The organism is Stenotrophomonas sp. GD04054 (assembly GCF_029836955.1).
GTDB lineage: Bacteria > Pseudomonadota > Gammaproteobacteria > Xanthomonadales > Xanthomonadaceae > Stenotrophomonas > Stenotrophomonas maltophilia_A.
Genome location: NZ_JAOECR010000036.1, coordinates 1 through 53,187, shown reverse-complemented (window position 1 = coordinate 53,187; position 53,187 = coordinate 1). Strand labels below are relative to the sequence as shown.

The window sequence follows — 53,187 nt, the reverse complement described above, 5'->3', positions numbered from 1 at the left end:
GATGGCTTGGGCCGTCTCCTGGCATGAGACAAGGGAATTGGACAATGCCTCCGCTCCGTCCCACGAAGAAGCAGATGTCTACCGTCAATCGTACTAACAAGCCCTCGGCGCTCAAAGCAGCTGAGGCATCACGCGTTCACTTTCCGCATACGAATCCTACCAAGCACGCCGAGCTCTACTTGGCGGACGCTCTCCAGTGGATGGCCGAGCGCGAGGAATGCTCGATTCATGCAATTGTCACTGATCCGCCCTATGGCCTTGTCGAGTTCGACGAAAAGCATGTAGACAAGCTTCGGGGAGGGGCTGGAGGAGTCTGGCGCATCCCGCCATCCTTTGACGGGGCAAAGCGCGGCCCCTTGCCGCGTTTCACCACACTGACGGCCAAAGACAGGGAGCGCCTTACGACGTTCTTTAAGGCGTTCGCATATCAGGCCGGACGCATTCTGGTTCCGGGCGGGCACATCGTGATTGCGTCAAACCCACTGGTATCGACCACCACATTTGCGGCGATTGAAACAGCTGGTTTTGAAAAGCGCGGTGAGCTGATCCGGGTTGTAAAAACCCTACGCGGCGGAGATCGACCGAAAGGACACGAGGAAGAATATACAGACGTGTCCGTGATGCCGCGTTCCTGCTGGGAACCATGGGGAATCTTTCGTAAGCCAATTGACCAACCTACGGTCGCCGCCAACCTACGCAAGTGGGGCACTGGCGGTTTCAGGCGCGTCTCTGAGGATGAACCTTTCAGGGATTTAATCGAGGTCGCTCCGGCCAGGGACCCGGAAAGGGCGCTCGCCCCGCATCCGTCTATAAAGCCGCAAAAACTAATGCGCTACATAGTTCGAGGCGTCCTCCCTCTCGGAAAGGGCATCATTTACGATCCATTTTCGGGCAGCGGCTCCACTTTGGCCGCTGCCAGTCATCTAGGGCTGAAGGCTCTGGGGACAGAGCGAGACCCAATCTACTTTGCGATGGCTTCCGAAGCCATCCAGAAGCTGGCGAAGCTGCCATGAATTCCAAGCAGATCACACCGGATCTCATTTTAACGGATGTTAAGGCGAACTTTTTTGGTGGCCAGAAGCGTAAGTTTCTTCCAGGCCTCCTAATCGCAATCATTCGCTTCTTGCGCAGACTGAACGCGACGGGAGGGAAATACTCAAGCCTGACGGAGTTCCACAAGGACTTCCCGCTCGTCACCCAGAAGAAAAATGGAGCTGGCGTAAACACCTTCACGGTCACTGTAGATGGAAAGGATCTGGCAATCCGGAAGGACTACGACGCAATCGCCAACTTCTTTCGGAATGACAACCATCGCTATGATTTCCCAAGCTCAGCACCACACGCGACCCAGGCTTGGCGAGACTACGTCTCATGGATTGAAGCCATTCTCTCGTTTAGCGACGACTCGCTGGACAAGCTTGAGCAGGACGTAATTGACTACGTCCTAGGAGCACTGCCATCTCAAGCAATTGACCCAACCACGGTCAAGCGAGATCCGCCGTTGTTCTTGCAATACTTACAATCGTTTGACATGACTAGCCGTGCAGGGGAGCCGACTGGAGCTGCGTATCAGGGCACAGTATTTGGCTATATCCGCGCTGATGCTCCGCATCTACAAGTCGAAGTCGGCAAGGTAAGGACGGGCTCCAAGCGCGAGAAGCGCGTCGGCGACATTGACGCCCGCGACGGCGAAAAGCTAGTCCTCTCTGCAGAGGTGAAGCAGTATGTCGTTGACGAAGATGACATTGGCGAGTTCAGTGAGTTCTCCAAGCTTATCTCCCAACACCAAGCACTAGGACTTGTCGTAGCGCTGGGTTTCAAGGGGGATGCTGCCAAGAACATCGCGAAAATGGGGTTGGAGCCACTTTCGAGAGACGATCTTATCGAGCGCGTTCGCATCTGGGATCCTCTTAAGCAGCGCATCGCAATTAGCGCGATCCTTTACTACGCCAACTTCAGGGAGCAGAACTCCGTACTTTATGAGCGGACTCGATCTTTCATAGCGTCGTGTGAAGTCAGCAACCTTCCGATATCCCCGAAAGACCCAATCAACGCCGAAGCTGAGACAGCAGACGAGTAGGCGCGGTTAGGGCAACCAAGCCTTCATCCTAGCGAACCACTCATCTCGCTCGGCCTCATTGATCGCTGTGCTCCTGAGCCATCGGTCAGAGTGACGCACGAAAGGAACCAGCCAGAGCGGATGAACAACGTCCCGAACCTGGACTTCCAGGCGATGGGTGACCACTCCTTTGTAGTTGTGCTCCCCAGTGCGGATGGCGAGCACTTCAGCCCGTCGCAGGTAGCGCTCGCCCTTCACCGGGTCCCGAACCCAGATGGTGTCCCTGCCCAGGTCCAAGGCAATGTGATCATGGGATACCGTGGGTTCGAACTCTTCAGGCCTATGCTTCTTCAGTTTGGGCGTTCGGCGACGGAACAGCCACGGCAAGCCCCACAACAGCGCAAGGGGCCAGAAGACCAGTTGCCCGAAGAGCATCAGCCCAAATACTGCTCCTTCAGCGGTAGTGCCCTCCTCAAACACCACGCTACAAAGCCACCACAGTGCCGCGACCGTGATGAGCCAACGCACCACGTTGAAAAACGTCCACATCTAAACCTCCTAGCCAGGGGTTGGCGGCGAGCTTGAATTCAGCGACGGTCTACGACGGTCCAAGTGCCATCGACCTTGTCGATGACGAAAGTGCCGACAAGCTGCTGTTGCTCAGTGCGAGTGCCCAGCTGATACCGCGCAGTTCCAGTGACACTGCAGGCATAGCCAGGACTGTCCTCTCGCACGCACTCGCCAACTTTCAACCTCTCGAACGTCATGGTCGTACCTGTTGCTTCTTTGAAATACGCCGTCAGCGCCTTTTCAACATCGCCGCTCCCAGGACCACCCGAGCAAGCAACCAGCAGCGCAGTAGCGGAAAGCGTCCAAAGCTTCTTCATGTCAATTCCTTGATCAGTCGATGAGTAGGCAGTGACTGCCATGATTCGTTGCAGTGCCAGGCAGGATTTCGCTGTCTATCACTGACCCGGCCTTGTTGATGACGATGACAATCTGGCTAGGCCGCGCAGAAGAGTCTTCCTCACGCTCGCCGAGGTAAGCCAAGGCAACGGCACCCCCGAAGTCGTAGACCTTGCCGAAGCCGATAACGCTTTGTGCGTCCTGAGGCAAAAGAACGGGCTTGCCGTCCAGCTTGATAGCGCGCTTGTAGTCCCGGCCTTCCAAAGGTTCGATGCGGCCGATCCTGGTTCGGATGGGCCCAGTGGGCGTTGCGGAGCCATGACCCGTGGCCCAGATGAAAGCGGACACCTTCGGCCGCCCCACCCCGTCCACCATGAACTGACCGCTCTGCAGTTGGCACGACAAGCTGGGCGCAGCCTCAGCAGAAGCAGCGAACGCCAGGACACCCACCACTGCCCAGCACCTCATATCCATACGATTGCCTCCCTACCCTATTTTGCGTTGAACGCAAATGACCGGCTAAGCTTATGCCGTCAAACTCTGGAGAGTCAACGTGTTTGTTTCTGCCGGATGCCAGCTCCTCAGCCAACGCCTACAGCCCTCGGCCATCGCCTACGCGCAGCACGCGTCGCCAAAGGCTGGACCCAAGCTCAGCTAGGCGAAATGCTCATGGGCGTGGATGACTCAAACACGACGGCCCCTCGGATCAGCCGATATGAACGCGGGATGCACAAGCCCGACTTGGAGACCATCGAGAAGCTCGCAGAGCTTCTAGACCTTCCTGCGGCCTACTTTGTGGCGGCATCTGATGTTGTAGCTGAAGCCATCCTGGTGCTATCGCAGCTTGATGCTAGGAAGCAGAAAGAAGCACTGGCACTGCTAAAGCAGCTTGCTTCACCGTAGCCTTTCATCCCATGTCTTGAGCCGGAATGTTGTAGGGGATCACCTTGCAGAAAGAACCAGCGTCCTCGATTTCTCAAGCGAATGAAAGTGGTACTCTCTTCAAAGACCAGACGCGAAGCGGATCCATAATTGCTTTCAGCCGGAACACCGATTAGAAAAAGCATAGGTCTGGCGCGGTTGACGAAGCAGGAGTTAATCTGGAAGCATCGGACACGAGTCACGGGGGACTTGAAGGATGCAAGAAGCTCTGGATCGAAGAACCAATCACGAATACACCGCTTTAGAGATTTCACTGCTCACGGAGGCCCAGCGGGAGCCCTTGAAGGGCCACTTAAAGTGTTTGGGCTGCGAATCTACCGCGCACTTTCGCCGAAAGACTGACCCAAGTCCTGGGAGGAAGGGGAGAATTGCGCACTTCTATTGTCGTCCGCATGCGGCCAACTGCAGCCTCATCCAGCGCAATGCAGATCCATGGGAAAAAAATGAGAGTGATGCGACTGTCGCTCAATGGGTGGAAAGCAATCAGACTCTGATTGTCAGAATTCAGACGCCAGTCGAATCTTCGGAGGTGAATTCTGAAGAGGGCGAAGATGCTGAGGAAGGCAGCAGAGCTGGCGGAGGCTCGGCCTCCCGAACACGCCGGTCGACGACTATATCTCGCGGGCCGCAACGGCTACTTGAACAATTAGTTCACTGGCCAAGCTTCAAAACCAGTCCAGTTCGGATACGGCTCCCAGATCCTGCTCAGACGGAGGTGCCGGTCCATGACGCCTTTGTACGGTTTGAGGACGCTCGAGTCGATCTACATACGGAACGTTGGCTTGGATTTTGGGGAATAGTGCGCTCTTTTAGCTTTTGGCCCCTTGGCAGTAGCTATTACTCAAACTTTGGCACCGAAAACAGCAGCTTCCGCATCTCGATTCACCAGAGCCATGCCGACGCTATAGCGCAAAGGTATCGGCTAGAGAGCATTCATGACCTGGTTGGCCACTATCTCTTGCTCTTCGACCGTGCTCGCGAATCTGCGTCAGGCCGGTTCACTGCAGACGTAAACTCAGTTCATCATGTTGGATTCGTCCGCAATACAAATTGAAGTGCCATCACAAGTAAAATCCATTCCAGGAACAACCCATCAATGAAACGAACTGCGGCAACCAACAAGGAGAGGGGCCTATGAAATCTGCCATTCTAATTTTCGCCATTGCTGGATTTGCAGCCACATACCTGTTTTTTATTGCTATCAAGCTGCTATTCAAGAGAAATGAGAATTTTATATCCACACTCCTCTCCTTGGTGCTGGGAATCGTCATCATCTTCTTCACCCCTGCCCAGGATGTTGCAGTAAAAACTCTCGGAGACTTGGCATCCAGTGCAGCAGGACTAATTTGGTCCTTCACTTTTATGATCGCATGGATCGTAGGCTTGGCCTGCGCACATGTACTGCTAGATAAATTCCGAAATTAGATAATACTCTCAGCCACTGATGCAGCCGCCACAAGGATGACAAGCAAACACAGGGATCCGATTATTATTTGATTTGCCTGCCTATTCGAGTATTGCGCCCTCGGAATGACGAACCTTCTTTTCTTATTCATAAATCCCCATGCTTTTTGACATGGGGAATCGAATACCAGAAAAATATGGGGGCGCAAGCCCCCTCCCCTATACTTCAGGCAAGGCTCGATCTACAACTCTCGCATATGTCTTCCCGTCAACGACTTTTTCGACCCGCTCTCGACTGGATTCCATTTGTTTTGCAATATCGTCAGCCGAGACACCGCCTGAGGCTAGAAGCCTGATCTGAAGAACCTGGTCAACATTCAATCTGTCATCCCGACCGCAGATCACCTGCGACGCGTATTCAGGCCTCTGCCAAGCCTCAGCGATCCATGGTGCCGGACTCCCCTTTCGAGGATGGTCTTTCGCCCACTCTTCCAAGGCCCCCTCCACCTTGTCAGGAGTAGGCCTAACCTGCTCATCAAAAATTCGGTGCCGATGAAGATAGGCGATACCTGCTTTGCCGCCAGGGATCATGTTCAGGAGGCGCTCGTCGTCCCAGTGGCCTTGTACAAAGGTCTCCTCCAGGTCTTGTATCTGGTCAAGGCTAGGCGCCACACCCATTACCTTATGATGGACATAGGTCAAGGCACGCTCCGCCATCCTTTCCCGGTAAACCCTGTGAAACTTGTGGCCTGAACCACGCTGTATAGCGGCCCAGTGCTCCCTCCAACGCTTCTTCCAGTCTCGTGATGTGATGCCTATATAGAACGGGCCATCATTGGGGTATTCCGCTCCAGAGCCGAAGATGTGTTGATAGAGCGTGTATTTCTGTTGCAAGAAACGCCCGGCGACTCCTCGCCTAAGCAGTGCGATAGGGGCTGTGAGCAGCACTGAGGGGATCGCAACATTTTTTCCATCTTCGTTGAACTTTCGCATAAGTTCAGCGTCGGCGCGCAACTCATCTGCCGAGGCATAGGACCGACCTCTCATCGTTTCAAAGACGTTGAGAGAAGGGTCAGCTACGACTTCAAAACAGCATTGGGGTTGAGCTATCGCCTTCGTTGAAGCCCCATCCTCGCTGACGAAGCGATGCCCCTCTCTGATCGCGTAGGTTACAAAGGGAAGCTGGAAATAGCGCCATCGTTCCCTGTCTTTCATGGCAACAAGGTGGATGACCGGGTATCGCTTTTTCGCAGAAAATAGATGCAACGGATTGGCCACCAGCGTAGACGTGCCACGATCACGGCGAACCGCTGACGCGAGCAACCTGTCAAAAGCAGCAAAGTGATCATGCAACTCGCTAGGGGCATAGTGCCTATAGGCTTGCCGATCCAAGATCAGTTCCATAGACATCCGTATCGCCCCCTCAGCGCGAAATTCCAAGTTTGCTACCCAAACCCCACCTCCAACACAGTTGAAGATGGCGCTTGATCAGTCTTGATTCCAGCGTCGCCTCAGCAGAACGACAAAGTCCTCGATCACACGACGCGCATCCATCGACAGCACCTGCCTGACTTGGTGCGCGGGAGCCAGGAACACAGGCTCCTCATGCTCGCCCTGTCGCCATGGAAATTGGCCCGAATTGGGGCTCGCATCATGCTCCGCCCGGGTGCGCCACGCGCCGCCACCATCCCCACTGAGCCTGACGGCTGGCACGATGTGGGTGATTCTCTCAGTTGGATCGATCCGCGAAAGCAGCCATGCCGCATATCCAACAGCGCTGGCCAGTTTGCTAGCTACGTCTTCTTCCAACACCACGGGCAGCCCCATCCCACGCGTGGGAGGCGGCACGGGAAGGCTGATCAACAGATCACCGTTTGGCCAAAGGCGCACCGATGCCCCAGACCTGTGGCCGTCCTCTTGGTCCACAACGAGCGCCTCACCCTCCAACCGAGATCGGCTACCGGCCGCCCTATCAAAGATTGGGTGACTGCCAAAGAGTGCGCTCTGCTGCATCTCCGCAATCAGGGACGGGGCCTCCATCTCTGCAGGTCGAAGGATGGCTGAGACGGGACCGCTGGCTATTGCCAGCTGAAGCGTATTCGCCCCATACCCCCTCTCCAGCGCAGGAAGGAGCCTAATCGCCCTTGCCTTCAACTCTTCAGGATTCAGCGGCGCTACGGCATGAGCTAACTCGTGCCGATGAATGGCGCGAGTCACCTTGTCCTCCAAGTCCTCTGGGGACACAAATTCCTGTCGGAAGAGGCCTCCCTCCCAACCTCCGACTTCATTGATCAAAGCAACCTGGCTATCTTCCGGCTCCGCACCTGCCTGCAGGAAGACAAGGATAGGCTTACGGTTTCGCGCTTCCAGGATTTCTTCGTGAGTGGCCGAAATCCCACCCGCCTGGGGCACACCGTAGCGAGGCCCCAAGATCAGGATCACAAGATCGGACTCTCGCACTCCGCCAAGGCAAGCAACTTGCGGAGAGCTAGGCCTAGCGCCGAAGTCCTCCGCCATGATGGGAGCGTGCCCCAGCCTCTCGACTGCACGCTTCACTGCGGCTCGCTCGGCTTCCATCCCGGAAATCAACGAACTAATGAAAACCTTCATCTCGACACTCCAGATACGACGGTTGAGCGCCAGCGTTAAGCCGGACCAAGAGCCAAGGCCCCATTAGACGATCAGGCGGTCTCCCAAGATGACACAGCAGGGGCGCCAGGCCGCCTCCGCTTGGATGATTTATCCGGGAAACGCGGGGAATTTCTCGTTGGGATGGGAGGCCTTCCAGGTTGTGTAAGCGGAAGTGCCCTCCCATGCAGCGAAGGAACGGGGGGTCCTACCCCGGCCGCTCCAGGTTTCGCCCGTATGTGGGAGCCAATACTTGGGCGCGACCTCCTTCTTCACACCTCCCGCCTTCTTGCGGACATCAGCCCCAAGCAAGCTGACGATCTCGGCGCGCTGCTTCGCAGAGAAGCTCTTGCCGTACTGGGAAACGAGGTTGGCGACCTCGGCGAAGGCATCAGCGGCCTGCTCTTGGAGAAGCTGAACTTCCTGTTCCTCAAGCTTGCGCAGCTCTTCAGCAAGCTTGGCTTTAGCGGAGGCAATTGAATCGAGTGACGGCTTGGTCATTCTTAAAACCTGAAATTGGTAGCAAAAAGAGAGAAGGTAGCTAGGAAGCTTTGGACGCTAAGCGCCACTGCCCCATCCACCGGGAACAAGCTATACGGTCTTTTCCACCTAGACAACCGGTCCGGACCCGAAAGGGACGCAGTCCCATCCACTCAACCTAACCGGGGTTGCCACTTGCCATAGAGCCTGGGCGAGGCGACCCAACAAAGAGAATGGAGGATGGTGATGCCCGTCGCAAATTCGAAAATATCCTGCATGCCTATTCTGTAAGAAAGCACGCTTAGGCGTAAGCACACTCAAAATCGTACAGTACAAAAATGACTGCAAGATAGAAGCGGTCACCAAAGGCAAACCCTTGCGCCACAGCGCTTGGCAAGGCACACCCCACTAATTTACTCTAAAAGTTTTAGCGCTAATTCCAACGTTCCGGCGAATGCCTAAGCAACGCGGCAACACTCTAGATCTCGTTTGACGAATCAAAGCCGGGCCTTAGCACTGCTCCCATCATCCAAGGAGACAGTGCCGTGCCAAAAACAGTAAAAAGCTTCCTTCAAGACTTCCCTTTCAATCCAGACGCCGATGACGCGCTGCACCTTAAGGGCATCAAGATCGGACGTTTCCGGATTGATGAGCTGGTCATCACCGGACGCGAAGCGGCCATCCATGCGCAAGAGATCCTCAACGCAGCTATGGAGCGCTCTCGACGCTCTCGCATCAATGCCGCAGGCACGCGCTACCTTGAGCCACTCTCCGCAGGCCACCCCGCCCGGCTTCTGTCCGTAGAGATCAAGGACTACCTAGGGGATCGGGAACGCCGCTGCCTCGCCCAGGAGACCATCGACTCCACAGCCCGAACCCTGCGGCTTCTCCAGATGACCTGCGGCGACATTCCCGTCTCGCGCATTGACCACCCTCACATCTACCGACTCTGGGACCTCATACGCTGGTCACCTCCAGGACTCTTCTCTGACCCCGTCTACCGAGGCATCAGCTATGAGGAAGCCATTGCCTGCGGCAAGGAGCTAGATGTTCCTCAGCTTGCCCCTGCAACGCTTGAACGTCATCGACGCTTCCTTGTCTCTTTCTTCAATCAGCTGGTCAAGACGAAAGCCATTGAAGCGTCTCCCATGGCTGCGTTCGCAGAGATCAAGAAAGACCTGGTCACCGATCCCAACAAGCCAGAGCGGCTCTTTGATGAAGACGACCTCCGCCGCATCTTCGACCCCAAGACGTTCATTCCCTGGGCGAGCAAGTATCCGCATCGATGGTGGCTTCCTATGATCGGCCTGTATACGGGCGCACGCATCAACGAAGTCGCTCAGCTGAAGGTCGCCGACATCGTCCTGGAGAGTGATGTCTGGTGCATCCGCATACAGAAGACTGTGGATCCTGACTTGGCGCACCGGACCCGCCTCAGGAGTCGGCAAAGCCTAAAAGGCAAGGCCTCTATCCGGACCATCCCTATTCCGAAGCCGCTGTTGGATGCAGGCTTCCTGGACTTCATGGATGACATCAGGGACTGTGGCCACCCTCGCCTCTTCCCACACCTATCCGCTGGCGTGAACCGTAAGACCGGTGAGACCAATGCTCGCTACAGCCTAGCAGCGCTTAGCCAGTTCAGTCGCTACATGAAGGAGCTTGGCTTTCCTAGAGGTGTCGGGTTCCATGCCTTCCGCCACACCATCGCCACAGAGCTCCACCACCAGAACGTGGCGGACGAAGACATTGCTCTGATCACGGGCCACTCTGTCAGCAAGCGCGTGCCAGTGCTTCACGAGGCCTACTTCCACAAGAAGCCCGCCGTAATGCGCAGGAAGCAGATAGAGACCTTGGAGAAATACAGGCCTGCGGTAGTGCTTCCGGTCTATGCCAAGGGGCAGTTTAAGAGGTGCCTGAAGGACAAGAGGAAGTTCTATCCATAGGTCTACCAAATACTATAGATTCGATCAAACAGTTCTCGGTTGCCGATGCTGAACTTGGACGGCCGAGTTGGAGGTCAGCACTGGCAACGATAGGGACGTTATGACGAAGTTGATCGAAGATCAAAGTGAGTTGGTCAAGTGGGTGAACGATCAGGACGGTGACCTGGACCTCGCAGTGGCATTCTGGGGCCATGATGCAACCGCTTTCCTCGGCCTCGCAAAAACGCGGAGACGAGTGCGCATTGTGCTGGAGATCAGCCAAGGTGCCACTAATATCAAGGAGGTGCGTAAGCTTCTGAAGATGCCGCAAGTTGAAGTGAAGTCTTATGAACGACTACATGCCAAGGCTTACATTAGCGCCAACGAAGTGATCATTGGCAGCGCCAATGCATCAGCCGGTGGATTGGGAATTGTCGGCTTCGAGAACAAGCACTGGAAAGAGCTAGGGATTCAGACGCGATCAAAAGAGGTAATCCAGCGAACGAAGAGCTGGTTTGAGGAGCTGTGGCTCGCAGCCGAGAAGATCAGTCCTTCCGAGCTGGATCGCATAGAGAAGCTACAAAAGGTCCGCGCCAAACTCACCCCTCCTATGGATTGGAAGGCCAAGGACATCTTCGACTCCTTCAAGCATCATCCGGAGGAGTGGAAAGACCACAACATCTGGATCACCGTGGTCACCTCGGAGCTGTCTGATGAACAGGAAGCAATGCTGGAAGAGCGGCAAAAGCAGCAGCCCAAGGTCCCGGTCTACGCATACGCAGAATGGCCATCCATTCCGAAGGACGCAACGATCATTAGCTTCACCTGGTATACCGGCGAAGAGTTCGATACAGATTATCCACTGATCTATCGAACGCCGGGCGTTGCCCAAAAGGGCATGATGCAGTACGTCTTTCCCACCGAGCTTCCGGGCTTTGAAATTGGAAAGCTCTCCAAGTGGGAAGCCGCCACCCAGAAAGCCCGAGATGCGAATCTGCCTAGGTGGAAGAGACGGCATGGACTGAGGATGCCGCTACAAGAGTTCATTGAGAAATACGCCTAGCAAAGCACTATCCGAATGCGAGACAAAGGAAGTCAAGATGGCTCAACCGCAAGAATCGACAGTCGCAGTAATGATTGACTGCGACAACGTTGCTCCCGAGATCGTGGACTTCGCGCTCCTCATGGCTGCACAAGCCGGGCGCGTAACGCTTCGACGGGGCTATGGCAATCGCACTACCTTGGGCAACTCTTGGCAAGAGGCCCTGGTTCGCCAGGCATTCACTCCATGCCTTCAGTTCCAATACGCAGCGAAGAAGAACACCTCCGATATCGCCCTGGCCTTGGATGCCCTGGAAGTGCTCTTCGATCAGCGGGCAGACATCTTCTGCTTGGTCACCAGCGACTCGGACTTTGCCTACCTCTGCCGAAAGCTCCGTGAGCGCGGCGCCACGGTTCTGATCGTAGGCGAAGCAAAGACCCCCGATGCTTTGCGCAATGCCTGTGATCAGTTCTTCGAGTGGTCCGCCCAAGAAGCCTCATCGCCAGAGCCGCCAGATCTTCAGGACCCGCCGCACCCTGCTGACCACACTAATGAAGCCAAGACCACAGGAAGCGCCCCGCTCCCGAAGCGTCGCCCCCGCTTCGTCATCGAGGCTGTTTCACTGCTTGCCGGTAGCACTCCGGAGGGCAAGGTTAGCCTTAATTCCTTAGGGTCCTATCTGAAGCGAGCAGATTCCGGGTTCTCCCCTGGCATCTACGGGCATTCAGGTCTTCTCAACATGGTGAAGACCTACGATCTCCTGTCGCTCAAGCAGGAAGAAAATGGGCAGTGGTCGGTAAGCCTGGCATCTAAGCCAGAGACGACCTGACGCGGGCCACCATTGCCGTTTGGCACATTGCCAGAAAAAGGCCCCGCATCTGCGGGGCCCTAGACTTCAGTAGCCGTAGCCAGATCGACGCTGCTGCGTCCTCGGCTGGTTGTAGGGGCTACCGTATGGATTGCTCTGCGTTGGCTTGTAAGGATCTACAGTCCCGGACTTCCCGTTGTAGGGGTTGTAATTTCCTTGGGTGCTGTAGTTGTCCAGCTTGGTGGAATTCGCATTGCTACGATGGTGAGGCTGGACGTAGGTACCGTCCGAGCGATAGTGCCCCTTCACCGAATGGCTCTGAGCCGAAGCGACAAAAGAGGCGACCAGAGCGAAGCCTGCGGCCACAATCATTGGATTTTTTTTCATATTTCCCTTCGAATTCAAATATCGCGAATCAGTTCAAATTCAGCTGCAGATCGAGCATGCCCACAAAACACAAAGAGCGATAAGCGGCGATAGCGCCCCACTTTACTTAAACCAAAACCGTGCTATTTATACTTCAAATTAGAATCATGGAATTAGCGTATGTCAATGTTCACACTCGCCCTACTTATTTATGTGCCCCTAGTGTATTTCACATTTAAATTTGCAAAAAAGATTGATTCACCACCCAAAAAGAACAAGCAACCTGGAAACAACAAATCCAGCCAAAAAAATGGCGATATAAATTGAAATTAAGGTTACAAACACCTTAATTGCCGTCCTACCTGCCTGCATAACGCTTAGGTAAATACTATCGGCAACTAACGTAAGCGTTATGGCGAATGCTAGGGCTATGCCGACACGCAATCCTAGGCTAAGCGCCGGATTGTTTATTACCGGATAAACAAACCACAGTACGGCGGAGCCGACCGATGAAAGCCCAATAAGACCGACTGCATTGCTTTTCTTCGACATTAAAATAATTCCTTTTTATTGAACAATTCAGCATTCCGTCTTTGCACTTGCGCCAATCTGTCTTTACAGATCCAACCACCAGTCATCATATCGGCCTCGAAGCTATAATCTTTAGAGGCAAATACATTTCGCCGAATAGCTCAATGCTTTGGCGCCATAAGTCGAGTAACACCAGAAATTGAAAAGTGCAATAAAGAGCCCCGCAGCTTTCTTTCGGGCATCCTTAGGGTTGCAGATCTTAGCTATCAAATGATGGGATTACGGAGCGTAATCCACTCATGTCACCCGGAAACAAAGGGGGAAGTCCATCTGGCACTCTCCTCCAAGCCAAATCCACAAACTCTCTATCCTGCTCGAAAGTGTGCATGACCCTGAACTCTGTCACTCCGATGGCGAGAGCTCTTCTCTTGTTGTGCAGGCTCATTGCCCGGAACTGGATTGTCCGCATGAGCAGAGAGTAGAGGGACCGCCTTGCCTCAGAGTTGAGCTGAGAAGCGATGGCCTGGAGCTGCGGCTGTCTCTCTATATTTGGAATCAGTTCCAGCATCCCAATCAGCTGGGCCTTGTTAGTCTTTGAGTTGAAACTCACTGAGCAGCACTCACACAGCAGCTTCAAGTCAGCAACCTTCATCCGCTGTAACAATGAAGAAACGGATGGCGGCTGAGACGGCACGGGCTGAGGAAAGTTGAGCGGGAAGCGACCCAGTTCCGAGAAGACCGATAGCCATTCCTCATGTTCAAGCCATCGCCAAGAACGACCTGCGAAGTAGTTTTCCCATACGTGCTCGTAGTATCCGTGAGCATTCAAGAAGCCTCCTTCAACAGCAATGATGTAGTCCTTGATGGCGTCTACGTCTTCCGCAGGGAGACCCGACACCTTCGCCATCGCTTGGTCGAATACGGCGTCGTAGCAATCAAACACGTCATCGCTTGGCGTGATTTCGAACGCCTTGTAGCCAGCCTCTTGCGGCACCTGACCTTGAGGAGCAGTTGGACGCCTTGCCCCCACAAGCGACTTCAGAAAGCCAACGATCCCCATAGCTCCCCCCCCTTAAGCCTTCAGCCTACTTGTACCGCTCTTCTTGCGTTCCTTCCAGGTCTCCACAACAAACAAGCACAGTGAGTGCGCGGAGTGAACAACTAGTCGAGCATGGCGCGGAGCGACCTTATACGTGCGCTTGTGCTGCCCGTGGGCACTACCCGCATGAGTCCGGAAGGCGCCGATGCCGTCAATGATCGAGCTAAGCCCCGCGAGAACTCGCTTGAGGTCATCATCTTCCAGCTGCTCAGGCGACAGTTTGAGGTGCTTGGCGACCACTACCCAAAGCGGCTTGACGGTCTGATTTGAAGGTAGTTCCAAGCCCTCCGTAGCGATGTAGTGCTTGCACAACGCCTCAACAATCGCACATGCCGCTGTCACAGCAGAAGCTGGATCGCTCTCCACAGAGCGAAGTGCCCTCTCAAATTCTTCTTCGACTTCAGCCACAGAGAATTCTTTTAGCGCATCGGCGAACGCTCGGCTGGGCGCGGTCACGCTGTGCGCACCCAAAATCCTTCCGCCAAACGCGTAGCTCAGTTGGTAGCGAGCGAGGGCCTCGGTGATGCGCTTGCGAGCCGTGAGCTCGCGGTCGGGGTCCCAACGCGACACCTCGCCGTCCATAAGTGTCTCGATGAATTTCCCAAGGATAGTGAGCGACTTGGAAGGGTCATCCTTTCCCTCTCTTACAAACCACTCTGTCACCTTTCGAACGCAGCTACCTTCCGGTGGATCGCCAGATGCACCGGCCTCATACATCATGTTTTCAAGTGTCTGGTGATGCTGAGTGTGGTTGCCCACCACATCACCGATGACGGACGCCAGCGGGCGAGGAAAATCTTTCAGCATTGCGAATCTCTGTCAGTGGACTGGCGGCAGGGCAAGCAACTTGGCTTGACCGTAGAGCATAAAGGCACTGCCCAGCGCATAGACAAGCCATCCATACGCAGGTCGAACAAATGCAGTTAGTATCAGTCCGAAGAGCATGGGAAGCGCCGTAATCCCCAGATAGTAGGCCCACGTGAAAGGCAATCGGTCCAGCGATGCCGGTAACTCTTGGAACCGCACCAGAAGTCCGAAAGCTAACCAAGAGGTCAGCGGTCCGACGAACAGAAGCGCCAGTCCGTTCAACAGTCGGCAGCGGCGCGACACCTTGCTATGCGGCATAGCCACCTCATGGTTGATCAGAAGGACGGTGCTGCTTTCTGCTTGCGCTCGTATTGCTCTTCGACAAAGGCGGTGGCCTTCGGCGTAAACACCGAGATGTAGCCGAAATCAATCCTGGAAACCATGCCGGAGAACTTGACTTCAAGCGCCGGGGTCCTCCAGACCGCTTCATGAGATCGGAATGATTCTACGCGGCTGCGCTTTCTTCTAGGGAGGAATAAACGCAAATGAACTTCAGCCGGTAGATCACCATTGACCTATCTTTAGCAGCGCAGCCCGGTTCACCAGTCAACTCAGCTTCGGCAAAGCGAGCTCGAAGCATGCCCCTTCCCCAAGCGCAGAAGTGACGGTAACAAATCCACCGGCTTGACGCACGGCGCTATGGACTTGTGCAAGACCCAGTCCAGATCCCTGCCCGACAGGCTTGGTGGTGAAGTAGACCTCGAACAGCCGCTCCTTAACATCTTCGCTTATCCCCTCCCCCGTATCGATGACGCTGAGAGTCACATAGTCACCTTCGACACGGTCGTCCGATGGATCGAGGCCCTGGAGCCTCTGGGTCCCAGTCCTGACCACTATCTGGTCTTCTGGTCGGCAAGCATCACGCGCGTTGATCACCAAGTTCAGCAGCGCACGCTCAATCGTGTTTCGATCCACCATAGCGCAGCACGCCTGCTCAGTGATGTCTGCCACGAACTCGGCCTTGTCACCCACCGCCTGCAGCAGAAGAGGTGTCATGCTCTGAACGAGCTCGGAAAGACTCAACACTTCCGGCTCATACGGATGGCGCCGCGCAAACCCGATAAGGCGCTTGGACAACGCGCCGCCCTGCTCCAGTGAGGCTTCAGCCACCTTCAAATAGCGTGCGTTTGCTTCGCTCAGCTCGCCACTGCCCAGCACCAGATCCACCGCAGCGACAGCAGATTGCAGAATGTTATTCAGATCGTGCACCACGCCCGCGAGCAATTGACCAACAGCCTCACCCTTTTGAGCCTGCTCGGCTATCATTTCGGCAGCTTGTTGGGCAGCTAGGGCGAACTTACGCTCCTCAGCTGCCTGGTGATGCATCACTTCGAGCTCTTGATAGGCCAAGTTGGTGGCCAAGAGCCTAGACTCCAAGTCTCTGATCGTCCCGGCGTTAGAGTCACTGCCAAATGCATCCCTTTTACGCAGCAATTCTGCCCTATCCGCCAGCGCAAGCTGCAACACTTCAGCAGCCTTCATCGCACGGTTTCGCGCCGTGACGTCTGAGCTAACGGCTAAAATTCCAACGACCGCTCCGTTTTCCACGAGTGGACTGACGCGCACCCACCAATCACGAAGCTCACCGTCGAAAACAGGGCATGAAGCTTCGAAGGTAGAGCTCTCACCGTTTCTCGCGCACTCAAGCGCTCCTAGCACCCGGTCGTGCGCTGCAACAGGCCACAACTCGACCCAAGATTTGTCCAAAACGTCAGAGAAAGTAGACGCTCTCAGCAGATTCAAACCCTTTCCGTTGACCGCGCGCACGACGCCATCGAGATCGATCTCTTTGATGCAGTCGTCGGATAGCTCAACAATTTGCTGGTAACGGTTCATCAGCTCTCTAGCTGAACAGGTCGGCGCCTATAAATTATCGCAATCGGAGCGCAAAGTAAGCGACGTGTGAAATAGGGGTGCCCCGATCAAGAACGTGACCCATTCATAAGACACCGATCTCAACTATGAGCTATCCGCATCTATCTTTGTGAAGGCCATCCCGTAGCAGACCAGTTGACAGCTGTGGTAGGCAGGACGCAACACAGGACACATGTCCGGTTTGCGATCTGCTGAAGGTTCAAGAGGTTAGGTTCAGGTCGACCCTATCCCGCTCTCGAACCCGGAGAGGAGTCTGAGTGCTCACATAGCGTCCTTGCAGATGTCTTGGCGTGGTTGTCAGTATCGCCGATGCGTAAGGCTTGCGCTGCGCCACCCAACCAAATTAGGATCATGTATCGTTTAAGGTATCGTCGCGCTAACGGTCGCCACCCCAATATTATGAGTGGAATCAGTGAGTTACAGGTCTTTTGAGACCTCTCCGCCCACCTCCACCAACGAACGGTTCGTCAAGGACCGGAGAAGCTCGGAAATTCCACCAGCGTGGGTTTCCGGGCTTTTTTATTGGCTGCTCTACGCCGCTGCGAAGTTCGACGCCCCGGCGCAATCGCGGTCCGATGCCGTCAAGCAATGTCGGCAACCGCCATCTTCTCTCGCTTTCGACATCACTAAACCACTTCAGAAATTTCCCACCCTCTCCTTGGGGGGGATGTGTCCGCGAAGCCGTTCGTCCTTGGTCGCCATCAAAAGGAGACCACGGGACACCTGCACCCTTCACATCCAAGCCGAGCCCGAAGGGCACGGCCTGTTCGACACATCTTCCACAAAGGAACTGTATCCATGCGTACGTCGCTTCGGGTTTCCCTTGCCAGCGCCATCACCCTGGTCCTGGCCAGCGCCCCCGCCTTCGCCCAACCCACCGAACGGGTATGGACGCGAGGCATGGCCAGCAACGAGCAGTACAGCAGTTTCATCGTCAAGTACCGGGACGGCAGCAGCAAGCGCGTCTCCGCCACCACCGCGCAGGATGCGCTGAAGAAGCGCCTCGGCGTCCAGCAGCGCAGCAAGCGTTCGATCGGCAACGCACCGCCAGCAGCCGCGTCCGTAACCCATCAACGCCGCATGGGCGGCGGGGCCGACGTGGTCACCACGGACAAGCCACTGGACCTCCCGGAAGCGCAGATCCTGATGCAGCGCATTGCCGACGATCCGGACGTCGAGTATGTGCAGCCGAACTACATGATGAGCGCATTCGCCACACCGAACGACCCACGCTACGGCGAGCAGTGGCACTATAGCAATCCGACCAGTGGTGCGCGCCTGCCCGGCGCGTGGGATCGCTCCACTGGCCAGGGCGTGGTGGTGGCTGTGGTCGATTCGGGCTACCTCAACAACAACGACCTGCAGGCCAACCTGCTGCCGGGCTACGACATGATCTCGTCGACCCGTCCGTTCAGTGATTGGCAATGCATCATCGGCGGAATGAATCCCGGCTGTGGCGGCTCCGACGATGGCGATGGACGCGACGCCGATGCCTTCGATGCCTCGGGCATCGCACACGGCACCCACGTCGCTGGAACGGTCGCTGCTGTGACCAACAACCAGATCGGCGTGGCCGGCGTGGCCTACAACGCGAAGGTCGTGCCGGTGCGCGTACTCGGCAACCAGGGCAATGGCGGTTCCGCCGACATCATCGATGGCATGCTCTGGAGTGCCGGCATCAACGTGCCCAACGTCCCGGCCAATGCGAACCCGGCCGAAGTCATCAATCTCAGCCTGGGCGGCCGCCGTGCCTGCTCGCCAGCCGAGCAGGATGCAATCGACGACATCACCGCGCAGGGCACCATCGTGGTGGTCGCCGCCGGCAACAGCAATCTGGATGTGTCCGAGTTCGCCCCGGCGAACTGCAAGGGCGTGATCGCGGTGGCTGCCAACGATCAGGGCGGGCGACGCGCGTTCTACTCCAACTATGGCGCAGGCATCCACATCACCGCACCCGGTGGTGAAACCTGGTCCTGCCGCGCGTCCGTCGGCGAGTTCCTGCCGCTGGCCACGCCACCTAGCCAGGCCAACTGCGCCCCGACCCGTCAGCATCCGGCGCAGGGCATCCTGTCCACGGTGGGTAACAACGCCTTCGACTTCATGTCCGGCACCTCGATGGCGGCGCCTCACGTCGCTGGCATCGTCGCGCTGATGCAAGCGGTGGCGCCGGTGCCCAAGACCACCGACCAGGTCAAGGACATCCTGCGTCGCACTGCGCACCCGATCGCCGCAGCGAACTGCCCGGGTGGCTGCGGGCCAGGCATCATTGACGCGGCCGAAGCCGTGAAGGCAGCCAGCAACTGATGGCATGGCGCAGTGGCCCGGCAAGGTCGCTGCGCCCTCTTCCGTTGCTCAGTTCATGTCCGCCGGCAAGCGGCATCGCTTCACCAGCAGCATGCCCAGCATCGGCGCCAGCGCGAAGGTGGCAAACAGCCACCGGGCCGCACGCGCGGTTCCCTCGGCCCCGCCCGGCTCGATCAGTCCCGCTGCATTGGCAACCATCCCGGCAAGCGCAGCCCCGGCCGCGGTGGCGAACAGCTGGACGGTGGTGATCGACGCACCGGCGCGCTCCTGCTCCTCCGGCGGTGCAGAGGTCAACACGCGTGTCAGCAGGTGAGGCCAGGCCAGGCCCACGCCGATCCCGATGACGGCCAGCGCCACGCAGATCGGCACCATCTGCAACCACGTACCGCTGCCGGCAGCCGGCACCCACAGCACCAGCCCGATCATGCCCAGCCATCCCAGCGCCGGGCCGATCATCAACGCCCGGTCAACGCCGCGCCCGCTGAAGCCGGAGCCGACCAACGACCCGAGCGTCCAACCGGCCGCCATCAACGCCGCGAGATAGCCCGCAGCAAGCGGTGATTGTTGATGCAGCACCTGCAGGAACAGTGGCACGAAGACCTCGCCGCTGGTGATCATCACCACCAGCAGCGACATCAGCCCATACAACGCGGCCAGCGGCGAGCGGAGCCGGAGAGCGCCGGAAGGAAGCAGCGTCTGCTTCGCTCGGGACTCGATCCTCATCAGCACCACTGCGAGGAACACGGCCATCACGATGCCGATGAAATTGTTGACTGCGCTCGAGGATGTACTGCCAAGGGAGACGCTGATGACGGCCAGGGTCAGCAGCAGGATCTGCAGCCACGGGACCGAAGACCTGGCCGCAGCTGAAGACGATGCCTCCCTCTGCGGAAGGACGTTCGACGCCAGCAGCGCGAACAACACGGCAACCGCGGTGACCGACCAGAATGCGGCCCGCCATACGCCCCATTCGGCGAAGACGCCGCCCACCGCAGGTCCGATCAACGTCGCCACGCCCCACATCCCCGAAACCAGGGCCATCGCGCGGGGCCAGAGCGGCTCTTCGAACGCGAGCCGGATCATGGCGTAGGCCAGTGCGAACAGGAAGCCGCCGCCGACACCCTGCACCAGTCGCCCCACCAGCATCATCGGCATCGAGGTCGCGAGCGCGCAGATCACGGCACCGGCTGCGAAGATGAGCGTCGCCAGTGCATAGCTTCCACGAGGCCCGGCACGTTCAAGCAGCTTGATCGACAGTGCCGAACCCAGGATGGACGCGACCACGAAGAGCGTGGTGTTCCATGCGTAGAGATCCAGGCCACCGATGTCCTCCACCACGGTTGGCAACATGGTGGTGGCGATGTAGACGTTGACCGCATGCAGTGTGACCCCGCCCGCCAGGGCAAGTGAGCGCACTGCATTGCGGCCGGACAGGAGATCGCCCCAGCGGGTGCCGGGGACGGCGATGCCTTGCTGTTCCATTTTCGTTCAAACCTATGATTCATGACCTGCAGCCCACGGTTCACATGCAGGAAAAAGGGAACTGCCTTATAAAACCTCATGTATTGATGAGGTCAAGGAACCCCGGCCATGAAGATCGATGTCAGCGTTCCGCTTTCCGTGGGCGAAGTCGCGCGTCGCAGCGGGGTCAGCATTGCCACCGTGCACTTCTATGAAGCCAAGGGACTGATCCATGGCTGGCGCAACAACGGCAACCAGCGCCGCTACCGCCGCGACGTGCTGCGGCGCATTGCCGTGATCAAGGTCGCACAGCGGGCGGGCGTTCCTTTGGCCACGATCAAGATCGCGCTGGATGATCTTCCAGCCGAACGGGCGCCCAGTTCGAAGGACTGGGCAAGGCTGTCCAGCAACTGGCGCGACATGCTGAACGAGCGCATCCGCAGCCTGGTCCAGCTGCGCGACCAGCTTGACGGCTGCATCGGCTGTGGTTGCCTGTCACTGAAGGACTGTCCGTTGCGAAACCCTGGCGACCAGTTGTCACAACGCGGCGACGGCGCCGTCTTGCTTGAATCGGACGACGGCAGCCGGAATGGGTCATGATCCATTGCTGCACGCGGCAATGACTGGAACATCGCACAATGAGGCGGCATCCTCCGTCCGTGTTGCTGCCCACTACCTACAGAAGGACCTGCGATGAGAATCGTGATCATCACCTCTGCCCTGCTCCTGGCTGCTTGTGCCGCGACCCCAGCTGCGCACGCGGCTGCACCCGCCATCGCGCCGCCCGGCACCGCAACACTCGAAGCCCTGCTGGCCTGCAAGGCAGGCTCGACCTTCAGCGAAGCCGAGGCCATCGATGCCCTGCAGGCAGCCGGCCTGGCCAGGAAGCCTGGTGGCACGTTCGAGCCGGAAACCACGCCGATCGCCCTGTTCGGCGGTACCGTCACCCATGCCGACGTGAATGTCGCCGAGGGCGAGAAGAGCATCTTCGTCTACTTGAACGGTGTCGACCCGAAGCGCCTGGCCAAGACCTGGTCGGTGACCACGGTCAACGAATACGCCAACACCGAAGCACCGTCCTATGTGAAGCGCATCGACAAGCACCACACCCTGCACGTGATTGCCTGTGACGATTACGAAGGTTATTCCGCTGCCGTGAAATGCCAGATCACACCGTGACTGCCTGACCCGCGCTAGAGCCAGCGCCATACGCGCTGGCGGAAGGCTGCGTATGCCTCCGGAAAGCGGGCCGACAGTGCCCGCTCTTCCGGCATGATCTGCCATCGGTTGATGTACAGCACGAACAGTGGCACGGCCAGCAGTGCGGTCAGATTCTGCAGGTACAGCATGGCACCTGCCAGGACAGTGGCCTGGCCCAGGTACATCGGGTTGCGCGTGTAGCGGTACACGCCGTGCGTGACCAGCACGCTCGACGTCGCTGGCCGCAGTGGGTTGACCGTGGTGCCCACGCGCCGGAAGGCCAGCTTCGGCAGCAGGTTCAATACCACGCCGAAGGCCATCACCAGACCCGCAAGCAACTCCGGCACGGGTAGCTGCAGCGCCGCGCCCGGCTGCCATCGGCTGCCCATATAGCCGATGGCGGCGCACAACAGCATCACAAGAGGCGGAGGAACACGGGTCTCAAGCCATCGCATCGCAGCCCCGCATTCATCCTGTTCACCCCAGTGTCACACGGGAATGCCTGAATCGCCCGGTTGGCGGCATTTCCGCGCTCCAAACCGACCGCCCGGTATCTTCCGCTTTGACATGCCGACCGCTAGAGTGGCGCCACCGCGCAGGAGGATCGTATGGCAACCACGGGCTTGGGCTTCATCAGCCGCACGACCCTCATCATCACCGTGCTGCTCACCCTGGGCGGCTGTGCGACGTTGCGCCAGTTCGGGCCGTCGGTGCAGGTGGCCTCGGTCACCCCCGGCCAGTACATCGCCCTGAAACGCGGCGACATCCTGACCACCGGCAAGCTCAGTTCGGCCACCATGGAGACGCTGCGCGTCGCCGGCCTCGACGAAGGCGTCTGCGCCAAGCCAGGCCTGCCCTGCATCGAGGCCATGGAAGGCAGCATCGTGGTGCGCGAGGAGGACAAGCGCTCAAGCCTGGCCGAACTGTGGCTGCAGTATGCGATGACCTTGCCCGCGCCCAAGCGCGAGTACTCCACGTCAGGCCGTGCCAAGAGCGCGATCACCGAACTGGATGCGGACTTCCAGCCGCGCCTGGACGCGTGGATGCAGGTCGCGCGGCAGGCCTACGCCTACCTGTTCTTCACCGAGCGCACGGCCAACCAGCGCGGTTTCGAAGACCGCCAGACCCAGGTGCGCGACTACTACAACCTGGCCGTGCAGGAAGCCTCGGTACAGTTGTACAACGCCTATGCCACCGGGCGCGTGCATGGTGAAGCCAGCCACTTCCAGCTGGGCCGCTGGACGTTCGTGCTGGCGCCGTCGGGCCAAGCATCACCGCTGGATACGCGTACGCCCACCGAACTGGTACCGGCAGCCTCGCTGTCGTTCACCGGCACGCTGCGCAGCGTGCATCGCCGCGATGGCTTCGGTGCCGAACTGGTGGCCGTGATGGATGATCCAGCCGCCACTACGGCCACCACGCCGCCGGCCACCACAGCCACCGCGCAGGCCACCACGCCCGTCACGCAGAGCTGGAGCGAGATGCCGTCGCCATCGATGACGGTGCTGCTGCGCTTCTCCGGAAAGAACCTGTGGGAAGTACTGCACGACGACGAGCCGGAACTGGAGATCCACGATCCCTACCAGGTCACGGAAGTCACCCTGCATGGGCAGCAGGTGCCATTGGCCGCGAACTTCACCGCAGGCTACGCACTGTGGCTGGCGCGCTCCAATTTCAGCCACCAATCGCTGCGTTCGCTGTTCGGTGGCAAGGGCGGCATCGACACGCCGCATCTGTACATGATGCAGCCCTACGACCCGAACCGCCGCGTGCTGCTGATGATCCATGGCCTGGCCAGCAGCCCGGAAGCCTGGGTCAACGTCGCCAACGAGCTGATGCGCGACGACGAGATCCGCCAGGACTTCCAGGTCTGGCAGTTCTACTACCCGACCAACATGCCCATCGCGATGAGCCACGATGCGATGCGCCACACGCTGGATGAGGTGTTCAAGCACTTCGACCCCAGCGGCAAGGCGCAGGCCTCTCATGACATGGTGCTGGTCGGGCACAGCATGGGTGGGGTGATCTCACGGCTGATGGTGTCTTCTTCCGGCGACCACCTGGTAGAGACCCTGCTGGCGACCGCACAGATGACGCCTGCGCAGCAGGAGCTGCTGCGCACCAAGGGCGCGCCGGTGCTGACCTTCCTGCCGGAACCGGAAGTATCGCGCGTGGTATTCATTGCCACGCCGCACCGCGGTACCGATGTGGCGAGCACCCGCCTCGGCCGCTGGATCGGCCGCCTGGTACGGCTGCCACTGACCGTCCTGGAGGACGTGGCCACCATCGCCAACGACGGCAAGATCGATCGCAACGACGGCAAGCACGGCTACCAGATGAACAGCATCCAGAACCTGGACAAGGACGATCCCTTCGTGCGCGCCGTGGCCGACCTGCCGATGGCACCGAAGGTGCGTTACCACTCGATCATCGCGCGCGCCAAGGCAGATGGTCCGCTGGAAAAGACCGACGACGGGCTGGTGCCCTACTGGAGCTCGCACCTTCCGCACGCGGATTCGGAGAAGGTGATCGTGTCCGGGCACAGCGTGCAGGAAGCCACGCCGGCCATCGTCGAACTGCGGCGGATCCTGCATGAAGACATGCAACAGCACGGCGCCGTGGTGAAATAGCAGGGGGCGAATGAGGGGAAAACCCTCATCGCCTGTACGCATCCGCCCTTCTATGCTGGCTCCACTACCCCACTGGAGGTCCGCATGAACACGCAAGAGCCCAGCCGCCACCCCAGCCCCGATCCGGCCGAGCGCGACGCCTTCTTCCCGTCGCCGTACTCGCTGTCACAGTTCACATCGGCGAAGAGCGACCTGTCCGGCGCCGACTATCCCGACGCGCGCCGCGATGGCCGCTGGAAGGTGCTGATGATCGCTGCGGACGAACGCTATCTGCCCACCGCCAACGGCCACCTGTTCTCCACCGGCAACCATCCGGTGGAAACCCTGCTGCCGATGTACCACCTGGACAAGGCCGGCTTCGACATCGATGTGGCGACGCTGTCCGGCAACGCCGCCAAGTTCGAGTGGTGGGCGTTCCCGCATGAGGACAAGGAGATCGGCGGACTGTACGACCGCTACGAAGCCCGCTTCCGCCAGCCACTGCCGTTGGAAGAAGTGGTGGCAGGCCTCGATGCCGCGTCGGACTATGCAGCCGTGTTCATTCCCGGTGGCCACGGCGCCCTCATCGGGCTGCCGCAGAGTCGCGCGGTAAAGGCGGCCCTGCACTGGGCGATGGCCGAGCAACGTCACATCATCACCCTCTGCCACGGCCCGGCCGCATTGCTGGCCGCAGGCGTTGACGAGGCCGAGGGTGGCTCGCTGTTCCGCGGCTACCGCATCTGTGCCTTCCCCGATGCGATGGACCGGCAGACGCCAGAGATCGGCTACATGCCCGGGCAGCTGCCGTGGTTCTTCGGTGAGCGCCTGGCGCAGCAGGGCGTGCAGATCGTCAACGACGGCATCGATGGCAGCGTGCTGCAGGACCGCCTGCTGCTGACCGGCGACAGCCCGCTGGCCGGCAATGCGCTGGGCAAGCTGGCCGCGCGCACGCTGCTCGACGCATTGGCCGGGCGCTGACTGGCGTGAGCGATCTGGTGCAGGCGTTGCTGGAACTGGAACGCGCCCGCTCACTGAGTACGGTGGGCGCGGTACTGCGCGGCATCTGTGCACCGCTGGGCTACGACCGCGTGCTGGTGTTCGCCACCGGCACGGGGTTGGAACGCGGTACCCAGCGCGTGTACTGGATCGAGGGCGACTGGTTCGGCGACGGCAGCACTACCGACCTCGCGCGCTACCTGCACGCCTGTCCGGTCAATCGCCACGTTCTGGACAGTGACGCGCCGTTCTTCTGGAGCAAGCGCCAGGGCGTTCGCGGCGAACGCTATCAGGTGGTAAAGCAGCCACGTGGTGAAGGCCTGCACGGTCTGCAGGTGCCGGTGTTCGGCACCACAGGGCTGGAAGGCGCGATCAGTTTTGCCGGGACAGCGATCGATGCATCGGCCAGCGCGCGACTGCTGCTGGATGCTGCTGCAGCTGCAGCATTCCGTGCCGCACGCCGGCTTTCCGAGACGCCCACCGAGCTTTCCGGAAGTGCGTTGAGCACGCGCGAACGCGAGGTGCTGCGCTGGGTCGCCGCCGGCCGTCGCCAGGCGGAAATCGCGGCCACGCTGGGGCTTTCCGCCCGTACGGTGGAGAATCATCTGCGACGCGCGCGCCAGCGCCTGGGCGTGGCAACCACCGCGCAGGCGGTGCGTGCTGCCAGTCGGCGCGGCGAGATCGAGGACTGATCCGGGCAAGACACTTCCGGCGCTCTGGTTCGCGTGTTACACACGCCATGCGCATGTGCGCGATTGCAGAAAGCAAGGACGATGCTTATGAAACTGCAACTGGCCGCGATGGCCGCGTTGGTGATGGCAACGGCAACCCTGGCTCCGGTGGCGGACGCCAATGCCGGGGGACCGAAAGAAAATGTTTCGTGCGTGCCGGTGAAAGTGGACCACAACCGGGTCCACCAGCACTGCACGGAAACCTACACCGATGAGTTCGGCAACGTGTACGAAGCCGAGTACTGGATCGACGAGTACGGCAACCCTTACCTGCGCGACTGAGCCGGCAGGGGACTGCGCCGGGCCGCCCGCCGGGCCGGCGCACATGCAGCAGCTGCCGCTCGGGTGCATGCTCTACCCGGGGGTAGTTGCACGACACCGCGCAGATGCGCGATTGCAGACACAAGGATGATGCCCATGAAACTGCACCTGGCCTCGATGGCCGCACTGGCCGTGGCCTTCGCTGGAATGATGTCGAGCGGCAACGCCAATGCCGGGGTTACCAGCCCACCCGGCAGCGTGACGCGCTGCGAACCATTTGAAGTGGAGCGCTACCGCATCCACCAGCATTGCATCGTGACCATGCCCGATGCGGACGGCGAGATTTTCCTCACCGAGTACTGGATCGACGAATACGGCAACCCGTATCTGATGTAATCCTCATCGACAAGGAGTGTGGGAATGAGACTGCATAAAGGCGTATCGGTGTGTTCGCTTGCCACCGTGCTGGCCGTGCTGATGCTGGCCCCCGTCGCCATCACAACGGCTGCCGAGGTCATCGAGGTCCAGGAAGAGTGTGTGCCCTTCCGCATCGCTGGCAACGTGTTCCACCAGCGCTGCACGTCGTACGTGGTCTACGACGACGGCACCCGCGAAGTCACCAGTCATTACAACCGTGACGAGAACGGGATGATCTACGACCCCTGATCGCGCCCGCGCGATCCGCCGGGCGGGACCTTCACCGCCCGCCCGGCATCTTCCATCCGCCCATCCCGGCATATCGCCGACCCCACCGTCCATGGCATGCTTCATGAAACCGTTTTCATGGAATGGAGGGATTCCACGATGTTGTCGCGTTTCCGTCGCCCTGCGCTGTGTGCGCTGCTGGCGCTTGCTCTGCCTGCCGTCGCCTGGGCTGCTGCGCCGGTGCCACTGAAAGTGATGTCGTTCAATGTCCGTACCCCGGCCGATACCGAACCGGGCAAGCGCTGGCCGGACCGTCGCGATGCCATGGTCAAGGTCATCCTCGATGCACACCCGGCCGTGATCGGCACGCAGGAGCTGGTGAAGGAACAGGCCGACTTCCTGTCCGGGCATCTGCCCGGCTACCGCTGGTTCGGTGAAGGCCGCCGCGGTGGCAGCGGCGATGAACACATGGGCGTGTTCTACGACAGCAAGGTGCTGGCCATCGAGGAATCCGGCAACTTCTGGTTATCCGATACGCCAGAAGTACCCGGCAGCATCACCTGGGGCAACCTGTACCCGCGCATGGTCACCTGGGCCCTGTTCCGGCGCCTGGACGATGGCCGCCGTTTCTACTTCATGAATACCCACCTGCCCTACCGCGACGAGGACGAACCGCGCAGGGTGAAGGGTGCCGAGCTGATCGGCAAGCGCCTGCAAGCCCTGCCTGCCGACCTGCCGGTGGTCCTGACCGGTGACTTCAACAGCGAGCCCGGCGGTGACACCTACAAGGCATTCACCCGCCTGCTGCAGGACACACGCACGCAGGTGAATGCACCGCAGGGACCACGCCTGACCTTCCACGACTTCACCGGCAAGGCCACCGTGCAGCTGGACTGGGTGCTGGTGCGCGGCTTCCATGCCCGCAGTTTCCTCACCGATGACCGCCGCATCGACGGCGTGCTGCCGTCGGATCACTTCCCGCTGGTGGTCGAGCTGGACTGGCCGAAGCACTGAATCTCTGCGGCCGCCGTGGCTACCGCGGCTGCCGCGACAACAGCCGGTACAACGCCAGGTGCTGGTTGCGCGCCTGGCAGATGCGGGCGCCGACAGCAAGGAACACGGCAACGCCGATCAGGCCCAGCCCCAGCATCGGATCAGGCAGTCGCAGGAAACCGATCGCAGCGGCCATCGTCGCCAGCACCAGCAGCACAACGACCGCCACCGAAAGGCCCGCGCCGGGTGGCCCCGGGTCGCCAAACAGCATGCGCTGGGTATCCCGCCTGTCATCGCTCATCGTCTTTACTCCCTGGAATCTGCCCCCACTAGTTACACGGCGGACACGGCTTCCGGCAGAGTCAGAAACGTCACGACTGTGACAACGTCCACAGCACACACCGCGCTACCCTGCCCCCGTTCCCGAACTGTGGAGAAAGGCATGGCACACCAGAGCCGCCTGGCCGGTTTCATCATCGATTGCGAGGGCATTCCCGCCGACGAAGGTGCCCGCTTCTGGTCTGCCGCGCTCGGCCTGCAGGCGCAGCCCGCCTATGCCGAAGACGGCGCCGAGTACGCCGACCTGCAGGGCGCGCCCGCAGGCCTGAACGTGGAGGTGCAACGCGTCAATCACCCTTCACGGGTGCACCTGGACATCGAGAGTGACGACATCGACGCCGAGGCCGACCGCCTGGAGAAGCTCGGCGCGCGGCGGATAGGCTTCGTCAAACGCTGGTGGGTGATGGAAGCACCGACCGGCCATCGCTTCTGCATCGTGCGCATGCGCGAGCGCGAGGTACCGGCCAATCGCTGGCCCTGAAAGAAGAAAGGGACGGAAGCCACTGCTTCCGTCCCCTGCGGTTACTGCACCTGCGCCACACTCGCCGGCTGCGGTGATTGACCCCAACCACCCAGCGCCTTGTACACCCCCACCACGCTGACGTTGACCTCGGACTCGGCCGCGGCCAACGCATCATCGGCTGCCAGCTGCGTACGCTGCGCATCCAGCAGGGTCAGGAAGTCCTCCGAGCCCTCGCGATAGCGGATCTGCGCCAGCGACTCGGCACGGCGTGCCGCCTGCGCCTGCTCGACCACGATCGCCAGCCGCGCCTGCTGCTTGGAATAGCGGGTCAGCGCGTTCTCGGTGTCTTCCAGTGCCAGCAGCACCGTCTGCTCATACTGTGCTGCCACGCCTTCGGCCTCGGCCTTGCTGGCACGCAGGCGTGCACGCACGGTGCCAAAATCGAAGGCCGCCCAGCTCAGCGACGGCGTCAGCGACCAGGCCTTGTTGTTGCCATTGACCAGGCCACTGGCATCGCCACCGAGGAAGCCGACGAAACCGGACAGCGACAGCCGCGGGAACAGATCCGCCGTGGCCACGCCCACCCGCGCGGTAGCGGCAGCAAGACGACGCTCGGCCACGCGCACGTCGGCGCGTTGGCGCAGCAGCTCGCGGGTATCGCCCAGCGGCAGCGCCTTGGCGAATGCCGGCACTTCGTGCGGCGCAAGCATGGCGGTCAGCGTTTCCGGACGCTGGCCCAGCAGAACCGCCAGGCGGTTGCGCGACTGCGTTTCGGCCACTTCCAGCAGCGGAATGTCGGCCTCGATCGCCTTCAGCCGCGCACGACTGCTCTGCACGTCCAGCTCGCTGCCGGCGCCCAGCTCCCAGCGTGCCTCGGTCAGCTTCTGCGTCTCGCGCAGATTGACCAGGGTGTGCTGGGCCACGGCGATGCGCTTCTGTGTGCCGCGCAGCTCGAAGTAGTTGCGCGCCACTTCGGCGGCGATCAGTACCTGTGCGTCGGCCAGGTTGGCCTGCTCGGCATCGAGGTCGGCACGGGCGGCTTCTGCAGCACGGCGCTTGCGGCCGAACAGATCCAGCTCCCAGCCCGCATCGAAGCCGAGCTGGTAGCTTTCACTGAACACCCGCTGCCCACCCAGCTGCGGATCGGGTTGCTTGCGGCGATCGTAACTGCCGCCTGCGGTGACATGCGGCGCCTGGTCGAAGCGGCTTTCGACGAACACCGCGCGGGCCTGGCTGACGCGGGCCACGGCCACGCGCAGGTCCAGGTTGTCCGAAAGTGCGCCGTGAACCAGTTCTTCCAGCACCGGATCATCGAACTGCGCCCACCAGCTCGCCACCGGCGAGGTGGTGCTGAACACCGGCTGCTGCGCCCCCTGCAGCACCACCGGTTCCTGCACCGGGGCCTTGTAGTTCGGGCCGACGCTGACACAGCCTGCCAGCACCAGGCTGGAGACAGCCATCGCCAACGTGCGGATCACCATGGCAGCACCTCACCCAGGTAGGTGAAGCTGCCGTTCGGACCTTCATGGCCGATCAGTGCCATCTGCACGCTGGAGCGCGCGCCTTCGCTGATCTCGATCTCGCCGTGGCCGCCGTTCATATCGGTTTTCACGTAACCCGGATGCACGGTATTGACCTTGATCTGGGTGCTGCGCAGTTCATGCGCCAGCGCCAGCGTCCAGCTGTTCACCGCTGCCTTGGAGGCGTTGTACGCGGGGATCTTGAAATCGTAGATGCCCGAGGTCGGATCAGCGTGCAGGGTCTGCGAGCCGAGCACGCTCGAAACGTTGACGATCCGCCCGGACTTGGCCTGCCTGACCAGTGGCAGGAAGGCCTGGGTCACCGCAACCAGTGCGTACACGTTGGTGTCGAAAGTGCGCTTCCAGGTATCCAGCGACTGTTCGGACGGCGCCTGTGCCGGGTTCTCGATCATGATGCCGGCGTTGTTGACCAGGATGTCCAGGCGCCCATGGCGCTGGCGTACCTGCTCGACCGCTTCGGCGATGCTGGCGGCATCGGTCACGTCCAGCTGGATGGCTTCCACCGGCAGGCCCTCGGCCTGCAGCTTCAGCGCCTGCTCTACGGCGGTCTCGCGCTTGCGGCCGGCCAGCAGCGTATGCACGCCGGCCTGGGCCAGCTGGCGCACGGTCTCGGCGCCGATGCCGCGGGTGGCGCCGGTGACCAGCGCGATCTTGTTCTGATGAGAGTTCATGGATTCTTGCCTCGTGAGGGGGAAGCCGCCGCCGGCCAGCGACCGGCGGCGACGGGGTTCCATGTCAGTGGTGGATGGTCGGCTCGCCGTGCTGCACCAGCTGGCCACCACCGTTGCGGGTGACGAACTTGCGCAGGGCCACGTAGAACACCGGGGTGAGGAACAGGCCGAACAGGGTCACGCCCAGCATGCCGGCGAACACGGTGATACCGGTCACCGAGCGCACCTCGGCACCTGCACCGTGCGACAGCACCAGCGGTACGGTGCCGGCGATGAACGCGATGGAGGTCATCACGATCGGGCGCAAGCGCAGGCGGCAGGCTTCCAGCGCAGCTTCAACGATACCCTTGCCGCCCATCTCCAGCTCTCTGGCAAATTCGACGATCAGGATCGCGTTCTTGCACGCCAGGCCCATCAGCACCACCAGGCCGACCTGCACGAACACGTTGTTGTCACCACCGGTCAGCCACACGCCGAACAGCGCGGACAGCAGGGTCATCGGCACGATCAGGATCACCGCCAGCGGCAGCGACCAGCTCTCGTACAGTGCGGCCAGCACCAGGAAGGCCAGCATGATCGCCACCGGGAACACGATGAAGGCGGCCTTGCCCTGGGTTGCCTGCTGGTAGCTCAGGTCGGTCCATTCGGTGGTCATGCCCACCGGCAGCACCTTGCCGGCGATCTCGGTCAGCTTGTTCATCGCCTCGGCCGAAGACAGCAGGCGCGGGTCGGCTTCACCGGCCAGATCCGCTGCCGGATAGCCATTGAAGCGCAGCACCGGGTCCGGGCCGAAGGTCTGCTTGATGGTGACCATCGAACCGATCGGCACCATCTCGCCGCGGTCATTGCGGGTACGCAGCTTGCCGATGTCCTCGACCGTTTCGCGGTACGGACCGTCCGCCTGCGCGATGACCTGCCAGGTACGGCCGAACTGGTTGAAGTCGTTGACGTAGGCCGAGCCGAGGTAGGTCTGCAGCGTGTCGAACAGTTCGGTGAGCTGCACGCCCTGTGCCTTGGCCTTGACGCGGTCGACCTCGGCATCCAGCTGCGGCACATTGGCCTGGTAGCTGGAAATCGGGAAGGCCATGCCCGGCGTCTGCGCAACGGTGCCCTGCATTGCCTGTACAGCATTCTGCAGCGCGCCGTAACCCAGGTTGCCGCGGTCCTCGATGAACATCTGGTAGCCGTTGCCGTTGCCCAGGCCGAGGATCGGCGGCGGCATCATCGAGAAGGCGAAGCCTTCCTGCAGGCCGGCGATCTTCTGGTTGATCTCGGCGTTGATCTGCGCGGCGGTACGGCCATGACGCTCGGCGAACGGCTTGAGCGGAATGAACGCCACACCGGTGTTCGGCGTGTTGGTGAACTGCAGCGCGTTCAAACCCGGGAACGAGATGGTGTGGGCCACGCCATCGGTTTCCTGGGCGATCTTGGCGACCTTGCGCAGCATTTCATCGGTACGCGCGATCGACGAACCTTCCGGCAGCTTCACACCGGCAATCAGGTACAGCTTGTCCTGGGTCGGGATGAAGCCCGGCGGCACCAGCTTGAAGATCACACCGGTACCGACCAGCAGGATCGCGTAGACCACGAACACCGCACCACGACGGCCGAGGATGCGGGCCACGCCACGCTCGTACTTCTCCGAACTGGACTTGAAGAAGCGGTTGAACGGACGGAACACCCAGCCGAACAGGCGGTCGATCAAGCGGCTCGGGCCGTCCTTCGGCGCTCCATGGGCCTTCAGCAGACGCGCGGCCAGGGCCGGCGACAGGGTCAGCGAGTTGATCGCCGAGATCACCGTGGAGATGGCGATGGTGACCGCGAACTGCTTGTAGAACTGGCCAGTGACACCCGACAGGAAGGCCATCGGCACGAACACGGCACACAGCACCAGCGCGATCGCGATGATCGGGCCGGACACCTCACGCATGGCCTGGTGGGCCGCGGCGGTGGGCGACAGGCCTTCTTCGATGTTGCGCTCGACGTTCTCCACCACCACGATCGCGTCATCCACCACGATGCCGATCGCCAGCACCAGGCCGAACAGGCTCAGCGTATTGATCGAGAAGCCCAGCAGGTACAGCGCGGCGAAAGTACCGACCACCGACACCGGCACCGCGATCAGCGGAATGATCGACGCACGCCAGGTCTGCAGGAACAGGATCACCACCAGCACCACCAGCGCGATCGCTTCCAGCAGCGTGGAGACCACGGCCTTGATCGAGTCGCGCACGAAGATGGTGGTGTCATACACGGCTTCGTACTTCACGTCGGCCGGCATGGTCTTCTGCATCTCGTCCATCGTCGAGATGACCTGGTCGCGGATCTCCAGTGCATTGGCACCCGGCGACTGGAAGATACCGATACCCACCGCGTTCTTGCCGTCCAGCTGCGAACGCAGGGTGTAGTCACCGGCACCCAGTTCCAGGCGGGCCACATCGGCCAGGCGCACGATCTCGCCATCAACACCGCTCTTGAGCACGATGTCGCCGAATTCCTTTTCAGTCTTCAGGCGGCCCTGGGCATTGATCAGGGTCAGGAACTGGCTGTTCGGCAGCGGTTCGGCGCCGAGCTGGCCGGCCGAGACCTGCACGTTCTGCTCACGCATGGCGCGCACTACGTCACTGGCGGTCAGGCCGCGCGAGGCGACCTTGTCCGGGTCCAGCCAGGCGCGCATGGCGTAGTCACCACCACCGAAGATCTGCGCGTCACCCACGCCCGGAATACGCGCCAGCGCATCCTTGACGTGCAGACGGGCGTAGTTGCGCAGGTACAGGGTGTCGTACTTGCCGTTCGGCGAGGTCAGGTGCACCACCATCAGGAAGGTCGGTGACTGCTTCTGCGTGGTCACGCCCTGCCGGCGCACGTCCTCGGGCAGGCGCGCCTGCGCCTGCGCCACGCGGTTCTGCACTTTCACCGCCGCCGCGTCCGGGTCGGTGCCCGGGCGGAAGGTGACGGTCATCTGCAGCACACCGTCCGAGCCGGCGACCGACTTCAGGTACATCATGCCTTCGACGCCGTTGATCGCCTCTTCAAGCGGCGTGGCGACGGTCTCGGCAATGACCTTGGGGTTGGCGCCCGGATACACCGTGCGCACGACCACCGACGGCGGCACCACTTCCGGGTACTCGCTGATCGGCAGGATTGGAATCGTGATCAGGCCTGCGGCGAAGATCACGATCGACAGCACCGCCGCGAAGATCGGCCTGTCGATGAAGAAACGGGAAAAGTCCATGGAGGAATTCCTGGGAAAGGCGTTCGGCGGGCAACAGCCTCCCCGCCCCTCGCCGAGATGACGAAGGCAGAGAAGGCTGCTGCTGGCGCCGGCAGCTAAGCGGGGACGCGGATCAGGAGACGGCGGATCAGTGGTTCAGCGCGGCGGTGGCATCGCGGCCCGGTGCCGGCGGCGCAGCCTGCGGCTGCATCGCCACGGCCTTGGCCTGCACCGGCATGCCCGGCATGAAGACCTTCTGCACGCCGTCGATGATCACCTTGTCGCCGGCCACCAGGCCATGCTCGACAATACGCAGGCCGTCGGCGGTGCGGCCGAGCTGGATGTCACGGCGCTGGGCCTTGCCATCCTTGTCGACCACGTACACGTACTTGCGATCCTGGTCGGTCAGAACAGCCTTCTCGTCGATCAGCAGGGCCTGGAACTGGCCGCTGCCGAGCAACTGCACGCGGGCGAACAGGCCCGGCGTGAACTGGCGGTCGGCGTTGTCCAGCAGCGCGCGGACGCGGATGGTGCCGGTGCTGCGTGCCACCTGGTTGTCGAGGAAGTCGACCTTGCCCGAATGCGGGTAACCCTCTTCGCCGGACAGGCCGACCTTCACCGGCAGATCGCTGTCACGCTCGCTCGGGCGTTCACCCTTGCGTGCCATCTGTGCATAGCGAAGGAAAGTGCTTTCATCGGCATCGAAGTAGACGAACACGGTGTCCAGCGAGACCAGCGTGGTCAGCACGCTGGCGCTGTCGCCGGCGGTGACCAGGTTGCCGGCGGTGACCATCGCGCGGCCGGCACGGCCGTCGATCGGCGCACGCACCTTGGTGAACTCCAGGTTGAGGCGGGCCGCATCCAGCGCAGCCTGCGCCGCCTGTACGGCGGCACCGGACTGGTCAGCCGCAGCGCGACGCTGCTCGGCCGTCTCGGTGGAAATGGCCTGCTGCTCGGACAAGCGCTTGGCACGCTCGGATTCACTGCGGGCCAGCGTGGCCTGGGTGCGGGCGCGGGCCAGTTCGGCAGCGGCGCGATCGTACTCGGCCTGGTAACTGCGCGCGTCGATGGTGAAGAGCACTTCGCCCTTCTTCACTTCCTGGCCTTCGACGTAGTTGACCTTGTCGATGTAGCCGGACACGCGCGGGCGCAGTTCAACGCTCTGTACCGCTTCGACGCGGCCGCTGAACTCGTCCCACTGGCTGACCTGCTTGACCAGCACCGGTGCAGCACTGACCTGCGGCGGCGGCGGTGCACCGGCTTCTTCGGCGTGGCCGCCGCTGCAGGCCGCCAGCACGGCTGCGGCGAGGATCGACACGCCGACCATCGCGATGCGATGGCCGAAACGATGTGGGGTGGAATTGGGGGAAGTCATGGCATGCATCCGTACGGAGGGGTGGTACAGCTAGATGAGAACGTGTTGCAAAAACAGGCGGCGTATCCTGCGACCTCAACCATGGTCGAGGTCAAGCGACGCCTGCGGTATCGCGCCACAGGGGAGGAACGTCCAGGTGCAGCAGGCCGCGCGGCAGTTCGGCATCACTGCTGTCGCAGCGGACGATGGCGCGGTTGTCGCGGCAGCCGTCGAGCAGGGAGACCACGCGACGGCCGACCAGCAGTGAGCTGGGCCACTCGATGCAGGCATTGGCCGCGTTGGCCGGCGTACACACCGGGCTGCAGACTTCCAGCATCTGCGCGCGCACGCCCAATGCCTGGGCTTCCTGGTGCACCACCTGCGCGTACATACGCAGCGCCGCAGTGGTGATCGAGGTTTCGCCGTAGCCCGCCCATGGCTTGGCATTGGCCGGGCTGCCGATCATCACGTAGCGGCGCGCATGCACGTTGTCCTGCAGCAGCGGCAGCAGATGACGCACTGCGTGCACGTGCGGCATCAGATCGGCCTGCATCGCGCCCAGCAGTTCATCGCCGTTGCGGTCAGTCACCCGGCCGCGACGGTAAGGGCCGCCCATTGCGGCGATCACTGCCGCCAGCGGACGCGGGCGATGCGCGATGCGTTCGGCCAGTGCGCGCGCCGAGCCGTCATCGCTGAGCGAACCCAGCAGCGTCTCCAGGCCCGGCTCATCGGCGAACTGCTCATGCAGCGCCGCCAGCCGGCCCGGGTCGCGACCGACCACCAGCACCGGGCTGCCGGCTTCCAGCAGTGCGCCAACTACGCCCTGGCCGACGGCACCGGTGCCGCCGAGGACCAGGACTTCGGGCGTCAGCATCCCATTCACGGGACATTTCCTCCCAAATCCGGGATAGTCCCGATTCGACGCAGCCGGTCGCCCTTGTGCGGGGCCAGGCGGATGGCACCGCCACGCTGCTGACGCATCGGCGCGGTAAACTCACGGAAGTCCTTGTGTACCAAGGAACTCGGGCGGACTTCAACGGTCATTGCCAGGTCCAGGGTGCTCTGGCCGGCGTTCCGGAGACGGGCAAGAATGTTGCGCAGGCTCATGGCGGACGGGCTCCAAATAACGAATGGCGCCACGATAGACCTCAAACCTTTACTTGATTAGTCCTGATTAAGGGGAATAATCATCCCGCTCCCGGTCCAATCGTTCTGTCACGATTGTCCCATCCCCGACGTCCAGGATCCCAGACCATGTCCCACGATCTCAACGAGACGCTGATCTTCGTCAAAGTGGTCGAGCAAGGCAGTTTCATTGCCGCTGCCAAATCGCTCGGCCTGCCCAAGACCACGGTCAGCCGCAAAGTGCAGGAGCTGGAAACGCGCCTCGGTGCGCGCCTGCTGCACCGGACCACCCGCCGCCTCGGCCTGACCGAAGCGGGTTCGATCTACCACGAACATTGCCAGCGCATCGCGCGCGAGCTGGAAGAAGCCGAGAGCGCGGTGAGCCAGCTGCAGTCCGGTCCGCGCGGCTGGCTGCGCTTCACCGTGCCTTACTCGATCGGCATCACCTGGATTGCACCGCTGCTGGGCCAGTTCCATGCGCAGTATCCAGAGATCCGCTTGGACATGCACATGGGCAACGAGAAGCTGGACCTGATTGCAGGTGAGGCGGACCTGGCCCTGCGCGTGGGTGCCCTGCCCGATTCCAACCTGGTGGCACGCAAGCTGGGCAGCCTGCGCACGCAGGTGTTCGCCAGCCCGGCCTACATCGAACGCTATGGTGAGCCGCTGCATCCGGAAGAGCTGCAGTTCCATCGCATCCTGGCGATGCGCAAGCCGTACCACACCGGCAATTCGCCGCGCTTCACCTGGCAGCTGGGCGAGAACGGCGGCGAGCTGCGCGACTTCCCTGTTACCCCGCTGATGACCGCCAACGACATGTCTGCGTTGAATGGTGCATTGGTGTGCGGCGAAGGCCTGCTGCTGACCGGCGACGTGATGGCCAAGCCGTTCGTCGAGTCGGGCATGGTACGGCGCGTGCTGGCCGGCTGGACTGGCCCGGAAGTGGACTTCAACGCCGTGTTCGCCGGTGGCCGCCTGGTCTCGCCGAAGGTGCGTGCATTCGTCGACTTCCTGGTCGAGAAGCTCAACTTCGACGCCAATTACATGCTGGCGCAGTGCCCGGGCGCGAAGCTGGCGCAGCAGCAGAAGGAAAAGGAAGACGCGGCGCTGGAAAGCAGCGGCAAGCGGATTCTGGAGAAGGTGGCCGCTTCGGCCGCATGACCGGAAGCATCCACGCATGGCGTGGATCTACCGGCATTCCGTAGAGTCGAGCTTGCTCGACTGCTCTTGCGCTTCAGTCGAGCAAGCTCGACTCTACGGGCGCTATCGGCGTGCCGAGCAACGCTCGGCACCCACAAAAATGCCGCCTGCAAGGGCGGCATTTTCGTTCCGGCCGATAGCCGGACCGGCTCAAGCAATAACGCGTAGCGTTATTGCTTGAGCGGAATCACGCGGATCTCGACGCGGCGGTTCTTGGCGCGGCCGGCATCGGTGCTGTTGTCGGCAATCGGGTACGACTTGCCGGCGCCCAGGGTTTCGATGCGCACGCTCTGCACGCCCTGGCCGATCAGGTACTGCGCGACCGAGTCGGCACGTTCCTTCGACAGGCGGTTGTTGACCGCGTCACTGCCGATGCTGTCGGTATGGCCGACCACTTCGATCATGGTCTGGTTGTAGTCACGCAGGGTGCCTGCCACGCCATTGAGCGAGCCGTAGAACTGCGGCTTCAGGGTCGCCTTGCCGAAGTCGAAGGTGATGCCGTCCGGCAGGTTCAGCATGATGTTGTCGCCCTGGCGCTGCACATCAATGCCGGTGTTGGCAGTGCGCTCGCGCAGTGCGCGTTCCTGGCGATCCTGGTACTGACCTACCGCGGCGCCGCTGAGCGCGCCGATACCGGCGCCGATCAGCGCATGCTGACGACGCTCCGTGGCGCTGTCACCGGTCAGCAGGCCGGCGGCTACGCCGATGGCGGTGCCGATCAGCGCGTTGCGGCCGGTGCGGTTCTGCTGCTCGGTCGGGTTGCCGTACTGGTCACTCTGTACGTAGGAGCCGCCGGTGGCGCAGGCCGACAGGACGGCCGCACTCATCAGGGCCAGTGCGACGTTGCGGGTGGTGTTGCGGATCATGAGGTTCTCCTTGGTTTCCGGTCGGCCGGCGGCCTGCGGGCGCAAAGAGAATAAACAGCCCGATGCGATGCCGGAATGATGATCGGGCACACCGACAGGGCCGCGTTCAGCTAACTGACCAGATCGCTCAGGTCGCCCTTTACCCCGCCCCCGACTGGCGGTAAGCCGCCAATGCGGCGTCGCGGCCCGCGGCCAGGTCCACCAGCGGCGTACGCGGATAGCCCGGGGCATGCGCGGCCAGCAGCAGCGGATGCTGCCACGGCGCGAAGCGCGCCTTCACCGGCAGCGCGGCCAGTTCGGGCACCCAGCGGCTGATGTAGCGGGCCTGGGGGTCGAACTTCTCGGCCTGGGTGACCGGGTTGAACACGCGGAAGTAAGGCGCGGCATCGGCACCGGTCCCGGCCACCCACTGCCAGCCCATCGTGTTGTTGGCCAGATCGGCATCGACCAGGGTGTCCCAGAACCAGCGTGCGCCATGCAGCCAGTGCGCGCGCAGGTGCTTGCACAGGTAACTGGCCACGATCATCCGCACCCGGTTGTGCATGTAGCCGGTGTGCCACAGCTCGCGCAGTCCTGCATCGACGATCGGCACGCCGGTGTTGCCTCGCTGCCAGTCGTGCAGCTGCGCGGCACTCGGTGTGGCCCACGGGAAACGGTCAAAGCGCGGGTTGAGGTTGTCGGTCGGCGTCTTCGGGAAGTGATGCAGCAGGTGATAGGCGAAGTCACGCCAGCCCAGCTGGCGCAGATAGCCGTCGATGTCGGCGTCGGTACCGGCACTACGCAGCCCTTCCAGCGCATGGGCAATCCGCCAGGGTGCGATTTCGCCGAAATGCAGGTGCGGCGACATCCGCGAGGTGCCCACGCGATCTGGCAGGTCACGCTGCTCGCGGTAGCCGCGCAGCGCACCGTCCTCGAACACGGACAGCGCTTCCAGCGCACCGGCTTCACCCGGCTGCCAGTGCTCCCAGAAGCCGGTATCCCAGTCCAGCGTCGGTCCCAACTGGAGATCATCCAATGCCAGGCTGTCGACCGCGTGCGTCGCCAGTGCCTTCGGTGCAGCCTGCAGTGCGGGCAGGCGCCAGTGGCTGAGTACATTGCGCCAGTACGGCGTAAATACCTTGTACGGCTGACCCTGCTGGGTGGCGATATCCCACGGCTCGAACAGCAGGCTGCCATTGCAGCTCTGTGCGTCGATGCCCTGCTCGCGCAACGTGCGCTTGATGGTGGCGTCGCGTGGCTGGGTGGCCGGTTCGTACTTGCGGTTCCAGTACACCGCCCCGGCGCCGGTCTGCTCGATCAGCAACTGCAGGGCCGGCAGGCTGTCACCACTGCGCAGCACCAGCGACGAACCGCGCACGCGCAGGTCGGCGTCCAACGCGGCCAGTGAACGGTGGCGCCACGCATCGGAGGCGGCACCCGGCACCCACTCACCCTCTTCGTGGGGCGCATGGATGTAGATCGGCACCACGTCGTGACCGGCATCCAGCGCGGCCTGCAGGGCCGGATTGTCCTGCAGCCGCAGATCACGGCGGAACCATACCAACGCTACCGACACAGACACCGCCTTCGTTGTTGAAGGCGGACATGATAGCCAGCGGCGGTGAAGGCGCTGCACGCAGACGCCGTCTGCTAGGCTGCTGGGCCGCTCCTCGTTGGACCCCGCCATGGATGATCTGTACGCCTCATTCGCCCGCTTCGGGCTGCTGCGGGCCCAGCACGAAGGTGACTGGCAGGGACCGTTCCCGTTACCACCGGTGCTGGCGTGCTTCTACGCGCAGGTGGGACCGCTGGGTCATGAGATCAATGCGAAGGTGGGCAACTCCGGAATCACCATTCCGGGCCTCGATGTCTGGATACCGCCGCTGCGGCGTGTGTGGAGTCACCAGGCCGGTTATCGCTGGCATGGCATCAGCGGCGAGCCGATCGACAACTGGCCATCGAACTGGCTGGTGATTGCCGATCACGGCGCCGATCCGTTCATCCTCGACCTGGATGACGGCCGTGTGCTGTTCAGTCACCACGGTGCGGGCCTGCTGGATGCCGGCGAGATCGCTACCGATGTGCCGACCTTGATGGCGGCTCTGGCTGCTGCAGGCACGGTGTACCTCGATGCAGGCGACGACCTCTACAACGACGATGACGATGGCGGTATCCGTCCTGAACACCAGGAGGCAGCCGTACAGGCGGTGGCCCGGGTACTGGGCGACCGCCTGCAGGCCGAGTCGTTCATCGAGACGTTGCTGGACTGAATCCACGCATGGCGTGGATCTACTTTTCGAAGCGCTTCATCGCTTCGCTGATCAGTACCCGCGCCTCGGCGGCGTTGCCCCAACCGTTGAGCTGCACCGGGTTGCGACCGGCCGGCAGGTCCTTGTAGACCCGGAAGAACGCCTCGATGCGCTGGCGCTCGACCTCCGGCAGATCCTTCAGGTCGCGGATGCTGGCGTAGGTCGGGTCGACCTTGTCGGTGGGCACGCCGATGATCTTCTCGTCGTGCTCGCCGCCATCGATCATCTTCAGGTAACCGATCGGCCGGAAGCGCACGATCACGCCCGGATGCAGCGGTTCACGGGTCAGCACCAGCGCGTCCAGCGGATCGTTGTCGCCGGCCAGAGTGCGCGGCATCGAGCCGTAGTTGGCCGGATAGGCGACCGGCATCGACTGGAAGCGGTCCACATGGACCAGGCCGTCTTCCTTGATCTCGTACTTGGTGAAGCTGCCGGCCGGAATCTCCACCGCCAGATTCACCTCCTGTGGGGCCTGCTTCGGCTGGGCCACCAGGAACGGATGCAGTACGGTATCGGCAGCGGTCACCGCACTGGCCAGCAACAGCAGGGCGGCACCGATGGCGGCGAGCGGAAGGATGCGTCGGGGCGTGGTCATATGCCTCTTCTCACTCCCAGCAGCGGTCGGCACGACCCTTGGCGGTCTGCGCGCGCGGGCAGTCGCGTGGCGTGATGCGACCTTCGGTCAGCTCCGTGCGCTGCTTGCCACCCTTGGCATCACGGCGCAGTTCGAAGGCATCGTAGAGACGGCCGGTCACCGTGCGTGCTTCATAGCGCAGGTGCTGCGGATCAATGTTCAACACCTGGAACAACTGGGTATCCTCGGCCACCGGATCCATCGTCCTGCGTGCTTCGTCGGAAAGGCGGTACTGCTTCGGCCCGGCCACGGTCACCACGTACTGCGGCGTGGCGGCCTGCCCTTCACCGCGACGGCCATAGGTGTGATCGTGGCCCTGCAGCACCAGGTCGACGTTGTGGCGGCGTACCACCGGCAGCAGCACGTCACGCAGCGCAGCGTTCTCGCGGCCTTCGCGGGGTGAGTAGAACGGCTGGTGCAGCAGCACAATGGTCCACGGCTGCCGGTTGCCGGCCAGGACCTTGTCCAGCCATTGCGCCTGTGCCTTGGCGGTGCCGAGGTCGAGTGCCGAGGTGCCATCGACCACCGCCACGCGTACACCCTGCGCATCGAACCAGTAGCTGGTCTGCTGCGCGGCGGTGGCGCCATTGCCCGGCAGCGCGAAGGTCACCGGCCAGTGCCGGCCCAGCACGCGACGCTCCTGCGGGGTATCCTCGAATTCCTCGAAGTACTCGTGGTTGCCGATCGCCGGGGCCACCAGCGTTTCCTGCGCCAGCCAGCCGGTGGCGGCAAACCACTCGCCCCATTCGCTGTCATCCATGTTGTCGCCGCCGCTGACCAGGTCACCGGCGAACAGGCTCATGCGTGCCTGCGGTGCGGCCTTCTGCGCGGCGCGCACTACACGGCTGACATGGCTGACGTTCTTGTTCTGGGTATCACCGAAGTACAGCAGGGTCAGCGGCTGATCGGCCGCCGCCAGCGTGCGCAACTGGTTCCAGGCGCTCCAACTGCCGTTGCCCTGCACGCGGTAGACGTACTGGGTATCCGGCTGCAGGCCGCTGATGTCCGCGCGATGATGATGCGACAGCCCGTTCTCGGTCTGCAGCGCGCGGGTCGTTGCGCGCACCTGGCGGATGCCCTCGATCGCCGGCGAATCCCCGGCGAGGGCAATCTCGAGCAGCGGTGCCTGCACGCTGCCGTCAGTACGCCAGGCCACGGCGAAACCGTGGCTGGGATCGACCGCCGGCGAGGCGACGATGCGATCCGGCACCGGCGTCGCTGCGTAGTGGCGGCTGCCTGATGGCACCTGGGTGTTGGGTTCGGCCGCTGCGAACGACAGCGACGGCAGTGCCAGCAGCAGGCCCAACGCCAGCGTGCGCATCACGCACTGCCGGCTCATGCGCCACACTCCAGCGGCAATGCCAACTGCTTGGCGATGCTCTCCCAGTCGAACGCCACCACGCCCTGGTCGTCATGCACTGCATACAGTGCGCCGTGCGGGAAGCGCGCACTGGGTTGCTGCATCATCCAGATGCCGTCGGTGTTGGCCACGGTATTGCCCTGGAACGCGCCCACCGGCTTCAGCGTGTGCCGGTCGAACAGATGGAACACGCTGCGCTGCTTGCCCTGTTCGGTGGTGATCCACCAGCCGTCCTTGCCGCAGGTGCGCAGGGTCACGCCTTCGGCCTGCGCCTTGAACACGTCGCGGCCGAACGTGGTGCCGGTGAAGCGTCCGGCCAGGGTGTAGACCTTGAACTCGCTGGCGTAGCTCTCATCCTCTTCGGCGATCAGCAGGCGATCATTCTCCGGATCGCCCCAGATCGACTCGACCACGCGCAGCGCACCGGCTTCGCTGGTGTCACCGATGCTGGCCACCAGCTTCGCCTCGACCTTCGCACCGTCGCGGGTCACGTGGTACTGGCGCACGCGCTTGTCCAGCTCGGCCAGCGGCGGCAGGATGTCACGCCCCTGCGCATCCTCGCCGTTGTCCCAGGAGTCGGTAACGTAGACGTTGTAGCCATCGGCACGGCGGTCGACCCACAGCCCGTACGGCTTGCGCAGGTCGTCCGCAGCGAACGTCGCCAGCGGCGCGAAGTCCGGCAGGCTCAGCACCTGCACGCGGTGATTGTCGCGCTCCACGATCCACAGCAGGTCGTCGATTACCGCGATGCCGTTTGGGCGGTCGAACTGCCCCGGCGCGGAGCCGCTGCTGCCGACGTCACGCAGGTGCTGGCCGGTGCTGCCGTCGTAGACCACCAGCTTGTCGGTGGCCTTGGCGGTGGCGATCAGCCACAGCGCGCCGTCCGGCGCGCGCCAGGCCGCCGGCGAGTCGATGTTGTCGGCCGGGGTCATCGGTGACAGGAAGGCTTCGGCGATGGTGGTCACCGTGCGCGCGCCCCCGGCTTTCGCTGCCGTAGGGGCCGCGGCCGGATCGCTGCCGGTCGCCGGCGTGCAGCCGGCGGCCAGGGTCGCCGCGAGCGCGACCGCCAGGACGGTGATGCCACGCCCCATCACAGTGCCACCTTCAGGCCGAGCGCGTAGGTACGACCGTATTCTTCCATCTGCAGGGTGCGCGAGCGCGTGCCCTGGTACAGCTCAAGCGGCTTGTCCAGCAGGTTCTGCGCCTCGAAGTACATGCTTACGCGCGGGGTGAACTTGTAGTCCAGCGAGAAATCGAGCTGGGTGTTCGGCGCAACGTAGATGTCGAACGCCCGGCCCTTGCCGATGCTGTCCAGGTACTCGCTGCGGTATACCGCCGCCAGGCGTGTACTTACACCGTACTTTTCATAGCCGATGTGTGCGCTGTAGACATGCTTGGAGGCGCGCGGCAGTGTGAAATCCTCGCCTGCACGGTCCTTGATGCCGGCATCGAATTTGGTATCCAGCCAGGTGCCACTGGCACCGACCAGCAGGCCATCCAGGCCGTCCGGCAGGAAGGCCAGCTGCTGCTGCCAGTTGAATTCCGCGCCACGCACGGTGGCCTTGCGGCCATTGATCGGCTGGGTCACGTCAAAGCCGCCATAAGCGGGATCATTGGTCCGCACCGTTTGCACGATGTAGCCATCGATCGACTTGTGGAACAGGCCAAGTGAAACGATACCGGTGCTGCCGATGTACTTCTCCACCGACAGGTCGATGTTCTTCGACTCGTACGGATCCAGTTCCGGATTACCCAGGCGCACTTCCTCGTCGCCGCGGCTGTAGCCCACGCGTGGCGAGACATCGCCGAAGGAAGGACGCGATACGGTCTTGTTGGCCGAGGCGCGCAGTACCCAGTCATCGGCCGCGTCGTAGCGCAGGTGCAGACCCGGCAGCACGTTGGTGTAGCTGCTGTTGGCCACCCGCGGGGTGACGGTGAAGCTGCGCCCGTTGGCGGCCACGTCCACCTGGTTGCCGATCGCCTTGAACTGGGTGTTTTCCACGCGCACACCGCCGATGATGCGCAGCGCGCCCACATCCCAGGTACCCATGGCGTAGCTGGCGAAGATGTCTTCGCTGGCCACGTAGTCCTCTTCCAGCGATGTCATCGCGTTGCCACCGGCATCCTGGGGACGGGCGCTGTACTGGCCGCCATTGGCCGCCCAGAAGGCACGCATCGCGGCCGAATCCATGCCGTCACCGAGGTTGCCGTGGCGGTGCTCCGGCGAGGAGGTGCTCCAGCTCGACAGCGCCACCTTCGGGCCGACACGCAGTTCGCGCTCGTCCACATTCACGTCGCGGTCGCGCCAGCGGCCCAGCAGGCCGAACTTGATGCTGCTGCTGTCGCCGTCGAAGCGCACGTTGACCTGCGCGCTGTGCTCCTTGTCGTTCACCTGCTTGGGTGAGAGCACGAAGCGGTCGAACGCGTAGTTGCTGTTGTCCAGCCACTGCGGGTTGTCGAAACTGTAGCTGGGCAGGCGGCTGCTTTGGTCCAGGGTGCCGTTGAAGGCCTTGCCGTTGAGCTTGAAGCGCGCCTCCATCTCGTCGTTCACGCGCTCTTCGGTACGGGTGTAGCCGATCCGGTAATCGACCACGGCGTTGGTCAGCTTGTTCTCGCCACCGAGACTTGCCGCGAAGGTGTTTTCCTTCTTGGTGCGGTAGCGCATGCGCTTGTCGATGGAATCCTTCGGCATGCCATCCAGCCGATACTGGTCGGTGCCGGTCTTGACCATCTTCGCGTCGTCGAAGTTGAAGATCACGCGCTGGCGGGTCTCCGCATCGTCGAACTGGCTGTACAGCGTGCGCAGGTAGTACTTGCTGTCTTCATTCGGGCGCCAGTCGAGGTTGAGGTTGGCACCGATGCGCTTGCGCTCGATCTCGTACTTGCGGTGCTGCAGGTTGATCGCGGTGACATCGCCGGGGACGGCATCGTCCTTGCCGTCATACTCCACTTCGGTGTTGTCCGACTCGAACCTGCGCTTCTGGTAGTTCACGCCCAGCGCCACACCGAAGGTGTCGTTGAACACTTCGCTGTAGTTGAAGGCAGCCTTGGGGCTGGTCTCACCGGACAGCTGCTGGTGGCTGCCTTCGATCTTGCCACGCAGGCTGCGACCGTTGCGGTCGAAGGCCGAGGCCGACTCCACGAGCACGGCGCCACCAATGGCATCACCCGGCATGTCCGGGGTCGGCGACTTGACCACGCGCAGGCGCTCGGTGGAGTCGGACGGGATCACGTCCAGCGGTGCGGCGCGGCTGGAATCCTCCGGCGTACCGATGGCGATGCCATCCACGCTGACGCTGTTGAGGTTGGCGTCCAGACCGCGGATGACCACGAAGCGCCCCTCGCCCTGGTCGCGGGTCACACTGATGCCCGGCAGGCGCTGCAGTGACTCGGCCACGTTCTTGTCCGGGTACTGGCCCAGGGCATCGGACGACACCGCGTCTTCGATCGCATCACTGCTGCGTTTGAGGTCAACCGCGCGGATCTGTGATTCGAGCTGGGCGCGCACTTCGATGCGGTCCAGGTCGACCGCGTCGGACGCCACGGCGCCGGTGGCGGCTACCGCCTGCTGCCCGGCCGCCTGCAGCGGGGCTGCGGCCCCCATCGCCAGGGTCAGGGTGATGGCAACGGCCAACGGAGTCTTGATATGCACTGGGAATCCCCATTCCTGTTAAGAATGGGTCTGCACGGTATGTCCGCAAGGTTGCATGGCAATGACATGCATCTGCACATTTCGCGTACCAGGGCCACGGCCCGGTTTGGGTTCGGCCCGCCGATCCGGCAAAATGGCGCCCTCTCTCCTTTTCCCCTTCCCGACCATGAAGATCGTCGAAGTGCGCCACCCGCTGGTGCAGCACAAGATCGGCCTGATGCGCAACGCTGCGCTCAGCACCAAGGATTTCCGCGAACTGGCCAACGAGCTGGGTACGCTGCTGGCCTACGAGGCCACCGCCGACCTGGACACCGAGCCGCACACCCTGCCCGGCTGGGCCGGCCCGGTCACCGTGCAGCGCATTGCGGGCGCCAAGATCACCGTGGTGCCGATCCTGCGCGCCGGCCTGGGCATGCTCAGCGGCGTGCTGTCGCTGATCCCGGCGGCCCGCGTCAGCGTGGTCGGCCTGCAGCGCGATGAGGAAACCCTGCAGCCGGTGCCCTACTTCGAGCGCCTGACCGGGCGCCTGGAAGAGCGCGACGCGCTGATCCTGGACCCGATGCTGGCCACCGGCGGCACCCTGATCGCCACCATCGACATGCTCAAGCGGGCCGGTGCCCGCCGCATCAAGGGCATCTTCCTGGTGGCCGCGCCGGAAGGCATCGAGGCGGTCAAGGCCGTGCACCCGGACGTGGAGATCTACACCGCGGCCATCGATGCCCAGCTCAACGACAAGGGCTACATCCTGCCGGGCCTGGGCGATGCCGGTGACCGCATCTTCGGTACCCGCGTCGGCTGATCCGAAGAACCGGGGTCAGAGCCCTTTCGCCGCGAAAGGGGTCTGACCCCAACAGCGCAGGCCATCGCGGCCGCGTTGCGATTCTTCACGTGCTCTTGGCGCCGGGAAGCGAATGCTCCGCGCACCCGCCACCCTTGGAGCTCCCGATGAAAGCCTCTTTCCTGCTGGCCGCCGTCCTGCTGGTCGGCCTGCCCCTGGCTGCCAATGCCACCACTCCGCAGCAGCAGCGCATGGCCGAATGTTCGGCCAAGAACAAGGGGCTGAAGGGCGATGCCTACAAGACTGCACAGAGCTCCTGCCTCAGCGGCCACGCCGCCGACGCCAAGCCGGTCAATACGCAGCAGGAACGCATGCGCAAGTGCAACGCTGACGCGGGCGCCCAAAAGCTGGCCGGTGATGCGCGCAAGACCTTCATGAGCAGCTGCCTGAAGGCGTCGTAATGGTCGCATCCGGATAAAACGCCATCCACGCATGGCGTGGATATACCGTCATCAGTAAAGGCCGGGCATTGCCCGGCCATGCCATTACCCCAGGGCGCGTGCCTTCAGCTCACCCTGCTCGTGCAGGGTCACGAAACGCCCCTTGTCATCCCTGCCAAGCTGCGCCAATGCCACCTGCGGGTCGTGGGTGAAGAACAGCCGCACGTTGCGCGCCAGCTTGTCTTCCAGGAACTGCCGCTTCTCGTCGATCAGCAGCTCGGCATTGCGGTCATAGCCCATGGTGATCGGCACGTGTACCCATGAGCGGCCCGGGATCAGGTCGGCACAGAACACCACGCCACCATGCGCACTTTCGCCTGGATGCGCGTGACCGACGATCTCGGCCAGCATCAGCCCCGGTGTATGCCCGTCGCTGTAACTGAAGCGCACGCTGCGGCCGAGCGCCTTCGAGTACTCCCCGTCCACCACTTCCAGCCGGCCACTGGCCTGCAGCAGGCCCGGCAGTTCCGGAATGAAGCTGGCGCGATCGCGCGGGTGTGGCTGCACGGCGCGCTGCCAATGCTGCGCGCCGACCACATAGGTTGCGTTGGGGAACAGCAGCTCGGGCTCACGTCCTTCGCTCCATGCCGCCAGCAGGCCACCGGCATGATCGAAATGCAGGTGGCTGAGCACCACCACGTCGATATCCTCATGCTCGAAACCCGCCTCGCGCAACGAATCGATCAGCACGTGCTGGCTTTCCTGCACACCGTAGCGTTCGCGCATGCGCGGATCGAAGAACGCCCCGATACCGGTTTCAAACAGCACCGTCTTGCCTTCCAGCGGGCTGGCAAGCAGCGCACGGCAGGCCAGCTCGATGCGATTGAGCTCGTCCGGTGCCGCCCATTTTTCCCACAACGCGCGCGGCGCGTTGCCGAACATCGCGCCGCCATCGAGGCGCTGCGAGTTTCCACGAATAGACCAGAGTTTCATGTGTCGATTATCGGCGCCGGCTCGTTAAATAATCGCTAGAAGGGAAACAGAAAACCCCGCCGGCAAAGGCGGGGTTTCGATAATCAGCCGGATTGCCGGCCCGCAGCCGGCACCACCGGATCAGTGTGCCGGCACCACCTGGGCACTGCCGACCGGATTGCGCGGGTCGCTGCCGCCGAACAGCTTGTTGGCCCTGCGGTCCCATTCCACGGTCTGCAGGTTGCCCCACACGTGGCTGGAACCGCGGCCACCCGCGGCGACATTGCCCGGCAGGTCGATCTTGTGGCCCATCGCCTGCAGCTGCTTCACCGTCGCCGCGTCGAACGCATCGTCCTCGGCTTCGATCAGGTCCGGCAGCCACTGGTGGTGGTAGCGCGGCAGTGCGGCAACCTGCTGCGCATCCAGGCCGTCGTCGTAGCCGAGGATGCCCAGCAGCACCATGGTGATGATGCGGCTGCCACCCGGGGTGCCCAGCACCACCACCTTGTCGGCGTTCTCCATGAAGGTCGGCGTCATCGAGCTGAGCATGCGCTTGCCCGGCTTCGGCGCATTGGCTTCATAGCCCATCACGCCGAACGCATTGGGCGTGCCCGGCTTCAGCGCGAAGTCGTCCATCTCGTTGTTCAGCAGCACGCCGGTGCCCTTCGGAATCAGCCCCGAGCCGTACAGCAGGTTGACGGTCTGGGTCGCGCCGACCCGGTTGCCGTCACGGTCGATGATCGAGAAGTGCGTGGTCTCGTCATCTTCCAGCGGCGTCGGGTTGCCCGACAGCAGGTCGCTGGGCGTGGCCTTTTCCGGATGGATGGTCGCCCGCAGGCCCTGTGCGTAGTCCTTGCTGGTCAGCACCTTCTGCGGGATCTGCACGAAGTCCGGATCGCCGAGGAAGAAGGTGCGGTCGCGGTAGGCACGGCGCATCGACTCCACCACCAGGTGGGTGCGGTGCGCCGGGTCCATCTTGTTGATGTCCCAGCCTTCCAGGATCTGCAGCATGCTGGCCAGCGCGATGCCACCGGACGACGGTGGCGGCGCGGTGGTGATCTTCCAGCCGTTGTAGTTGAACACGATCGGTTCGCGCTGCTTCACGCGATAGCCGGCCAGCTCTTCAGCGGTCCACTGGCCGCCGGCCTGCTTCACGCCGGCCAGCAGCAGCTTTCCGGTCTGGCCCTTGTAGAAGCCATCAAAGCCACCTGCGGCCAAGCGCTCCAGCGTCTGTGCCAGCTCCGGCTGCTTGAACAGGTCACCGCTGGCGATCGGCTTGCCGTTGCGCAGGTAGACCTCACGGGTGCCGGGATAGCGCTCCATCACCTCACGGCGAGAGGCATAGCCCTTGGCCATGCGGTCGTAGACCGGGAAGCCTTCGCGCGCGATGCGGATGGCCGGCTGCAGCGAGGCCGCCAATGGCAGCTTGCCGTGCTTGGCCGACAGCTCGACCAGCGCTGCAGGCAGGCCCGGGATACCGGCCGACCAGGCGCCATTGACCGAGCGGTCACGGTCGAGGTTGCCCTGCTTGTCGAGGAACGCCTGCGGGGTTGCTGCAGCCGGCGCGGTCTCGCGCGCGTCCAGCATCACGTCCTTGCCGGTGGCCGCATCGTGCAGCAGAAAGAAGCCACCACCGCCCAGGCCAGAACTGATCGGCTCGACCACCGCCAGCGTGGACGATACCGCCACCGCGGCATCGAAGGCGTTGCCGCCCTGCGCCAGGATGTCGATGCCCGCCTGGGTGGCCAGCGCATGGCCGCTGGCAATGGCCGCGCCATCGGGGCGCTCGGCACGGGCCGGGCTGTCGGCCCAGGCAATCGGGCTCAGCAGCAGGCCGAGCAGCAACAGGGGGCGGACGATCAGCGTCTTCATTCGGATGGGGGCTCCGCGTAGAGTTCGGGGTGATCGTGCTGCAGCTGGCGCAGCTTGGCCAGCAGCTGGTCTTCCGTTTCCACGATCTCCGGGTCCGGGTCGATGCACTCGACCGGGCAGACGACCACGCACTGTGGCTCGTCGAAATGACCCACGCATTCGGTGCAGCGCGCAGGGTCGATCACGTAGATGGTTTCACCCATCGCAATGGCCTGGTTCGGGCAGGCCGGCTCGCATACGTCGCAGTTGACGCAGAGCTCGTTGATTTTCAGCGACACGGCGATACTCCTCGCCCGCGCCCTGGGACAAAGGACCGGCCAGCGCGGGCGCGCGGGCCGGTCAGGTCATCAGCGGCGCCCTTGCAGGACGCCGCCCGGGCCATGCCGGAGCATGGCCGCCATGGCTCGGTATTACTTGGCTTCGACGAAAATGTACTCGGCACCGGTCGGCTGGATCGCAGCCTGTACGCGGGCGTTGTCGGCCGACTGACCGATGAAGACGACGCGCACGCCCTTCATCGAATCCGGCGACACGTCCTTGAACACGGCCTGGATCATGTCAGCCATCTTGCCCGAGGCCGACGAACCAAAGGCCAGCATGTTGCCCGGCTGCACGCCACGGGCCACGGCCTGGGTCGCGCTCTCGGTCTGGCGCTCGTACTTGGCCTGGAAGTCCGGGTCCGATTCCGGCGAGAGGTAGTACAGGAACGGGCTGTTGGTGATGTTGCCCATGTTCTGGATCGCCACTTCCTGCAGGTACTTCTTCCAGCCTGCATCGTCGTCCTTGGACGGAGCGACCAGGGCCTGCTTGGCCTCGTCGACCGGAGCGGCCTCTTCCTTCTTGCAGGCGGTGAAGGCCAGGGCCAACGAAGCGATCAGCATCGCGCGCATGGTGGTGTTCATGGGTTTCCTCCCGGAATGGTGCGTGGTGTTGTACGTAATGGGGTGCGGGTACAGCGGGGCTTACGACTGTGCCGACTTCGCTTCGCGGACCTTGCGCAGGGCTTCGAGCACCGCGGCCGGCACGAAGCCGGACACGTCGCCGCCCAGGCGCGCGATCTCGCGGACCAGCGAGGACGAAATGAAGCTGTGCTGCTCGGCCGGGGTCAGGAACAGGGTCTCGACCTCGGGGATCAGGTGCCGGTTCATGCTGGCCATCTGGAACTCGTACTCGAAGTCGGACACCGCGCGCAGGCCGCGCAGCAGCACCCCGCCCTGGACCGAACGTACGAAATGCGCCAGCAGGGTATCGAAGCCGATGACCTCGACGTTGCTGTGGTGGGCCAGCGCGCCACGCGCCAGCTGCACGCGCTGCTCCAGCGGCAGCGCCGGGCCCTTGGACGGGCTCTGCGCCACGCCGACCACGACCTTTTCGAACAGCGGCGCGGCCCGGCTCACCAGGTCGATATGACCGTTGGTGATGGGGTCGAACGTGCCGGGGTAAACGGCGATGCGGCGATTGGCCACGGTCATGGGCGGTTGCAGATGTTCAGATGAGGTCAAAGTGTAGCAGTGGCGCGGCAGTACAGGGCAAAGCGCACCTCGCGGGTGCCGCCCTCGCGGTGCAGCAGCCAGTCCGGCGGCAGCACCGGCACGTGGCCGGCCGGCGATTCCAGGTACAGCCAGGCATCGGCGGCCAGATGCCGCGGGAGCTGGGCCAGCACGTCCTGCCACAGGCCGTCGGCGAACGGCGGGTCGATGAAGACCAGATCGGCCTGCTGCGCCGGCGCGCCCTGCAGCCAGCGCAGGGCATCAGCCTGCACGACGCTGATCTGGTCGGAGGCCTGCAGCCTGGCCACGGCAGCGGTCAGATTGCGTCCCAGCTGCGCATCGCGTTCGACCAGGGTGGCGTGTGCGGCACCGCGCGAGACCGCCTCCAGGCCCAGTGCGCCACTGCCGGCGAACAGGTCCAGCACGCGGGCCCCACCGAGCCTGGGCAACAGCCAGTTGAACAGGGTTTCGCGCACGCGGTCGCTGCTGGGGCGGAGCCCCGGCAGGAGCGGCACCGGCAGGCGGGTATTGCGCCAGCGCCCGCCGATGATGCGGACCTGGCCTTCATTGCCGCCACGGCCGCTCATCGGCGCCCCCGGCGGGAGGTATTCGAGAATTTCAGCATGAGCGGGATTGTAGTTCGGCCGGGCTTTGCCCGGCACCCGCAGAAGCCACGGCAACGGCCGGAGCAACGGCAAAAGCCGGCTATCCGTGGGCCGGCGGGGTGGGTCCGGTTGAGGGGGGCGCTGCAAGTACGTCCATGTAAGCTCGGTCGCCGCATCCATGCGGCTCACGCCCC

The 53,187-nt window shown here is 62.3% G+C and carries 53 protein-coding genes; 22 read left to right on the top strand and 31 right to left on the bottom strand.

Features of this window, described 5'->3' with window-relative positions:
- The first annotated feature begins 74 nt into the window (after positions 1-74).
- Both N7573_RS15870 and N7573_RS15865 read left to right on the top strand, forming a co-directional pair.
- Complete coding sequence (locus N7573_RS15870) at positions 75-1,013, top strand: DNA methyltransferase (RefSeq protein WP_128989844.1); 939 nt, start codon at positions 75-77, stop codon at positions 1,011-1,013.
- Positions 1,010-2,080 (top strand): hypothetical protein, encoded by a 1,071-nt coding sequence (locus tag N7573_RS15865; protein ID WP_154350307.1) that lies wholly within the window; start codon positions 1,010-1,012, stop codon positions 2,078-2,080. The genes N7573_RS15870 and N7573_RS15865 overlap by 4 nt, the downstream gene beginning before the upstream one ends.
- A gap of 6 nt (positions 2,081-2,086) precedes the next feature.
- Here the strand turns inward: N7573_RS15865 and N7573_RS15860 are convergent, their stop codons facing one another.
- The 3 genes from N7573_RS15860 to N7573_RS15850 are packed head-to-tail and all read right to left on the bottom strand — an operon-like array spanning position 2,087 to position 3,418.
- Positions 2,087-2,608: a hypothetical protein gene (locus N7573_RS15860; protein WP_279912550.1), complete on the bottom strand. Its 522-nt coding sequence runs from the start codon at positions 2,606-2,608 to the stop codon at positions 2,087-2,089.
- 38 nt (positions 2,609-2,646) lie between these two features.
- The gene (locus N7573_RS15855; RefSeq protein WP_279912551.1) at positions 2,647-2,946 is read right to left on the bottom strand and encodes a hypothetical protein; all 300 of its coding nucleotides are present in this window, start codon (positions 2,944-2,946) and stop codon (positions 2,647-2,649) included.
- A 13-nt stretch (positions 2,947-2,959) separates the two neighbouring features.
- Positions 2,960-3,418, bottom strand: coding sequence for a hypothetical protein (locus tag N7573_RS15850; RefSeq protein WP_279912552.1), 459 nt, complete (start codon positions 3,416-3,418; stop codon positions 2,960-2,962).
- A 117-nt stretch (positions 3,419-3,535) separates the two neighbouring features.
- Between N7573_RS15850 and N7573_RS15845 the strand changes: the two genes are divergently transcribed.
- Positions 3,536-3,868, top strand: a complete 333-nt coding sequence (locus N7573_RS15845; protein ID WP_279912553.1) for a helix-turn-helix transcriptional regulator — start codon at positions 3,536-3,538, stop codon at positions 3,866-3,868.
- 1,173 nt (positions 3,869-5,041) lie between these two features.
- Positions 5,042-5,332 (top strand): hypothetical protein, encoded by a 291-nt coding sequence (locus tag N7573_RS15840; RefSeq protein WP_279912554.1) that lies wholly within the window; start codon positions 5,042-5,044, stop codon positions 5,330-5,332.
- 198 nt (positions 5,333-5,530) lie between these two features.
- Here N7573_RS15840 and N7573_RS15835 read toward each other — a convergent pair whose 3' ends face one another.
- The 3 genes from N7573_RS15835 to N7573_RS15825 all read right to left on the bottom strand — a co-directional run bounded on the left by N7573_RS15835 (position 5,531) and on the right by N7573_RS15825 (position 8,440).
- On the bottom strand, positions 5,531-6,715 hold the full coding sequence (locus N7573_RS15835; RefSeq protein ID WP_279912555.1) for a hypothetical protein: 1,185 nt from the start codon (positions 6,713-6,715) through the stop codon (positions 5,531-5,533).
- Between the two features lie 84 nt (positions 6,716-6,799).
- Positions 6,800-7,921, bottom strand: coding sequence for a DUF4062 domain-containing protein (locus N7573_RS15830; RefSeq protein ID WP_099530074.1), 1,122 nt, complete (start codon positions 7,919-7,921; stop codon positions 6,800-6,802).
- Between the two features lie 129 nt (positions 7,922-8,050).
- A complete protein-coding gene (locus N7573_RS15825) occupies positions 8,051-8,440 on the bottom strand; it encodes an H-NS family nucleoid-associated regulatory protein (protein WP_279912556.1) in 390 nt (129 codons plus the stop codon).
- Between the two features lie 524 nt (positions 8,441-8,964).
- Here N7573_RS15825 and N7573_RS15820 point away from each other — a divergent pair.
- From N7573_RS15820 to N7573_RS15810, 3 genes are all read left to right on the top strand, one after another.
- Positions 8,965-10,362 carry a site-specific integrase gene (locus N7573_RS15820; protein WP_279912557.1) on the top strand — a complete coding sequence of 466 codons (1,398 nt, stop codon included), beginning with the start codon at positions 8,965-8,967 and terminating at the stop codon, positions 10,360-10,362.
- A 100-nt stretch (positions 10,363-10,462) separates the two neighbouring features.
- Entirely contained in the window at positions 10,463-11,404 is a 942-nt protein-coding gene (locus N7573_RS15815) for a phospholipase D family protein (protein ID WP_279912558.1), read from the top strand.
- A gap of 37 nt (positions 11,405-11,441) precedes the next feature.
- Positions 11,442-12,212 carry an NYN domain-containing protein gene (locus N7573_RS15810; protein WP_279912559.1) on the top strand — a complete coding sequence of 257 codons (771 nt, stop codon included), beginning with the start codon at positions 11,442-11,444 and terminating at the stop codon, positions 12,210-12,212.
- A gap of 603 nt (positions 12,213-12,815) precedes the next feature.
- On the opposite strand, the gene N7573_RS15805 is transcribed toward N7573_RS15810, so the two are convergent.
- The 4 genes from N7573_RS15805 to N7573_RS15790 form a co-directional block, all read right to left on the bottom strand.
- Entirely contained in the window at positions 12,816-13,109 is a 294-nt protein-coding gene (locus N7573_RS15805; RefSeq protein WP_279912561.1) for a hypothetical protein, read from the bottom strand.
- A 238-nt stretch (positions 13,110-13,347) separates the two neighbouring features.
- Entirely contained in the window at positions 13,348-14,148 is an 801-nt protein-coding gene (locus N7573_RS15800) for a hypothetical protein (protein ID WP_279912562.1), read from the bottom strand.
- A gap of 12 nt (positions 14,149-14,160) precedes the next feature.
- On the bottom strand, positions 14,161-14,994 hold the full coding sequence (locus N7573_RS15795; RefSeq protein ID WP_262243321.1) for an abortive infection family protein: 834 nt from the start codon (positions 14,992-14,994) through the stop codon (positions 14,161-14,163).
- A gap of 606 nt (positions 14,995-15,600) precedes the next feature.
- Positions 15,601-16,890 carry a PAS domain-containing sensor histidine kinase gene (locus N7573_RS15790; protein WP_279912563.1) on the bottom strand — a complete coding sequence of 430 codons (1,290 nt, stop codon included), beginning with the start codon at positions 16,888-16,890 and terminating at the stop codon, positions 15,601-15,603.
- An 837-nt stretch (positions 16,891-17,727) separates the two neighbouring features.
- On the opposite strand from N7573_RS15790, the gene N7573_RS15785 reads away from it, so the two are divergent.
- Positions 17,728-19,233, top strand: coding sequence for a S8 family serine peptidase (locus tag N7573_RS15785; protein WP_223224726.1), 1,506 nt, complete (start codon positions 17,728-17,730; stop codon positions 19,231-19,233).
- A 48-nt stretch (positions 19,234-19,281) separates the two neighbouring features.
- Here the strand turns inward: N7573_RS15785 and N7573_RS15780 are convergent, their stop codons facing one another.
- The gene (locus tag N7573_RS15780) at positions 19,282-20,715 is read right to left on the bottom strand and encodes an MFS transporter (RefSeq protein WP_279912564.1); all 1,434 of its coding nucleotides are present in this window, start codon (positions 20,713-20,715) and stop codon (positions 19,282-19,284) included.
- Positions 20,716-20,823: 108 nt separating this feature from the next.
- Here N7573_RS15780 and soxR point away from each other — a divergent pair, with 108 nt between their 5' ends.
- Both soxR and N7573_RS15770 read left to right on the top strand, forming a co-directional pair.
- Positions 20,824-21,294 carry a redox-sensitive transcriptional activator SoxR gene (gene soxR, locus N7573_RS15775; protein WP_032128280.1) on the top strand — a complete coding sequence of 157 codons (471 nt, stop codon included), beginning with the start codon at positions 20,824-20,826 and terminating at the stop codon, positions 21,292-21,294.
- A 93-nt stretch (positions 21,295-21,387) separates the two neighbouring features.
- On the top strand, positions 21,388-21,873 hold the full coding sequence (locus tag N7573_RS15770; RefSeq protein WP_279912565.1) for a hypothetical protein: 486 nt from the start codon (positions 21,388-21,390) through the stop codon (positions 21,871-21,873).
- Between the two features lie 14 nt (positions 21,874-21,887).
- On the opposite strand, the gene N7573_RS15765 is transcribed toward N7573_RS15770, so the two are convergent.
- Complete coding sequence (locus N7573_RS15765; RefSeq protein ID WP_279912566.1) at positions 21,888-22,349, bottom strand: isoprenylcysteine carboxylmethyltransferase family protein; 462 nt, start codon at positions 22,347-22,349, stop codon at positions 21,888-21,890.
- A gap of 153 nt (positions 22,350-22,502) precedes the next feature.
- Here N7573_RS15765 and N7573_RS15760 point away from each other — a divergent pair, with 153 nt between their 5' ends.
- The 7 genes from N7573_RS15760 to N7573_RS15730 all read left to right on the top strand — a co-directional run bounded on the left by N7573_RS15760 (position 22,503) and on the right by N7573_RS15730 (position 28,150).
- Complete coding sequence (locus tag N7573_RS15760; protein ID WP_279912567.1) at positions 22,503-24,524, top strand: alpha/beta fold hydrolase; 2,022 nt, start codon at positions 22,503-22,505, stop codon at positions 24,522-24,524.
- An 84-nt stretch (positions 24,525-24,608) separates the two neighbouring features.
- On the top strand, positions 24,609-25,481 hold the full coding sequence (hchA, locus tag N7573_RS15755) for a glyoxalase III HchA (protein WP_032128274.1): 873 nt from the start codon (positions 24,609-24,611) through the stop codon (positions 25,479-25,481).
- Positions 25,482-25,486: 5 nt separating this feature from the next.
- Positions 25,487-26,191, top strand: coding sequence for a PA1136 family autoinducer-binding transcriptional regulator (locus N7573_RS15750; protein ID WP_032128273.1), 705 nt, complete (start codon positions 25,487-25,489; stop codon positions 26,189-26,191).
- An 87-nt stretch (positions 26,192-26,278) separates the two neighbouring features.
- On the top strand, positions 26,279-26,512 hold the full coding sequence (locus N7573_RS15745) for a hypothetical protein (RefSeq protein ID WP_032128272.1): 234 nt from the start codon (positions 26,279-26,281) through the stop codon (positions 26,510-26,512).
- 135 nt (positions 26,513-26,647) lie between these two features.
- A complete protein-coding gene (locus tag N7573_RS15740) occupies positions 26,648-26,887 on the top strand; it encodes a hypothetical protein (protein ID WP_317217777.1) in 240 nt (79 codons plus the stop codon).
- 24 nt (positions 26,888-26,911) lie between these two features.
- Positions 26,912-27,157 (top strand): hypothetical protein, encoded by a 246-nt coding sequence (locus N7573_RS15735; protein WP_279912568.1) that lies wholly within the window; start codon positions 26,912-26,914, stop codon positions 27,155-27,157.
- A 138-nt stretch (positions 27,158-27,295) separates the two neighbouring features.
- The gene (locus N7573_RS15730; RefSeq protein ID WP_032128269.1) at positions 27,296-28,150 is read left to right on the top strand and encodes an endonuclease/exonuclease/phosphatase family protein; all 855 of its coding nucleotides are present in this window, start codon (positions 27,296-27,298) and stop codon (positions 28,148-28,150) included.
- A gap of 19 nt (positions 28,151-28,169) precedes the next feature.
- Here the strand turns inward: N7573_RS15730 and N7573_RS15725 are convergent, their stop codons facing one another.
- On the bottom strand, positions 28,170-28,430 hold the full coding sequence (locus N7573_RS15725; RefSeq protein ID WP_180844920.1) for a hypothetical protein: 261 nt from the start codon (positions 28,428-28,430) through the stop codon (positions 28,170-28,172).
- 141 nt (positions 28,431-28,571) lie between these two features.
- On the opposite strand from N7573_RS15725, the gene N7573_RS15720 reads away from it, so the two are divergent.
- Positions 28,572-28,949 (top strand): VOC family protein, encoded by a 378-nt coding sequence (locus N7573_RS15720; protein ID WP_154263208.1) that lies wholly within the window; start codon positions 28,572-28,574, stop codon positions 28,947-28,949.
- A 41-nt stretch (positions 28,950-28,990) separates the two neighbouring features.
- Here the strand turns inward: N7573_RS15720 and N7573_RS15715 are convergent, their stop codons facing one another.
- From N7573_RS15715 to N7573_RS15690, 6 genes are all read right to left on the bottom strand, one after another.
- The gene (locus tag N7573_RS15715; protein ID WP_032128266.1) at positions 28,991-30,412 is read right to left on the bottom strand and encodes an efflux transporter outer membrane subunit; all 1,422 of its coding nucleotides are present in this window, start codon (positions 30,410-30,412) and stop codon (positions 28,991-28,993) included.
- The gene (locus N7573_RS15710) at positions 30,406-31,143 is read right to left on the bottom strand and encodes an SDR family oxidoreductase (RefSeq protein ID WP_279943216.1); all 738 of its coding nucleotides are present in this window, start codon (positions 31,141-31,143) and stop codon (positions 30,406-30,408) included. Before N7573_RS15710 ends, N7573_RS15715 begins: the two co-directional genes overlap by 7 nt.
- 64 nt (positions 31,144-31,207) lie before the next feature.
- Positions 31,208-34,378 carry a multidrug efflux RND transporter permease subunit gene (locus N7573_RS15705; RefSeq protein WP_032128264.1) on the bottom strand — a complete coding sequence of 1,057 codons (3,171 nt, stop codon included), beginning with the start codon at positions 34,376-34,378 and terminating at the stop codon, positions 31,208-31,210.
- A gap of 127 nt (positions 34,379-34,505) precedes the next feature.
- The gene (locus N7573_RS15700; protein WP_279913778.1) at positions 34,506-35,732 is read right to left on the bottom strand and encodes an efflux RND transporter periplasmic adaptor subunit; all 1,227 of its coding nucleotides are present in this window, start codon (positions 35,730-35,732) and stop codon (positions 34,506-34,508) included.
- Positions 35,733-35,823: 91 nt separating this feature from the next.
- A complete protein-coding gene (locus tag N7573_RS15695; RefSeq protein WP_049400332.1) occupies positions 35,824-36,594 on the bottom strand; it encodes an SDR family NAD(P)-dependent oxidoreductase in 771 nt (256 codons plus the stop codon).
- Positions 36,591-36,818: a hypothetical protein gene (locus N7573_RS15690; RefSeq protein ID WP_032128321.1), complete on the bottom strand. Its 228-nt coding sequence runs from the start codon at positions 36,816-36,818 to the stop codon at positions 36,591-36,593. The genes N7573_RS15695 and N7573_RS15690 overlap by 4 nt, the downstream gene beginning before the upstream one ends.
- A gap of 147 nt (positions 36,819-36,965) precedes the next feature.
- Here N7573_RS15690 and N7573_RS15685 point away from each other — a divergent pair, with 147 nt between their 5' ends.
- Entirely contained in the window at positions 36,966-37,997 is a 1,032-nt protein-coding gene (locus N7573_RS15685) for a LysR family transcriptional regulator (RefSeq protein WP_005409107.1), read from the top strand.
- 209 nt (positions 37,998-38,206) lie between these two features.
- On the opposite strand, the gene N7573_RS15680 is transcribed toward N7573_RS15685, so the two are convergent.
- Both N7573_RS15680 and N7573_RS15675 read right to left on the bottom strand, forming a co-directional pair.
- Positions 38,207-38,902, bottom strand: coding sequence for an OmpA family lipoprotein (locus N7573_RS15680; RefSeq protein ID WP_008267948.1), 696 nt, complete (start codon positions 38,900-38,902; stop codon positions 38,207-38,209).
- A gap of 139 nt (positions 38,903-39,041) precedes the next feature.
- Positions 39,042-40,457 carry a deoxyribodipyrimidine photo-lyase gene (locus tag N7573_RS15675; RefSeq protein WP_279913299.1) on the bottom strand — a complete coding sequence of 472 codons (1,416 nt, stop codon included), beginning with the start codon at positions 40,455-40,457 and terminating at the stop codon, positions 39,042-39,044.
- A gap of 109 nt (positions 40,458-40,566) precedes the next feature.
- Between N7573_RS15675 and N7573_RS15670 the strand changes: the two genes are divergently transcribed.
- The gene (locus N7573_RS15670; protein ID WP_279913298.1) at positions 40,567-41,151 is read left to right on the top strand and encodes a hypothetical protein; all 585 of its coding nucleotides are present in this window, start codon (positions 40,567-40,569) and stop codon (positions 41,149-41,151) included.
- Positions 41,152-41,170: 19 nt separating this feature from the next.
- On the opposite strand, the gene N7573_RS15665 is transcribed toward N7573_RS15670, so the two are convergent.
- Genes N7573_RS15665 through N7573_RS15650 form a run of 4 tightly spaced genes read right to left on the bottom strand, consistent with a single transcriptional unit; the run spans position 41,171 to position 46,836 of the window.
- Entirely contained in the window at positions 41,171-41,785 is a 615-nt protein-coding gene (locus N7573_RS15665; protein WP_134951207.1) for an inorganic diphosphatase, read from the bottom strand.
- A 10-nt stretch (positions 41,786-41,795) separates the two neighbouring features.
- Positions 41,796-43,145, bottom strand: a complete 1,350-nt coding sequence (locus tag N7573_RS15660) for a metallophosphoesterase family protein (protein ID WP_279913302.1) — start codon at positions 43,143-43,145, stop codon at positions 41,796-41,798.
- Between the two features lie 14 nt (positions 43,146-43,159).
- On the bottom strand, positions 43,160-44,275 hold the full coding sequence (locus tag N7573_RS15655; RefSeq protein ID WP_279913297.1) for a phytase: 1,116 nt from the start codon (positions 44,273-44,275) through the stop codon (positions 43,160-43,162).
- Positions 44,275-46,836, bottom strand: coding sequence for a TonB-dependent receptor (locus N7573_RS15650; protein ID WP_279913296.1), 2,562 nt, complete (start codon positions 46,834-46,836; stop codon positions 44,275-44,277). The genes N7573_RS15655 and N7573_RS15650 overlap by 1 nt, the downstream gene beginning before the upstream one ends.
- Before the next feature lie 166 nt (positions 46,837-47,002).
- Here N7573_RS15650 and upp point away from each other — a divergent pair, with 166 nt between their 5' ends.
- The gene (gene upp, locus N7573_RS15645; RefSeq protein ID WP_005409099.1) at positions 47,003-47,635 is read left to right on the top strand and encodes a uracil phosphoribosyltransferase; all 633 of its coding nucleotides are present in this window, start codon (positions 47,003-47,005) and stop codon (positions 47,633-47,635) included.
- Between the two features lie 146 nt (positions 47,636-47,781).
- Positions 47,782-48,075, top strand: a complete 294-nt coding sequence (locus N7573_RS15640) for a PsiF family protein (RefSeq protein WP_279913295.1) — start codon at positions 47,782-47,784, stop codon at positions 48,073-48,075.
- Between the two features lie 84 nt (positions 48,076-48,159).
- Here N7573_RS15640 and N7573_RS15635 read toward each other — a convergent pair whose 3' ends face one another.
- The 6 genes from N7573_RS15635 to rsmD form a co-directional block, all read right to left on the bottom strand.
- Complete coding sequence (locus tag N7573_RS15635) at positions 48,160-49,047, bottom strand: MBL fold metallo-hydrolase (RefSeq protein ID WP_049400411.1); 888 nt, start codon at positions 49,045-49,047, stop codon at positions 48,160-48,162.
- A gap of 120 nt (positions 49,048-49,167) precedes the next feature.
- A complete protein-coding gene (ggt, locus tag N7573_RS15630; RefSeq protein WP_279913294.1) occupies positions 49,168-50,898 on the bottom strand; it encodes a gamma-glutamyltransferase in 1,731 nt (576 codons plus the stop codon).
- Positions 50,895-51,176, bottom strand: coding sequence for a YfhL family 4Fe-4S dicluster ferredoxin (locus N7573_RS15625; protein WP_004153175.1), 282 nt, complete (start codon positions 51,174-51,176; stop codon positions 50,895-50,897). The genes ggt and N7573_RS15625 overlap by 4 nt, the downstream gene beginning before the upstream one ends.
- Before the next feature lie 132 nt (positions 51,177-51,308).
- The gene (locus N7573_RS15620) at positions 51,309-51,800 is read right to left on the bottom strand and encodes a hypothetical protein (RefSeq protein ID WP_004153167.1); all 492 of its coding nucleotides are present in this window, start codon (positions 51,798-51,800) and stop codon (positions 51,309-51,311) included.
- Between the two features lie 60 nt (positions 51,801-51,860).
- The gene (gene coaD, locus N7573_RS15615; RefSeq protein WP_032130277.1) at positions 51,861-52,370 is read right to left on the bottom strand and encodes a pantetheine-phosphate adenylyltransferase; all 510 of its coding nucleotides are present in this window, start codon (positions 52,368-52,370) and stop codon (positions 51,861-51,863) included.
- Positions 52,371-52,396: 26 nt separating this feature from the next.
- Positions 52,397-52,975: a 16S rRNA (guanine(966)-N(2))-methyltransferase RsmD gene (rsmD, locus tag N7573_RS15610; protein WP_279943215.1), complete on the bottom strand. Its 579-nt coding sequence runs from the start codon at positions 52,973-52,975 to the stop codon at positions 52,397-52,399.
- Positions 52,976-53,187: the final 212 nt, after the last annotated feature.

Bases quoted from the DNA above. Each gene is read 5' to 3' on its own strand.
- N7573_RS15870 (WP_128989844.1), top strand. From the start codon at position 75: ATGTCTACCGTCAATCGTACTAACAAGCCCTCGGCGCTCAAAGCAGCT.
- N7573_RS15865 (WP_154350307.1), top strand. From the start codon at position 1,010: ATGAATTCCAAGCAGATCACACCGGATCTCATTTTAACGGATGTTAAG.
- N7573_RS15860 (WP_279912550.1), bottom strand. From the start codon at position 2,608: ATGTGGACGTTTTTCAACGTGGTGCGTTGGCTCATCACGGTCGCGGCA.
- N7573_RS15855 (WP_279912551.1), bottom strand. From the start codon at position 2,946: ATGAAGAAGCTTTGGACGCTTTCCGCTACTGCGCTGCTGGTTGCTTGC.
- N7573_RS15845 (WP_279912553.1), top strand. From the start codon at position 3,536: ATGCCAGCTCCTCAGCCAACGCCTACAGCCCTCGGCCATCGCCTACGC.
- N7573_RS15840 (WP_279912554.1), top strand. From the start codon at position 5,042: ATGAAATCTGCCATTCTAATTTTCGCCATTGCTGGATTTGCAGCCACA.
- N7573_RS15835 (WP_279912555.1), bottom strand. From the start codon at position 6,715: ATGGAACTGATCTTGGATCGGCAAGCCTATAGGCACTATGCCCCTAGC.
- N7573_RS15830 (WP_099530074.1), bottom strand. From the start codon at position 7,921: ATGAAGGTTTTCATTAGTTCGTTGATTTCCGGGATGGAAGCCGAGCGA.
- N7573_RS15825 (WP_279912556.1), bottom strand. From the start codon at position 8,440: ATGACCAAGCCGTCACTCGATTCAATTGCCTCCGCTAAAGCCAAGCTT.
- N7573_RS15815 (WP_279912558.1), top strand. From the start codon at position 10,463: ATGACGAAGTTGATCGAAGATCAAAGTGAGTTGGTCAAGTGGGTGAAC.
- N7573_RS15810 (WP_279912559.1), top strand. From the start codon at position 11,442: ATGGCTCAACCGCAAGAATCGACAGTCGCAGTAATGATTGACTGCGAC.
- N7573_RS15805 (WP_279912561.1), bottom strand. From the start codon at position 13,109: ATGTCGAAGAAAAGCAATGCAGTCGGTCTTATTGGGCTTTCATCGGTC.
- N7573_RS15800 (WP_279912562.1), bottom strand. From the start codon at position 14,148: ATGGGGATCGTTGGCTTTCTGAAGTCGCTTGTGGGGGCAAGGCGTCCA.
- N7573_RS15795 (WP_262243321.1), bottom strand. From the start codon at position 14,994: ATGCTGAAAGATTTTCCTCGCCCGCTGGCGTCCGTCATCGGTGATGTG.
- N7573_RS15790 (WP_279912563.1), bottom strand. From the start codon at position 16,890: ATGAACCGTTACCAGCAAATTGTTGAGCTATCCGACGACTGCATCAAA.
- N7573_RS15785 (WP_223224726.1), top strand. From the start codon at position 17,728: ATGCGTACGTCGCTTCGGGTTTCCCTTGCCAGCGCCATCACCCTGGTC.
- N7573_RS15780 (WP_279912564.1), bottom strand. From the start codon at position 20,715: ATGGAACAGCAAGGCATCGCCGTCCCCGGCACCCGCTGGGGCGATCTC.
- soxR (WP_032128280.1), top strand. From the start codon at position 20,824: ATGAAGATCGATGTCAGCGTTCCGCTTTCCGTGGGCGAAGTCGCGCGT.
- N7573_RS15770 (WP_279912565.1), top strand. From the start codon at position 21,388: ATGAGAATCGTGATCATCACCTCTGCCCTGCTCCTGGCTGCTTGTGCC.
- N7573_RS15765 (WP_279912566.1), bottom strand. From the start codon at position 22,349: ATGCGATGGCTTGAGACCCGTGTTCCTCCGCCTCTTGTGATGCTGTTG.
- N7573_RS15760 (WP_279912567.1), top strand. From the start codon at position 22,503: ATGGCAACCACGGGCTTGGGCTTCATCAGCCGCACGACCCTCATCATC.
- hchA (WP_032128274.1), top strand. From the start codon at position 24,609: ATGAACACGCAAGAGCCCAGCCGCCACCCCAGCCCCGATCCGGCCGAG.
- N7573_RS15745 (WP_032128272.1), top strand. From the start codon at position 26,279: ATGAAACTGCAACTGGCCGCGATGGCCGCGTTGGTGATGGCAACGGCA.
- N7573_RS15740 (WP_317217777.1), top strand. From the start codon at position 26,648: ATGAAACTGCACCTGGCCTCGATGGCCGCACTGGCCGTGGCCTTCGCT.
- N7573_RS15735 (WP_279912568.1), top strand. From the start codon at position 26,912: ATGAGACTGCATAAAGGCGTATCGGTGTGTTCGCTTGCCACCGTGCTG.
- N7573_RS15730 (WP_032128269.1), top strand. From the start codon at position 27,296: ATGTTGTCGCGTTTCCGTCGCCCTGCGCTGTGTGCGCTGCTGGCGCTT.
- N7573_RS15725 (WP_180844920.1), bottom strand. From the start codon at position 28,430: ATGAGCGATGACAGGCGGGATACCCAGCGCATGCTGTTTGGCGACCCG.
- N7573_RS15720 (WP_154263208.1), top strand. From the start codon at position 28,572: ATGGCACACCAGAGCCGCCTGGCCGGTTTCATCATCGATTGCGAGGGC.
- N7573_RS15715 (WP_032128266.1), bottom strand. From the start codon at position 30,412: ATGGTGATCCGCACGTTGGCGATGGCTGTCTCCAGCCTGGTGCTGGCA.
- N7573_RS15710 (WP_279943216.1), bottom strand. From the start codon at position 31,143: ATGAACTCTCATCAGAACAAGATCGCGCTGGTCACCGGCGCCACCCGC.
- N7573_RS15705 (WP_032128264.1), bottom strand. From the start codon at position 34,378: ATGGACTTTTCCCGTTTCTTCATCGACAGGCCGATCTTCGCGGCGGTG.
- N7573_RS15700 (WP_279913778.1), bottom strand. From the start codon at position 35,732: ATGACTTCCCCCAATTCCACCCCACATCGTTTCGGCCATCGCATCGCG.
- N7573_RS15690 (WP_032128321.1), bottom strand. From the start codon at position 36,818: ATGAGCCTGCGCAACATTCTTGCCCGTCTCCGGAACGCCGGCCAGAGC.
- N7573_RS15685 (WP_005409107.1), top strand. From the start codon at position 36,966: ATGTCCCACGATCTCAACGAGACGCTGATCTTCGTCAAAGTGGTCGAG.
- N7573_RS15680 (WP_008267948.1), bottom strand. From the start codon at position 38,902: ATGATCCGCAACACCACCCGCAACGTCGCACTGGCCCTGATGAGTGCG.
- N7573_RS15670 (WP_279913298.1), top strand. From the start codon at position 40,567: ATGGATGATCTGTACGCCTCATTCGCCCGCTTCGGGCTGCTGCGGGCC.
- N7573_RS15665 (WP_134951207.1), bottom strand. From the start codon at position 41,785: ATGACCACGCCCCGACGCATCCTTCCGCTCGCCGCCATCGGTGCCGCC.
- N7573_RS15660 (WP_279913302.1), bottom strand. From the start codon at position 43,145: ATGCGCACGCTGGCGTTGGGCCTGCTGCTGGCACTGCCGTCGCTGTCG.
- N7573_RS15655 (WP_279913297.1), bottom strand. From the start codon at position 44,275: ATGGGGCGTGGCATCACCGTCCTGGCGGTCGCGCTCGCGGCGACCCTG.
- upp (WP_005409099.1), top strand. From the start codon at position 47,003: ATGAAGATCGTCGAAGTGCGCCACCCGCTGGTGCAGCACAAGATCGGC.
- N7573_RS15640 (WP_279913295.1), top strand. From the start codon at position 47,782: ATGAAAGCCTCTTTCCTGCTGGCCGCCGTCCTGCTGGTCGGCCTGCCC.
- N7573_RS15635 (WP_049400411.1), bottom strand. From the start codon at position 49,047: ATGAAACTCTGGTCTATTCGTGGAAACTCGCAGCGCCTCGATGGCGGC.
- ggt (WP_279913294.1), bottom strand. From the start codon at position 50,898: ATGAAGACGCTGATCGTCCGCCCCCTGTTGCTGCTCGGCCTGCTGCTG.
- N7573_RS15620 (WP_004153167.1), bottom strand. From the start codon at position 51,800: ATGAACACCACCATGCGCGCGATGCTGATCGCTTCGTTGGCCCTGGCC.
- coaD (WP_032130277.1), bottom strand. From the start codon at position 52,370: ATGACCGTGGCCAATCGCCGCATCGCCGTTTACCCCGGCACGTTCGAC.
- rsmD (WP_279943215.1), bottom strand. From the start codon at position 52,975: ATGAGCGGCCGTGGCGGCAATGAAGGCCAGGTCCGCATCATCGGCGGG.